Below are 57,671 nucleotides of genomic sequence, written 5' to 3'. Positions count from 1 at the left end.
GCGTCGATCGTCCAGTCTTCGGTAGGGCTGAAGCCGGCACCAAAGCTGACGGCCTTACGGTCGCCAGTCGGGATACGCACCGAACGGTCGGTGTTGTTGGTAGGCGATTGGTCAACCGAGAAACCGGTACGCAGAACCCACTGTTTGTTGACCTGGAACGAAGCACCGATGGCCGAGGCCCAGGTGTCATGCCAGTTCTGTGGCTCGTTGATGCGACCGATTGGGCCAGCCGCGCCACCCAGTGCAGGCGAAACGCCCGAGTTGTTGACGGTGATTTCTTTCAGGCGGCTCCAACGGGTCCATGTAGTACCCGCATACAACGTCCATTGGTCATCCAGCTTGTGGGTGATGGACATGTCGTAGGATTCTGGCGTGGTGATATTCAACTTGGCGTCAAAACGCCCGCCGTTGAACGGACCAAAACCCGGGCCGGAAATATCGGTGTGACCCGAGAGGTTGTAGGAAACCTTGGAGGTGTACGTCAGGCCGATGTTGGTGCTCGCCCATGGCGTTACCAGGATACCGACTTTGTAGCCCCACGCGGTGTCATCGCCCTTGATGTCCACCAGGCCATCATTACGGCCGAAGGTTTGCGCCAGCGGCGTCGACGAGGTCAGGTTACCGCTGATCTTGTTGAACGTCGGGCCGAAACCCACGGACACGTATTCGTTGAAGGCGTAGCTGACAGTCGGCTGGAGGGTGACGACTTTAACGTCACTCTTCTTGCCGTAGTAACGGCCGCCAAAGCTGTCTTCGTAGTTGGTGATCAGGCCGAACGGCGCATACACGCCCAGGCCGAACGCCAGGTCATCGGTGGCTTTTTTCACGGCAAACAACATCGGGACTTTGGTAAAAGGAACCATATCGCCGTCGTTGCTGCTGCCGGGTGGGCCACCGCTGGTGTTTTTGATATCGGTCTTGGCATCGATAGCTGCGACGCCGGCAGTGATTTGATCGCGCTTTAGGCGCGACATGCCAGCAGGGTTGCCAGCGACAGTACTTGCATCATCGGCAGATGAAGAGCGCCCCGCAAAACCCGTACCCATCCCACTGATGCTTTGCTCGTTGAGGGCAAAGCCGCTCGCAAACAGTTGGGTGGAGGCCATTGCAACGGCGAGGCTAAGTGTGGTCTTGAGCATTACTTTTTTCATTATTAGAACTCCGTGGTGATCACCGCTGCGGAAAGTAACAATAAATTTAGGTTAGCGCTATAGGCTGTAATGCAGGAGATAGAGCGGTTTTGTAGGACAATCCGACCAAAATCAGCGTTTTTTGCCGAATCTTGCAAAACGCCTGATCAACAAGTGACCTGATTCAACGGTGAAACACAGGTTTGCCAGGCTTGGGTGAAATCCCGCAGTCGGCCTTGAGGGTGAAAAATTTCTTTCCAGATACGCGCCATCGCCAGTACATCGCCCGGCGCCGGCAGGGCAGGGCGGTGTTGCTCCACCAGCAGCCAGGCAATGGCGGTGGCATATCGCAGGTTAACGGTCAGCTCAAGCTGCGGCGCACTGAGGAATGCATGCTGGCTGGCCAGGCCGCGTACCAGGCTGGCGCGCTCGGGGTCGCGCGCCAGGTAGTGGTCCCAAAGGGCGCGGTGGCGTGGTTCGGTGATGCTGTACAGGCCGTGGCCACGCCGGTCGTGCAGCGCCGAGCCGAGTTCCGACTGGCTGGCGGCAATGCCCAGCAGCAGGGCTTCGGCTGTCGCGTCATGGCGGCCGAGGTAGATCAACGTCGGCCGGATCACATAACGACACAATTCGCTGGCGGCGATACCCATACAAGCCTCGTTCCATGAAAGTGGTCGACGGTGCCTGAGAGGGGGCTTGGCAGCTGTGAATCGGATCTCAGGCCCGTCGCAAGCGGATCATGCCGCTTGAGTTGAAGTGTAGTGTCATATTCACGATGTAAAGGACTGTTTTTAAAACATCTTCTTCATTTAGTTATAACGTTTATATCTATTTGAACTTAGCCAAAATGTTTCAATGACGAATTTCAGGCAATAAAAAACCCTGCTTTTTAAACAGGGTTTTTGTGTTTCAGCGACTCGGGTCGATCAGGCAGTCAGTGCCTGACGGGTACGCTCGATCACGGCCTGCAGCGGTTCTGCGCTGGAGTATTGATCGGGGTACAGGCGTTCGCTGTGACGAGCGATGCCGTGTTCGTTGACCAGGGTGAAGCTGAAGCAGCCTTTGCGAGCGGCCATGATCAGGCAGTTCATTGGTGCAAAAGCGTTGGTGAGGGTGCGAATGGCATCCTGAGTGTGGATTTGAGCGTTCATATTATTGGTGTTCCTACAAATGACACGGATAAGAACCGTGCAGCGTTAAAACGTTCCAGTAACGTTGATCACCATTGATCAAACGAAGAACCCGACTGGAACAAAGCAGCCAGTTTGAAGCGCTATTAAGTTGGCGCGCTTGGGCTGGCAGGTAGGTACTTAGGAGGGCAGGCAACACAACAGGGGCAAAGGTTCTGGGCCCAGGGTGAAGATCCTGATCAATTTGCAGGTTGGTTCGGTCAGAGTATTGAGACTTCGCGACACCCTTTGCATGTTCAAAGGCATTGTCGTCGCAAGTGATACCTGGAAACCATCGAGGTGGTCGGTCCCGTGTTGTTCAGGGGAGTTGTTCGACCAGAATTGACTTTCAGCTTGGTACTAACGCCGCGGATAGTAACGGATCGAAACCGGGAAGGGAAGCGGCTGAGCAAAAAACTTTTATCAACCGCCCAGCAGGCCACGATAGACCAGCACCGTAATGGCCGCCGCCAGTGAGCAACCCAGCCCGTAGGCGGCGAGGGTCAGGCGCCAGGAACGGCCGGTCTCGATCACCTTCATCACGTCGCGCATGTCATTGATCCGGCCGTCTCCCAGCTCGATGCACAGGCTGACGGCAGTAAAGGCCGCCGATAGCAGGATGGCGATGGCGAACAACGCCCCGTCAGGCGAGGGCAGCGCTGCATTGATGCCCAGTGAGGTCGCGCAGATGGCGAGCAGCAACACGGCAAACAACAGGATTCCTTTCATCAGCGCCTACAGGAGGGTCAAGTCGATGGGGCATGAGTGTGGCGAGCCGAGGCGGATTTGAAAAGTACTCTGTTCCTGCAGGCCGGTAACATTTTCGAACAGGTTGAAGCAAAAAACCTCGGTGATATAACCAGCGGATGGGTACTTGTGCACATTAGTTGCGCGGTGTGTAACCCCTCTGTCAACTGCCCGCAAGCGTCGTCGTTAGCCTGTATCGAAAATTTAAGTCAATGAAAAACATCACTTTTTTTTATTGGTGAAAAAATCGTCAGTTTGACTGCGGCCCCCGTTTCATGGGCCTTTGCGCGAGTTCAAGGCAGGTTGTCCACTGAGTTATCCACAGCTTCTGTGGATTGTCCCGAGCGCTTGCTCTAGAACGGGCGTGTAGGATTTTTCCAGCTTTACCTGCGCGAAAAAAAGAGTAGAGTGGCGCGCCTTCCAATCTGTCCCACAGTGCTTTATGAAGTTTCGCTCAGTATCACCCTCTGTTACCGACACCCCTCAAACTGTTACCGCACCCAAGCGCTTTTCCTTGAAAGTTGCCTTGTGGTTGCTCGACAGCCCGCGACTGGGGCACAACGTCAACGTCAAGCACTTCGCCGGGCGCCTGCTCAAGCAGCCAGCCCGCGATGGCGTAGTCGCCGCCCAAAGCCGTCTGGGCCAGTTGATGTGCCGCGAGTGCGGCAATGCCCGCGACCGCCGCATCGGCCACGACCTGCTGCGCCTGGCGGCCCGCGCCGGCGACCGCCGCGCCCTGCGCGAGTTGGGGCAGGTCGAAGACTGAGCTGTCCTCAAGCCTCGTGCTTGGTTAACCTTGCTCTTTTTCGGTGATGGCAGAAATGGCTATGGTTTTTGACTGGACCAGTATTGCCTTGGGTCTGGCAGGTGCAGCAGTGCCTTTATTGGCCCTGTGCTGGCAGATCCAACGACGACTGACCGCGCGCATGACCGGCTGGGAACTGCTAGAAGAGCGCTTGGCTACCGCGCAACTGGCCCAAGAGGGGCTGGCCGCGCAACTCGACGCCAGTCGCGATGAAATCAGCGACCTAAGCCAGGCCAACGCCGCCAAACAGGCTGACCTGGCCGCCATGCGCCGCGAAGTCGAACTGCTGCAAATCGACCGCGATAATGCCCGCGACGCCGCCCACGCCTGGAACCTCGACCGCAGCGCCAAGGAAACCGAGCTGCGCCGCCTCGATGCGCTGTCAGCCGCCTTGCGCGCCGAACTGCGTGAGCAACAGGACAGCCATCAACAGCGCCTCACCGACCTGCAAGGTTCGCGCGATGAGCTGCGCGCGCAGTTTGCCGAGCTCGCCGGAAAGATCTTCGATGAGCGCGAGCAGCGTTTCGCCGAAACCAGCCAGGAACGCCTGGGCCAGTTGCTTGACCCGCTGAAGGAGCGCATCCAGTCCTTCGAAAAGCGTGTGGAAGAAAGCTATCAGAACGAAGCCCGCGAGCGTTTTTCCCTGGCCAAAGAGCTTGAGCGTCTACAGCAATTGAACCTGCGCCTGTCGGACGAAGCCACCAACCTGACCCGTGCTCTCAAGGGCCAGAAAACCCAGGGCAACTGGGGTGAACTGATTCTTGAGCGGGTGCTGGAACATGCCGGGCTGGAGAAGGGCCGCGAGTACCAGACCCAGGTGAGCCTCAAAGGGCCGGACGGCGAGCGCTTCCAGCCGGACGTGCTGATCATGTTGCCGGGCGACAAGCAGGTGGTAGTCGACTCCAAGGTCAGCCTCACGGCGTATCAGCAATATGTGGCGGCAGATGATGAGGTGATTGGCCAGGCGGCCCTCAAGCAGCATGTACTGTCCCTGCGTAACCACGTCAAAGGCTTGGCCGGCAAGGATTACAAGCGCCTGGAAGGCCTGCACAGCCTGGATTTCGTGTTGCTGTTCGTGCCCATAGAGGCGGCTTTTTCCGCGGCTTTGCAGGCTGAGCCGAACCTGTTCCAGGAGGCGTTCGATCGCCATATCGTGATTGTCAGCCCCACCACCTTGCTCGCCACCCTGCGGGTAATCGACAGCCTATGGAAGCAAGAGCGTCAGAGCCAGAACGCCCGGGAAATTGCCGAACGGGCCGGCTGGCTCTACGACAAATTCGTGCTGTTTATCCAGGACCTGGATGAAGTGGGCAACCGTCTGCAACAGTTGGATAAGGCTTACAGCGCGGCGCGTAACAAGCTCACAGATGGGCGTGGGAATCTGGTCAGCCGTACCGAGCAATTGCGTTTGCTGGGGGCGCGTGCGAGCAAAAGCCTGCCAGCGGATTTACTCGAACGCGCAATGACCGATTCAGACGGCGTGGCGCATCTGCCCGATTAAATGCGATCCGACCGAGCACACTTTGGTTAAAGCGGCAAATGCCGACTCAGCAACGCCCGCAACGCCGCCGGTTTCACCGGCTTGGCCAGGTAATCCAACCCCGCTGCATGCACCTCGGCGACCATCTCCGGTCGTCCATCGGCACTGATCACCACCCCGGGAATCGGCTCCGCCAATTGCGCCCGCAGCCAGCCCATCAGCTCCGTGCCAGTCTCGCCGTGGTCCAGGTGGTAATCCACCAACGCCAATTGCGGTCGCACACCTTCAGCCAGCAGTGCCGCGCATTGCGCCTGGTCGGTGGCGGTCCACACCTCGCAGCCCCAGCGCGTCAGCAGGCTGCGCATGCCGATCAGGATGCTTTCCTCGTTATCCACGCACAGCACCTGCGCGCCGCTTAATGGCTGCCCATTGTCTGGTGCGATCTTGACCTGCGGGCTGGCCTGGTTGCGCGCCAGCGGCACGCGCACGCTGAACACGCTGCCTTGGCCCGGCCACGAGCGCACGCTCAACGTATGCCCGAGCACGCGGCACAGGCCGTCAGCGATGGCCAGGCCCAGGCCCAGGCCTTTCTCGGCGCGAGTCTGGTGGCTGTCCAGGCGCTTGAACTCTTCGAAGATGACCTTCTGTTTATCCAGCGGAATGCCAGGGCCACGGTCCCACACTTCCAGGCACAGTTCGCCTTTGCGCCTGCGCACGCCCAGTAGAACGGGGCCGTCGGCATAGCGGAACGCATTGGTGAGAAAGTTCTGCAGAATCCGCCTGAGTAGTTTGATGTCGCTGTCCACCCGCAACCGGCTGCCGCGCAGGCGAAAACGCAGGCCCTGCTCCTGAGCCAGCGCCTTGAATTCGGCGCCGAGGGTGTCGAACAGCTCGTTAAGCACAAAGGGCTGGCGCTGCGGGTTGATCTTGCCGTTTTCCAGGCGTGAGATATCCAGCAAATCACTGATCAAGTCTTCGGCCGAACGCAGCGAGCTGTCCAAATGCTGCACCAATTGCCGGGCGTCGGCAGACAGGCCGTCGTGCTGGTGGGAGAGGGCGGCGGAGAACAGGCGAGCGGCATTCAAGGGTTGCATCAGGTCGTGGCTGACAGCCGCAAGGAAGCGGGTCTTCGACTGGCTGGCGGACTCGGCCACGCCCTTGGCGTCGGTCAATGCGACATTGAGCTGGGACAGCTCATGGGTGCGCTCGGTCACCCGTTGCTCAAGGCCTTCGTTGGCCTCGGTCAGCGCCTGCTCGGCCTCCCGGAACGCAGTGATGTCGGTAAAGCTCATGACAAAGCCACCGCCGGGCATCGGGTTGCCGATCAGCTCAATCACGCGGCCATTCGGGAATAACCGTTCAGAGGTGTGCGCGCGACCCTGGCGCATCCAGTGCAGGCGGCGCGCTACGTGCACTTGGGCCTCACCCGGCCCACACAGGCCGCGCTCGGCGTTGTAGCGAATGATGTCGGCAATCGGTCGGCCCACGCTGATCAGGCCTTCGGGGTAATTGAACAGTTCCAGATAGCGGCGGTTCCAGGCCACCAGCTTGAGGGACTGGTCGACCACACTGATGCCCTGGGTGATGTTTTCGATCGCGCCTTGCAGCAACGCGCGGTTGAACTGCAACACCTCGGAGGCTTCGTCGGCGATGCGCACTACGTCTTCCAACTGCATCTCCCGACCTTCAATCGCAGCTTTTACCACTGCGCGTGTCGAGGAGGCGCCGAGCACACCGGCCAGCAGGCGTTCGGTGTGGGCGATCCAGTCGTTATCGGCGTTCTGGTTCGGGTTGAAGCCTTTGCCTTGGCGATAGGCGAAACGGATAAAGCTCTGCTGGGCGCGTTCCTCGCCGACAAACCGTGCCGCGAGGCTGAGCAGGTCACTGATCTGCACCGACAGCATCGAGCGGGCATTGGCGCGCTGGCTGATTTCCTGGCCGATAAAGCGCCCAGCCTGCCAATGCTCGGACACCCGCGTGCGCGACAGCATAGACACCCACACGAACAACGTGAAGTTACCCGCCAGGGAAAACACAGTGCCCAAGGTCAACGAGGTGACGGTGAAACCAAAGGGGTGCGAATGCATCCACGTCAGGCCGGGGAAAAGGCTCAACGACCAGCCCAGGCTTTTCGCCGTTACTGGTAGGACCAAGGTGTAGAACCACAGGAAAGTGCCCGCCGCCAAGCCGGCAAACACGCCGCGTCGGTTGGCCTGCTTCCAATACAGCGCGCCAAGCATCGCGGGTGCCAGTTGGGTAACGGCGGCGAACGCGATCTGGCCTATGGTCGCCAGGCTGGCGCTGGAGCCGAGCAGGCGGTAACTCACATAGGCCAGCAACAGGATGATCACAATGCTGACGCGGCGCACCGACAGCATCCAGTGGCGGAATACTTCGAACGGCCGCTCGGCGCTGGAACGGCGCAGCAGCCACGGCAGCAGCATGTCGTTGGAGACCATGGTCGACAAGGCGATGCTCGCCACAATCACCATGCCGGTCGCCGCCGATGCGCCGCCGATAAACGCCAGCACGGCGAGCGCCGGGTGCGCTTCGGCCATGGGCAGGCTGATCACGTAGGAGTCCGGCAATACCGAGGCGGGCAAGAGCATTTTGCCGCCGAGGGCGATAGGGATGACGAACAGTGCGGCGAGGATCAGGTACGCCGGGAACACCCACTTGGCCAGGCGCAAGTCCTGCGGGTCGATATTCTCCACCACGGTGACGTGAAACTGCCGCGGCAGGCAGATGATAGCCATCATCGCTACGCCGGTCTGCACCACCATCGATGGCCAGTTGATGGTTTCTGTCCAGTATTCCTCCAGGCGCGGGGCGAGCATGGCCTGGCTGAACAGATCGCCAAAACCGTCGTACAGGCCGAAGGTCACGAATGCACCGACCGCCAGAAAGGCGAACAGCTTGACCAGCGATTCAAACGCAATCGCCAGCACCATGCCACGGTGGTGTTCGGTGGCGTCGAGGTTGCGGGTACCGAACACAATGGTGAACAGCGCCAATACCAGCGACACGATCAACGCGGTGTCCTGGGCGCGGGTGCCGGTAGTGTCGGGGCCGGAGCCGATCAACAGGTTCACGCCCAGCACGATGCCTTTGAGTTGCAGGGCGATATAGGGCAGCACGCCGACCAGGCAGATCAGCGCCACCACCACGGCCAGGGATTGGGATTTGCCGTAGCGTGCGGCGATAAAGTCGGCAATGGAGGTGATGTTTTCCTGCTTGCTGATCAGAATCATCTTCTGCAGCACCCAAGGTGCCAGCACCAGCAGCAGGACAGGTCCCAGGTAGATCGGTAAAAACGCCCACAGCTGCTCGGCGGCCTGGCCTACGGCGCCGAAGAAGGTCCAACTGGTGCAGTAAACGGCGAGCGACAGGCTGTATACCCAGGCACGCATTCGCGGCGGCAGCGGCGCGTGGCGGCGATCACCGTAAAAGGCGATGGCAAACATAATGGCCATATAGGCCAGGGCAACGGCGGCGATCAGCCCGCTGGACAGCGTCATGGTAACTCCGAGCATAAGAACGCCCGGGCATTCCGAGCCCGGTGGGACAGTCTCGCATGATGCTGGGGGTTAGTCAGTGTCGACCAAGGTCGTGTGAGGGGGGGCGGCGGTGGAGCGGGGTGTATATCCGTTGCTGCGGTAACGGCGGCTTAGGGTTCCGCCCTGACGGCGGGTCACTTTTGCAAGGACCGGAATGCCGGCCCAGTCAAAATTCGTCATCGAAAAGGATGCAAGGGCCAGAGCAACAGCAACAGCCGACCTCACCATCAAGGTTGGATGCGGTTACCTGTGGGAGCGGGCTTGCTCGCGAATGCGGTGGGTCAGTCAATTCATCTGTAACTGACCCACCGCATTCGCGAGCAAGCCCGCTCCCACAATTAGACCCCGTTGAGTCAGGTAGACAGGCTTTTGATTTGCACTTGATCTGGCTCTTGCTTCAACCACTCAGGTCGGCTTTCAGGCCGCCGTGCTGTAGATTATGATCTTGATCTGCTTTTGATCTGAGGCGCCCCGTTACCCAAATAACGGATACAAAAGCCACCCTCCACCACGAAAAAACACGCTCACCGCGACGGCAAGGTCTTCTGGCGCAAGATGTAAACGGTCACCAACACCGCACTGGTCAGCATAAACCCACGTGCCCAAGGCAGCGGCACCAGGTAGCAGGAAAACCCAATGCTCAGCCACATCAGGCCTATGGCATACACCTTGCCCTTGAGCGGAATACCATTGCCATCCAGATAGTCACGAATCCACGGCCCCAGGCGCGGATGTTCCACCAGCCATTGGTAGAAACGCGGGGAGCTTCGAGCGAAGCAGGCGGCGGCTAGCAGCAGGAAGGGGGTGGTTGGCAATACCGGCAGGAAAATACCAATCACGCCCAGCGCTACGCTCAGCCAGCCGATGGCCAGCAGCACGTAGCGCAGGAGCAGTGAGCGGTTGCCCATGGGCGTCATGGGCAAACGACTCAGTGGTGACGAGGCTTGAGGATCGCCGGTTTTTCGTCAGGCGCGTTGCACAGCAGGTACAAGGCGGTGAGGGCTTCCGGGATCTGTACGATCATGTCGTCCATCAGGTTGGCATCGGCGGCGATGTCGGAGAATTCCGGCTGGTCATCGAACAGGCCCGAACCGACCATGATCGGCAGCAGCATTTCGCTGACTTCTTCCTCGGCAGTTTCGAACCAGGCGGCTTCGCGCAGGAACACACCTTCCATGAAGCCGATGCACCAGCCGCGCAAGTCGGAGTCATCCGGCTCCTCGCCCAGGTCCAGCTCGCATGGCAGCTCGAATTCCTCATCGGAAGCCAGTTGGCGACCAATGTGGGCCTTGAGGGCCAGCAGGGTCGACTCGATTTCTTCGCGTTGGGCGGCGTCGGCGTAGTGCGGTTCTTCGGCGAACAGCGCGTCGATCCATTCACGGTCGGGCACGACGTCGGCGCAGATCGACAGGGCGGTCAGGTAGCCGTGAGCGGCCACGTAGTCCAGCGCCTCGTCATGCAGCTCATCGGCGTCGAGGAAGGCTTGCAGGCGGGTTAGTTGCTCAGCGAAGGACATTGAAGGGCTACCTTGGGAATAAACGATGCTGAATTCTAGGCTTTCTTGAGCGCCCAGGCCAGCTGCAAGGCATATTTGCCGGGTTTTAGAGCGTGATGACTATTCGTCAGTGACGCCCTTTGCCGGGTAACGCTCGGGTATACTGCCGCGTTTTGTGATGCCCCTGCAGGCCAAGCGCCAATCCGCGAAAACTTCGCTTACGGATTATTTCCCGTGAAGCGGTGTTTTTTCGGCCAGCCTGTACAGAGGGTTTTCGGCACCATTTTGGAGTTTTACATGCTCGAGCAGGCTCAACGCGTCCTCAAGGACATCTTCGGCTACGACAGTTTTCGTGGCCGCCAGGGTGCGATCATTGAGCGCGTGGCCAGTGGTGGTGATGCCCTGGTCCTGATGCCTACCGGCGGCGGCAAGTCGCTGTGCTTCCAGGTGCCGGCGCTGTTGCGCAACGGCTTGGCCGTGGTGGTGTCGCCGCTCATCGCGTTGATGGACGACCAGGTCGCCACCCTTGAAGAACTCGGTGTCGCCGCCGCTGCCTTGAACTCCACCTTGAGTGCCGAACAGCAGCGCGAGCTGGCTGCGCGCATCAAGCGCGGTGAAGTGAAGATGCTCTACCTGGCACCTGAACGGCTGGTGCAGCCGCGCATGCTGGCCTTTCTGCAAAGCCTGGAAATTGCGCTGTTCGCCATCGACGAAGCCCACTGCGTGTCGCAATGGGGCCACGATTTCCGTCGCGAATACCTGCAACTGGGCCAACTGGCGGAATTGTTCCCCGACGTGCCGCGCATCGCCCTGACCGCCACCGCCGACAAACGCACCCGCGAAGAAATCGTCGAGCGCCTGCATCTGCAGAACGCCGAACGCTTCCTGTCGAGCTTCGACCGGCCGAATATTTTTTACCGCATCGTGCCCAAGGAACAGCCGCGCAAGCAGTTGCTGGCGTTCCTGTCCGAGCGACGCAGCGACGCAGGCATCGTGTATTGCCTGTCGCGCAAGAAGGTCGACGAAGTGGCGGCATTTCTCTGCGAGCAAGGCTACCCGGCGCTGCCGTATCACGCGGGCCTGCCCAATGACACGCGCTCTGCCCACCAGAAGCGCTTCCTCAACGAGGAAGGCCTGATCATGGTGGCGACCATCGCGTTCGGCATGGGCATCGACAAATCCAACGTGCGCTTTGTTGCGCATATGGACCTGCCAAAATCCCTCGAGGCCTACTATCAGGAAACCGGTCGCGCCGGCCGTGATGGCCTGCCGGCGGATGCCTGGATGGTCTACGGCCTGCAAGACGTGGTGATGCTCAAGCAGATGTTGCAAAATTCCGAAGGCGACGAGCGCCACAAACGCCTGGAACAACACAAGCTCGATGCCATGCTCTCGCTGTGCGAAGAGACCCGCTGCCGCCGTCAGACGTTGCTCGCCTATTTCGACGAGGACATGCCCGAGCCATGCGGGCACTGTGACAATTGCACCGATGGCGTACAAACCTGGGACGCTACCGAGCCGGCGCGCCAGGCGCTGTCAACGATCTACCGCACCGGCCAGCGCTACGGCGTAGGGCATCTGGTAGATGTTTTGCTGGGCAAGGACAACGAGAAAGTGCGCAGCTTCGGCCACGAAAAGCTCTCGGTATACGGCGTCGGCAAGGCGCGCGCCGAAGGCGAATGGCGTTCGTTGTTCCGGCAGATGGTCGCGCGCAACCTGGTGGACATCGACATCGAAGGCTACGGCGGCTTGCGCCTGAACGACAGTTGCCGACCCTTGCTCAAGGGCGAAGTAAGCCTGGAGCTGCGCCGCGACCTCAAGCCGCAGACCACCGCCAAAAGCAGCAGCACCAGCCCGGCCAGCCAATTGGTGCGTGGTGAAGAACGCGAACAGTGGGAAGCCTTGCGCACCCTGCGGCGTAAACTGGCGCAGGAACACAGTGTGCCGCCTTACGTCATCTTCCCCGACTCCACGTTGCTGGAGATGCTGCGCGAGCAGCCGACCAGCATGGCCGAGATGGCCAAGGTCAGCGGCGTCGGTGCGCGCAAGCTGGAACGCTATGGCCAGGCCTTCCTCGAAGTGCTCGGCGGTCAGGCCGAGGCGCCGAAGGAAGTCGCCGACATCCGTCACGAACTGATCAGCCTGGCACGTGCCGGCATGACCCCGATCCAGATCGCGGGCCAGCTGCAATGCTCGGAAAAAAACGTCTACACATTGTTGGCTGAGTCCATCGGCAAACAGCAATTGTCGTTGGAGCAGGCCCTTGATTTACCGGAAGATCTGCTCGGTGAAATCCAGGATGCTTTCCTTGACGGAGAAGGCGAATTGCCACCTGTCACGGAGATCGCACCGCTGTTTACCGGGCGTGTTCCTGAGGGTGTTTTGTATTGCGTACGGGCCGCTTTGCAGTCTGAATTCGAAATTTAGTGTGCCAATTACGACAATGTAACGAATCAGTACATAGCACCACTTGCCTCCTGGCAGGGCTCATGCTTAGCTGACTAATAATTAGCCACATTTTATTTTCAGTCTAACCCATGAGTTTTTTATGCCGTTAACCGAACAACACCGCTTTGGCATGCAGTTGGCGCATATGTCCCGAGGCTGGCGCGCTGAACTGGACCGCCGTTTGGCGGGCCTGGGTTTGTCCCAGGCGCGTTGGCTGGTGCTGTTGCACCTGGCCCGTTTTGTCGATGCACCCACCCAGCGCGAACTGGCGCAAAGCGTCGGCGTAGAAGGGCCCACCCTGGCACGCCTGCTCGACAGCCTTGAAGGCCAGGGCCTGGTGCAGCGCCAGGCGGTACTGGAAGATCGTCGCGCCAAACGCATCCTGCTGTGTGACACCGCCCGCCCGTTGATCGACCAGATCGAAACCATCGCCACGGCCTTGCGTCATGAGTTGTTTGTGGGCGTGGATGAAGAGGATTTGCGTGTGTGCATGCGGGTGCATGAGCACATTCTGGCGAACCTGGAAAAGTCCTGAGGTGTGGCGAGGGAGCAAGCTCCCTCGCCACAGTAAGCCAGGCATCCAGCTAGAACGTCTGCCCCAGGTTCAGGTACACCGCCTGCTGCTTGTCATCATTGAACCCATAGCTGAAGTTCAGTGGCCCTAACGGCGTATCAAAGCCGAGGAAAACACTCGCGGCATTGATATACCCGCTGTCGAACTGATTGTCGTTGTTCCAGGCCCGGCCGCGCTCCAACGAGGCGCCGAGGTACAGCGGGAAATCCAGCGGCAGGTACGAGCGCGGCGTCAGGCGGCGGTAGTACACAGCGCGCATCAGCGCGATGTTCTGCCCCGAGATTGAGTCTTCGCGAAAGCCTGATAATTGCCGCGCACCGCCGAGCAGGAAGCTGGAAACCACCACGTCGGATTTATCCAGGGTGCGCCCATAACGACCGCCGAGTATCAAGGTGTCCGGGCCGTGGCTCATGGCCTTGTCCAGCTTGAACTCCCACTGTCGGTAGCGCTGGTCCGACCCCAGGCCGGGCTCGAACTCTCGGAAGGCCAGGCCGATGTCTTCGCCAGAGTGGGGGAAGTACACGTTATCCAGTGAGTCGAACGAGTACTTGAGCTCATAGAAGCCCTCACTGAAGCTGACACTCGGCAAGTCGCGCTCGCCAATGCGCACATCGGCTTTGCCCCACGCCTCACCGACGCCGAAGCGGATCTCGCCGCTGTTGCCGATCTGGCGCCCCACGTTCAAACCAAAACCGTAGCGTTCCAGGCGGTATTCGGCGATAGGGTCGCTGTCCAGCACCAGGTCAACGTTCTGTGCCTGGGCGCTGATATAGGGCGCGACGAAGTAGCGCGAGCCCACATCCAGTGGCTGGTAGAACTCGCTGTACAGCTCTTGGCGATCACCAATCTGCACACGCGTCAGCCATTCGGCGCCAAGGCGGTTGATGCCGTTCATGCGGTAACTGGCACCCAGGTTGTAGGCGCTTTCGCCGCGCATGTCATCCGACAGGCTCAGGCCCAGGCGCAAATAGTCGGTGCCGCTGCGTTTGCCACGCGCGCTGATGACCAGGGTATTGTCCTGGCCCTTTTTCACCACGCGGTATTGCACCTGCTCGAAGTAATCCAGGCCGTACAACGTGCCCATGTCGGTTTGCAGGCGGCCCAGGTTCAGCGGCTCGCCCAGGGTTTGGCGGATGTAGTAGCGAATCACGTCGTCGCTGACTTTCGAATCGTTTTCCACCTTGATGGCGGTGATCACCGGCGTGCGTTCACCTGGGGTGCGGGCCTCGACCAATTGCGGGTCGATCGGTTCGGCGGGGCGCAGGTGCGCCAGGCGCACGTCGAGGGCGCGGGTGGCTCGGTAGCCGGCGTCGATCATGTCTTTGGCGCGGCCGAAGTCCGTCACGCCGTAGGCGGCCAGGGGCGGCTGGATCAGCACATCCTTGGGGTGCAGGGCCTTGAGTTGTTCTTCGGAGTTGCGCCGGGTCATCAGGGTGATGGACTGGTTGAGCACGTCCACCACGGTTGCCAGTTGCTTACGTGAGCGCAGCGGCGTGCCGATATCCACGACAATGGCGATATCGACGCCCATTTCGCGCGCCACATCCAGGGGGATGTTGTCGGTCATGCCGCCGTCCACCAATAGCCGCCCGTCCAGCTCCACCGGAGCGAAGACTGCCGGGATCGACATGCTCGCGCGGATCACCTGGGGCAAGTGGCCCTTGCTGAACACGACTTTTTCTCCGGTGGTGATGTCGGTGGCCACGGCGCGGAACGGGATCGGCAGCTTGTCGAAGTTACGCGTATTGCTGGAGTGGGCGAACATGCTTTCCAGCAGCAGCGCGAGGTTCTGGCCCTGGATCACGCCGAGCGGCAGGCCGAGGCTGCCGTCATCGCGGAAGCTGAGTTTTTGTTTGACGAGGAAGTCGCGATCATCCTGTTTGCGCCGAAACGGCACGTCTTCGCGTGGCGGGGCATCGGACAATGCCTGTTGCCAGTCAATACTCAGCGCGAGCTTTTCCAGTTCATCGATCTTGTAGCCCGAGGCGTACAGGCCGCCGATAACCGCGCCCATGCTGGTGCCGGCAATGGCATCGATCTGGATACCTTGCTCCTCCAGGGCCTTGAGCACGCCAATATGCGCAAGGCCACGGGCGGCACCGCCGGACAGCACCAGGCCGATCTTGGGGCGTGGGCTTTCGACGGCATTGGCGATCAGGGGAAGCAAGCACAGAAACAGGCAGGACAACAGGCGACGCATCATGAATCTCGAGGCTGGGCGATAAAGGCCGGTATTATAGCCACTCGATCGTCCGTGCCCGTTATGTCAGGAACTTCTCTAATTATGTCTGCCAGCAAACCCGAGATCGTCATCACCTATTGCACCCAATGCCAATGGCTGTTGCGCGCCGCGTGGCTGGCCCAGGAATTGTTGAGTACATTTGCCGATGACCTGGGCCGCGTGGCGCTGGAACCGGCCACCGGCGGCGCGTTTCGCATCACCTGCGACGGTGTGCAGATCTGGGAGCGCAAGGCCGACGGCGGCTTTCCAGAAGCCAAGGTGCTCAAGCAACGCGTGCGCGACCAGATCGACCCGCAGCGCGACTTGGGGCACAACGACCGCAAGGCCTGAAGGCTACACGGTGGCTGCCGGCTGTTTGGCCTGGCTGGCGCTGCCCATCAAGCCTGAGAGCACGATGGCGACGATGATCAGCGCGCCGCCCAGCAGCATGCGCAAGGTCGGCGTTTCGGCAAACAACAGCCAGGCCACGGTGATGCCGTAGACCGGCTCCATGGCGAACACTACCGAGGCGGTGCGCGCCTTGATCACCGCGAGGCTGGCGACAAACAGACTGTGCGCCAGACCGGTGCAGAACACGCCAAGCAGTCCGATCCACAGCCAGTCAATCGCTCGCACATCCGCCAACCCTGGCGCCGCCACCGGCAGCAGGCAGGCCGCAACCACCACGTTCTGGCACAGCGCGGCCTGCACCGCCGGAATGCGCCCGGAGCTGGCGCGGTTGTTCAGCGACAGCAGCGAGAACAACAGGCCCGAGAGAATCCCCCACAACAGGCCACCCGTGGCTTGGCTGGCGAGGTCGAAGTCTGGCGTCACCAACACCAGCCCCACCGTGACCAGCGCCACCAGCAGCACTTCGTTGGCGCGAATGCGTTCCCGGAAAATCAGCCCTTCAAGTATTACGGTAAAGGCCGGGAACGCGGTAAAACCAAGGGTTGCGACGGCGACGCCGGCGACTTTGACGGCAATGAAGAAGGTCACCCAATGCGCCGCCAGCAGCACGCCGCTGACGACGAGGCGGCGCCAGTCGCGCATCTCCAGGGCTTTCCAGGTGGTGTTGCTGGCGAATCGCGCAAAAATCGCCAGAGCGATTACGGCGAAGGAGGCGCGGCCAAACACGATGATGGCCGGCGAGGCGGCCGCCAGTTTGCCGAAGACACCGGTGAGGCCAAACATCAGTGCGCCGATATGCAGGGCGCCAAGGGCTGAGCGGGGAGTCATTGCGATCCTTGAACCAACGGGGGTGACAGAATCGCAGTCTAGAGGGTCGAGGGCGCTGGTGTCTGTCGCGGGCCTCGCGAATCTTAGCGCCAGGCTCTCACCACGATCATCCCTGTGGGCGACGAATAACCTGTGGCGAGCAGGCTTGCCCTGCGTTGGGTTGCGAAGCGACCCCAAAAAATGGGACCACTGCGCAGTCCAACGCAGGGCAAGCCCGCTCGCCACAGTGACGGTGTTCGCTGTTGGGATCAGCCGCCCGGGCGGTCAGAGTTGACGCTTACGATGAGCGGCGTAAGGCGCCGGGGGATGCGCCAAATTCACGCAACATGGCGGCAGAGAAGGCGCTTTGTGAGGCGTAGCCGACGCGTTCGGCAATTTCGCCAACGGGCAGAGGCGTCTCGCGCAAAAGTTTCAACGCCATGTGCAGGCGACGGCTACGCAGGTAGTCCATCGGTGTTTGCCCGCACTCGGCCATAAAGCGTGCATGCAAGCGCGCCACCGAGAGGTCGGCGATACGTGCCAGGTCGGCCACTTGCAACGGGCGCGCAGCATGGCGTTCGATGTGCGCATTGAACGCCGCATACGGCAAACGCTTGCCCGGTATCGGTTGGGCCTGCGGATGATTGAGACTGGCCAACAGCAACACGGCGCCTTGCTGGGCGATCAGCGCGTCATCCACCGGGCTGTGTGCCAGCCATTGCACCAACTGGCTTTGCCGGGCGTCCAGTGTCAGTCGCGCCGGTTGCTCGAGCAGGCGGCGGCTGGTGTCGGCATGTTCGCCCAAAGACTGCGCCACCCAATGCTCGTCGGGAACGTCCAGCACCAGGCAGCGGCTGCCGTCACGGCTGCCGCAGGCGTGGTGGGCCGAGAAGGGCAGCACCATCACGCTGCTGGCGTGCACCTGGCTGCCGAGGCCATCGACTTCCAGGTCCAAGTGACCCGACAGCCCGAACACCAGCTGTGCGTGGTCATGGCTGTGGGCAAGCGGCTCTTCAATGTAGTGGCGCAGCGTGAGGGTCGGTCTCATCGCGGTCTCCTGGGCAGCAGGCCTGCAGTCTACAACGCTTGAAGGGCTGCGAGCGCTGTCATCAGACTGACGCACAGTTGTCATGGGCTATTAACCGCCTGGGCGCAAGCTCGCGAAAACACCGTCGAGGGATGCCCATGACCAGTGCCGAGTTCGCCAAACCCAGCCGCAAACAACGGGTTCGTACCCTGTGGATCTCCGACGTGCACTTGGGCACCCGGGATTGCCAGGCCGAGCACCTGTCGCAGTTCCTCAAGGGCTACCACGCCGACAAGGTCTACCTGGTGGGCGATATCATCGACGGCTGGAAAATGCGCGGCGGCATGTATTGGCCCCAGGCCCACACCAATGTGATCCGCCGCTTGCTGACCATGGCCAAGCGCGGCACCGAGGTGATCTACGTCACCGGCAACCACGACGAATTCCTGCGGCGCTACTCCAAGCTGATCCTGGGCAATATCCAACTGGTGGACGAGGCCGTGCACGTCACCGCCGACGGCCGTCACCTGCTGGTGATTCACGGCGATCAATTCGATGTGATCACCCGTTACCACCGCTGGCTGGCCTTCCTCGGTGATTCGGCCTACGAGTTCACCCTCACACTGAACCGCTGGCTCAACCACTGGCGTGCGCGGTACGGCTATGGCTACTGGTCGTTGTCGGCGTACCTGAAACACAAGGTCAAGACGGCGGTGAGTTTTATCAGTGATTTCGAAGAGGCGATCGCCCATGAGGTGACCAAGCGCGAGCTGCATGGCGTGGTGTGCGGGCATATTCACCATGCCGAGATTCGCAAGGTGGGCGAGGTGGACTACCTCAATTGCGGCGATTGGGTGGAGTCGTGCACCGCGTTGATCGAGCACTGGGATGGCAGTATCGAATTGTATCGGTTGGCGGATGCGCAGGCTAAAGAGGCGCTGCTCAAAGCCGAGATGGTGGCGGGCTAAAGATCAACACAATTCAAAAGTGGGAGCTGGCTTGCCTGCGATAGCGGTTGTTCAGTCAGCTTATTCAGTGACTGACACTCCGTAATCGCAGGCAAGCCAGCTCCCACAATTTGATTGGATTTCTTCAGTTATTTCGAGACGTCGGCGATAGCCTCGGCCAGTAATGCCAGACGCGTGGCATCAATGCCGGCAACATTCGCACGCCCTGAACTGACCATATACACACTGTGCTTTTCGCGCAGTTGCTTGACCTGTTCGGCACTCAAGCCGGTATAGGAAAACATCCCACGCTGCGCACCAATATGCGCAAACTTATCGGCCAGCCCGTGGGGCGCCAGCGCCTCCACCAGCCCGGAGCGCAGTTGTGCAATGCGCGAACGCATGGCCTCGACTTCATCGCTCCAGCGCTTTTTCAGCTCGGCGTCGCCCAGGATGGTCGCTACCACGGCGGCGCCATGATCCGGCGGTGTCGACCACAGGTTGCGCGCGATATTCGCCAGTTGGCTGCGCACGTCCGTGAGCTTCTCGGCGTCTGCCGCGCACACGATCAGCGCGCCGACACGGTCGCTGTACAGGCCGAAGTTTTTCGAGCAGGAACTGGTGACCAGCACTTCCGGCAGTTCGGCGGCAAACAACCGCACCGCCCAGGCGTCCTGCTCGAGGCCGTCGCCAAAGCCCTGGTAGGCGAAGTCGATCAATGGCAGCAATTGCCGTTCGCGCACGATGTGCAGCACCTGGCGCCAGTCATCCTGGGACAAGTCAAAACCGGTCGGGTTGTGGCAGCAGGCATGCAACAACACCACGTCGCCCTTGGGTACTGTGGCCAGTGTTGCGAGCAGCGCGCCCACGTCCAAGCGGTTATCCGCGCCCACGTACGGGTAATGGCTGACCTTGAGCCCCGCCTTGGCGAAGATGGTTTCGTGGATCGGCCAGGTCGGGTTGCTCAGCCATACGCCACGGCCGGGCAGGTTTTGTGCGATAAAGTCAGCGCTCAGGCGCAGCGCGCCAGTACCGCCTGGGGTTTGCGTGGCGCCCGCGCGCCGCTCGCGAACCAGCGCGGAATCGGCGCCCAGCACCAGCTCACTGATCAGCGAGCCGAAGGCCGCATTGCCGTGGCCGCCGATGTAAGTCTTGGTGGTTTGCGTGTCCACCAGGCGCTGTTCGGCCAGTTTTACCGAGTGCGGAATCGGCGTCAGGCCCTGGTCGTCCTTATAGACGCCCACGCCCAGGTCGAACTTGTTCGGGTTGGCGTCCTGGGCATACAGGTCCATGAGCCCGAGGATTGGATCGCCGGGCACACGGCCAATGGCATCAAAATGCATTACTTGCGGCCCTCGGCGTCTTTAGCCACTTCGTCGGTGCGCGCGGCCATGATGAAGTCGTTGCGGTGCAGGCCTTTGATCGAGTGGCTCCACCAGGTCACGGTGACTTTGCCCCACTCGGTGAGCAGGCCTGGGTGATGGCCCTCGGCTTCGGAGATTTCACCCATGGCGTTGGTAAAGGCCAGGGCGAATTTGAAGTTCTTGAACAGGAAAACCTTTTCCAGCTGCATCACGCCATCGCGGACTTCGATGTTCCAGTCGGGAATCTGCTTGATGAGTACCGGCAGCTCTTCGTCGCTGACTTGCGGGGCATCGGCGCGGCAGGCTTCGCAGTGGGCTTGGTTCAAGGTGGTCATGGGGGTGTCCTGAATTCGAAAGAGTGAGATCAGTGGGCGTTACCCTAAAGCAACGCGCGGCCAGGTAACAGATGCACCTGGCCTCAAAATGTAAGGTTCAAGCAACCTTGGGTTTCGGTGGGGCTGCCTTCGGGGTGAAGAGCGGGGCATGCAGACCCAACTGCATACCGCGCTCGACCATGCCCATGATGTCTTCCTGCGCCACTTCAAACAGGCGCTTAAGCTCGGGCAATACGAAGTACAGCGGTTGCAGAATGTCGATGCGATACGGCGTGCGCATCGCTTCCAGCGGGTCGAAGGCCTGGTGTTCGGGTTCATCCGACAGGCAATACACGCTTTCTTTAGGCGACGACAAGATGCCGCCGCCGTAGATGCGCCGGCCTTGCGGGGTGTCCACCAGGCCGAACTCGATGGTCATCCAGTACAGGCGCGCCAAGTACACGCGTTGCTCTTTGGTGGCCGCCAGGCCGAGCTTGCCGTACGTGTGGGTGAACTCGGCAAACCAAGGGTTGGTCAGCAGCGGGCAGTGGCCGAAGATCTCGTGGAAAATATCCGGCTCTTGCAGGTAGTCCAGTTCTTCGCGGGTGCGAATAAAGGTCGCCACCGGAAACTGTTTGCTGGCGAGCAATTCGAAGAAGGTCTGGAACGGGATCAGTGCGGGTACGCGAGCAACTTGCCAGCCGGTGGTTTCGGCCAACACCTTGTTGATCTCACCCAGTTGCGGGATGCGGTCCAGGGGCAGGCCGAGTTTGTCGATGCCGTCCAGGTATTCCTGGCAGGCGCGCCCCTCGATCACTTTCAATTGGCGCGTGATCAGGGTGTTCCACACCGCGTGTTCTTCCGGCGGGTAGTGGATAAAACCTTGCGCATCGGGCTCGCGGGCCACGTAGTGCGTCTGCTTCATACGGCTCTCCTGCTAGGCATTCGTTCTTGTTATGTCCTGCGATGAGCCTATTGATAACCCGCAAAGCGTTGGATTCCATCTGGCTGCAGCGCTTGCTTGTAGGAAAAGTTACCGCTTTTTGTAAACTTTTCGTTACGGTATGCCGACCTATCGGTGTATTGGGCTGTGAAAAGCTCACAAGCTGTCACATAATCTTGACGACTATCTGCGCCCAGCGGCAAAAAGACGCGGCGCTTTCCCACCTTTTGGGTTTTTTAATGCGTATTAAAGTGCACTGCCAGAACCGTATCGGCATCCTGCGGGACATCCTCAACCTGCTGGTGGAGTACGGCGTCAACGTCGCCAAAGGCGAGGTGGGTGGTGAACATGGCAACGCCATTTACCTGTTTTGCCCCAACCTGGTGAACATGCAGTTCCAGGCGCTGCGCCCGCAATTCGAAGCGATTGCCGGGGTATTTGGGGTTAAACGGGTAGGGCTGATGCCCAGCGAGCGTCGGCATATGGAGCTCAATGCGCTGCTCGGCGCCCTGGAGTTTCCAGTGTTGTCGATTGATATGGGCGGCTCCATCGTCGCCGCCAACCGCGCGGCGGCGCAGTTGCTCGGGGTGCGGGTGGACGAGGTGCCGGGCATTCCGCTGTCGCGTTATGCCGAGGATTTCGACCTGCCGGAGTTGGTGCGTGCGAGCAAATCGCGCATCAACGGCCTGCGGGTCAAGGTCAAGGGTGACGTGTTTCTGGCGGATATCGCGCCGCTGCAATCTTCCGAGCACGACGACAGCGAGGCCATGGCCGGCGCCGTGTTGACCCTGCACCGTGCGGACCGTGTGGGTGAGCGTATCTACAATGTGCGCAAGCAAGAACTGCGCGGCTTCGACAGTATTTTCCAAAGCTCCAAAGTCATGGCCGCCGTGGTGCGCGAGGCCCGGCGCATGGCGCCGCTGGATGCGCCGCTATTAATAGAAGGTGAAACCGGCACCGGCAAAGAGTTGCTGGCACGCGCTTGTCACTTGGCCAGCCCGCGCGGGCAATCACCCTTGATGGCGCTCAATTGCGCGGGCCTGCCGGAGTCGATGGCCGAGACCGAGTTGTTCGGCTATGGCCCCGGTGCGTTTGAAGGCGCTCGGGCCGAGGGCAAGTTGGGGCTGCTGGAGCTGACGGCGGGCGGTACGTTGTTTCTCGATGGCGTGGGGGAAATGAGCGCACGCTTGCAGGTGAAATTGCTGCGCTTTTTGCAGGACGGCTGCTTTCGCCGGGTGGGCAGTGATGAAGAGGTGTATCTGGATGTGCGGGTGATCTGCGCGACCCAGGTGGACTTGTCGGAACTCTGTGCGCGTGGCGAATTCCGCCAGGACCTGTATCACCGGCTCAACGTGCTGTCGCTGCATATCCCGCCGTTGCGTGAATGCCTGGACGGCCTGGCGCCGCTGGTTGAGCATTTTCTCGATCAGGCCAGCCGCCAGATTGGTTGCCCGTTGCCCAAGCTGGCGCCGGCGGCGATGGACCGGCTCAGTCACTACCACTGGCCGGGCAACGTGCGGCAGTTGGAAAACGTGTTGTTTCAGGCGGTGTCTTTGTGCGACGGCGGAATGGTCAAGGCCGAGCATATTCGCTTGCCGGATTATGGGGTGCGTCAGCCGCTTGGCGATTTTTCCCTGGAAGGCGGATTGGAAAATATCGTTGGGCGGTTTGAAAAGGCGGTGCTGGAGGCTTTGTATGCCGAGCATCCGAGTAGTCGGCAGTTGGGTAAGCGCCTTGGTGTGTCGCACACCACTATCGCGAATAAGTTGCGCGATTACGAAATCCTCAAGACCGATAAATAACCCGCTGACACACTGAGGTTAAAACTGTGGGAGCGGGCTTGCTCGCGAAGGCGGTGGGTCAGTTAATTCATCTGTAACTGATCCACCGCCTTCGCGAGCAAGCCCGCTCCCACATTTGATCCTTGTCATTTTCAAGACCGGTACTTGCCGCAGGCGGCAGTAGTCCGCCGTTTTTTCGACTCTATCCCTGCCACCTAATCCCCACGCCTCCCCGCAAACCCCCGCCGCATATGGACTTCAATCTATTTTCAAAAGTTGGTTCGCAAATTGCTTAAGCCTCATCAGAGCAACGGTGGGCGGCAAGCGTCCGTCAGAAAGAGGATAGAGCGTGGACAAGTACCTTTATGTGGCAATGACCGGCGCCAGCCAGAATGCACTGGCGCAAAAGGCCCATGCCAACAATCTGGCGAACATTTCCACCAACGGTTTTCAGCGTGACCTGGAGCAGGCGCGTTCGATGCCGGTGTTCGGTGACAGCTTTCCGGCGCGGGCGTTTGCCATGACCGAACGGCCGGGCACCGACTTCTCCCAGGGCGCCATGATTGAAACCGGCCGCGACCTCGATGTGGCGGTCAGCGGCGACGGCTGGATGGCCGTGCAAACCCCGGACGGCGGCGAAGCCTATGTGCGCAGCGCCAGCATGAATGTGGATGCACTGGGTGTGTTGCGTGCCGGCAACGGCATGCCGGTGATGGGCAATGGTGGCCCGATTGCCGTGCCGCCCGAGCAGAAGATTGAAGTGGGCGCTGACGGCACCATCAGCATCCGCGCCATGGGCGAAGGCCCGCGCGTGATGGCTGAAGTGGACCGCATCAAGCTGGTCCAGCCGGACCTCAAGAACATGACCAAGGGCCTGGATGGCGCCATCCATACCAAGGATGGCCAGCCGGCCCAAGCTGACGCAAACGTGCGGCTGACCTCGGGTTTCCTGCAGGCGAGCAATGTCAATGCGGTGGAAGAAATGACCGCCGTGCTGTCGCTCTCCAAGCAGTTCGAGCTGCACATCAAGATGATGAACAGCGCTAAAGAAGACGACCAGGCCATGACCCGCGTTTTGGCAATGAGCTGATTGCAGCGTCACTGAAGACTAATTTTGCAGCACAGCGCCAACAAACAGGCGCACGAAGGAGAACACTATGCTTCCGGCTCTATGGGTTGCCAAAACAGGCTTGGCCGCGCAGGACACCAACCTGACCACCATCTCCAACAACTTGGCGAACGTGTCGACCACGGGTTTCAAACGTGACCGCGCCGAGTTCCAGGACTTGCTCTATCAGATCAAGCGCCAGCCAGGCGCCCAGTCGACCCAGGACAGCGAACTGCCGTCGGGCCTGCAACTGGGTACCGGTGTGCAGATCGTCGGCACCCAGAAGAACTTCAGCGCCGGTAACCTGCAGCAAACCAACCAGCCGCTGGACATGGCCATCAACGGCCGGGGTTTCTTCCAGATCCTGCAGCCGGATGGCACCACCTCCTACACCCGTGACGGTACTTTCCACCTCGACTCCAATGGCCAGATCGTCACCGCCAACGGCTTCGCGCTGGAGCCGGCGGTGGTGGTTCCAGCCGATGCCAAGACCTTTACCGTCGGCACCGACGGCACCGTGTCCATCACTGTTGCCGGTAACCCGGCGTCGCAAGTGATCGGCAACCTGCAAACCGCCGACTTCATCAACCCGGCCGGCCTGCAGGCCATGGGTAACAACCTGTTCCTGGAAACCGCCTCCAGCGGTGCGCCGCAAATTGGCACCCCGGGCCTCAACGGTTTTGGTACCACCCTGCAACAAACCCTGGAAACCTCCAACGTCAGCACGGTTGAGGAGATGGTCAACATGATCACCACCCAGCGCGCCTACGAGATGAACTCCAAGGTGATTTCCACCGCCGACCAGATGCTTTCGTTCGTAACGCAGAATCTGTAATCAAGTCTATGGGGCGCCTTTTGCGGCGCCTGCAACACCGTGAGGTAAGGGTCATGAATCGCTATGTTTCTGTTCTGGCATTGAGTGGGATCGCCGTGCTCGCGGGCTGTGTCGCCCCGTCGCCAAAACCCAATGACCCGTACTACGCGCCGGTGTTGCCGCGCACGCCGTTGCCGGCGGCGGCCAACAATGGCTCGATCTACCAGGCCGGTTTTGAACAGAACCTGTACAGCGACCGCAAGGCCTTCCGTGTGGGTGACATCATCACCATCACCCTCAACGAGAAGACCCAGGCCAGCAAGAACGCCAACTCGCAGATCGGCAAGACCAGCAAGACCGGCATCGGCCTGACCTCACTGTTTGGTGGTGGCCTGACCACCAATAACCCCCTGGGCGATGGCGACCTGAGCCTCAATGCCGGCTACAGCGGCGACCGTGCCACCAACGGCAAGAGCGCGGCGGGGCAGGGCAACAGCCTGACCGGTTCGATCACCGTGACCGTGGCGGATGTGTTGCCCAACGGCATCATCGCCGTACGCGGTGAAAAGTGGATGACCCTCAACACCGGCGACGAGCTGGTGCGTATTGCCGGCATGGTGCGTGCCGATGACATTTCCACCGACAACACCGTGCCGTCGACGCGCATTGCCGATGCACGTATTACCTACTCGGGTACGGGTTCGTTTGCTGATGCGAGTCAGCCGGGCTGGTTCGACCGTTTCTTCCTTAGCCCGCTGTTCCCTTTCTAGGTGGCCATTTTGAACCTCAAACAGCTGATGGCTGCCGCGTTATTGCTGGCCTTGAGCGCAGGGGCACACGCCGAGCGGTTGAAAGACATCGCCAGTATTTCCGGCGTGCGCTCCAACCAATTGATCGGCTACGGCCTGGTCGTGGGGCTTAACGGGACGGGCGACCAGACCACCCAAACCCCGTTCACCCTGCAGACCTTCAACAACATGCTCTCGCAGTTCGGTATCAAGGTGCCGCCTGGGTCGGGCAACGTGCAACTCAAGAACGTCGCGGCCGTGTCGATCAGTGCCGACTTGCCGGCGTTCTCCAAGCCGGGCCAGGTGGTGGACATCACTGTGTCGTCCATCGGTAACTCGAAAAGCCTGCGTGGCGGCACCTTGCTGATGACGCCGCTTAAAGGTATCGACGGCAACGTCTACGCCATCGCCCAGGGCAACCTGGTGGTCGGCGGTTTTGACGCCGAGGGCCGTGACGGCTCGAAGATCACCGTTAACGTGCCATCGGCCGGTCGCATTCCTGGCGGCGCCACGGTGGAACGCACCGTGCCCAGCGGTTTCAACCAGGGCAACAGCCTTACCCTGAACCTCAACCGTTCGGACTTCACCACCGCCAAGCGTGTGGTCGACAAGATCAACGATATGCTCGGCCCTGGCGTGGCTCAGGCCATCGACGGCGGCTCGATCCGTGTGACGGCGCCGCTCGACCCAAGCCAGCGTGTCGACTACCTGTCGATCCTGGAAAACCTTGAAGTCGATCCGGGCCAGGCAGTGGCCAAAGTCATCATCAACTCGCGCACCGGCACCATCGTGATCGGCCAAAACGTCAAGGTCTCGCCGGCGGCAGTCACCCACGGCAGCCTCACCGTGACCATCACCGAAGACCCGATCGTCAGCCAGCCTGGGCCGCTGTCCAATGGCCAGACGGCAGTGGTACCGCGCTCGCGGGTCAATGCCCAGCAAGAAGCCAAGCCGATGTTCAAATTCGGCCCCGGCACCACCCTGGATGAGATTGTCCGCGCGGTGAACCAGGTGGGCGCAGCGCCCGGCGACTTGATGGCAATTCTCGAAGCTTTGAAACAGGCCGGCGCCTTGCAAGCCGACCTGATCGTGATCTAAGGCCATGGCCATGGATATGCATAAAAGCGGGTTCACCAGCACGGCGGATTCGGGGTCTTACTCCGACCTCAACCGGCTGAACCAGCTCAAGGTCGGCGCCGACAAGAACAGCGAAGGCAACATGCGCAAAGTGGCGCAGGAGTTCGAATCGCTGTTCCTGAGCGAGATGCTCAAGTCAATGCGCTCGGCCACCGAAGCGCTGGGCAAGGACAACCCGCTGAACACGCCGGCTGCCAAGCAGTACCAGGAAATGTACGACCAACAGCTGGCGGTCTCGATGTCCCGCGAAGGCGGTGGTATCGGCTTGGCTGACGTGCTGATGCGCCAGATGCAGAAGAACAAGCCGGTGGAGGCGCAGTCTTCCACCTTGCAAGGCCCGGCGGCGGCCGAGCCGGTCAAGGCCAAGAAGGTCGATGTGCCGACCGAAATCGCCGCCGGCACCCAGGCGAATGGCCCGTTGGGGCGCTCCAATGGCCAGCGGCCGTTGTGGGCTTACCGCGTTGCGGAGCCGCAAGGCGCCAGCGCGCACACCAACGACATGGAGCTGATGAACCAGCGCCGCATGGCGTTGCCGAGCAAGCTCACCGATCGCCTGCTGGCCGGTATCGTGCCGAACGCCCCGGCCGCTACTCAGGCCGCGAGTGCGCCACTGCGTAACAGCGCCGCCACCGATAATGTGGTCAACAGCACCGCGCGTAATTTTGCCGTGCCGAGCGGGCGCATGCAGGTCTACGGGCGCGCGATTGCACAGCCGCCGCTGGCACCGGCGAAAAAAGCCTTCAGCTCGCAGGATGAATTTGTCGCCACCATGCTGCCGATGGCCAAAGCGGCCGCTGCGCGCATCGGCGTCGATCCCAAGTACCTGGTGGCCCAGGCCGCGCTGGAAACCGGTTGGGGTAAATCGGTGATGCGCGCCGAGGACGGCAGCAGCAGCCACAACCTGTTCGGCATCAAGGCCGGGCAGAGCTGGCAGGGCGGCCAGGCGCGTGCAATCACCAGCGAGTTTCGTGATGGGTCGATGGTCAAGGAAACGGCGCAATTTCGCTCCTATAACTCCTACCAGGACAGCTTCCACGACCTCGTGACATTGCTGCAAAGCAATGATCGCTATAAAGAAGTTGTGAAATCAGCCGACAACCCGGAACAGTTTGTACGCGAGTTGCAAAAAGCCGGATATGCAACCGACCCGGACTACGCCAGCAAGATTTCGCAGATCGCCAAAACGATGAGCAGTTACCAGAATTTCGCTGCCGCTGGCGCAACCACACATTTATAAGGTCTGAACCATGAGTTTGCTCAGTATCGGGATGTCAGGACTCAATGCCGCTCAAGGCTCGTTGTCGGTCTTGAGTAACAACATTGCCAACGTCAATACCCCGGGATACTCGCGCCAGCAAAGCGCTCAGACCGCCAATGCGTCGAACCAGTTCGGTGGTGTGTTCATCGGCAGCGGCACCACCCTGGCTGACGTGCGCCGGGTGTACAACGAATACCTGGACACGGCTTACCAGAACAGTACTGCGCTGAACAACGATGCCAAGGCTTATCAGGACCAGGTCAGCGCGGTTGATAAGGTGCTGTCTGACAAGACCACCGGCCTGTCTTCGGTGCTCAGTTCGTTCTTCGCTACGTTGCAGACGTCGGCATCGAACCCCAGTGATCTGTCGGCCCGCCAGTTGCTGGTGACCAATGCCCAGACCCTGAGCAGCCGTTTCAACGCGATCTCGACGCAGTTGACGCAGCAGAAAGAAACCATCAATAGCCAGTTGAGCAGTATGAGTGACCAGGTCAATCAGCTGACCTCCTCGATCGCTTCGCTCAACAAACAAATCTCCCAGGCTCAGGGCGCGTCGGGTAACGCGCCGGCCAACTTGCTCGATTCGCGTAACGAAGCCGTACGCTCGCTCAATGAGTTGATCGGAGTGACGGCCACCGAGAAGAATGGCCAGTTCAGTGTCACCACCGGCAGTGGCCAGTCGCTAGTGGAGGGGGGCATTTCCAATACTATTTCGGCAGTGCCGAGCAAAACCGATAACAGCCAGTACACCATTCAGTTGAATGTGAGCGGCACCAGTCTGGACTTGGGCTCGGTGATCACCGGCGGCAGTATCGGTGGCCTGTTGCGTTATCGCAGTGATGCATTGATGCCGGCCATCAACGACCTTGGGCGTATCGCCATCGCGACGGCAGACACCATCAATAACCAGCTCGGCCAAGGCCTGGACTTGAACGGTGACTTCGGTATCTCCCTGTTTAAAGACATCAACAGCGCAGCCGCGATTGCTACGCGAAGCCAGGGTGCTTCGGGTAACAGTGCCGGTGCGGGCAACCTGAATGTATCGATCAGCGACAGCAGCAAGCTGACCACGTTCGACTACAAGGTGACCTTCAGCGACAACACCAACCCTAATAAGGTCACTGTGTTGCGCTCGGACGGCAAGGCGATGGGTACCTTTGATATCACTGCTACACCACTGCCGCAGATGGATGGCTTCACCCTGGCGCTGGACGGCAAGGGGGCGATGGCGTTTGGTGACAGCTTCAAGGTCAGCCCTACGGCGACCGGGGCGAGCAGTATTGGTGTGGCGCTCACTGATGCAAACAAACTGGCTTTTGCCGGTCCGTTGTCGGGTACCAGCAGCAAGACCAATTCGGGTACAGGTACCTTCACACAGCCGTCCCTGACCGTGCCACTGGATATCCATGGGGGTGCCGACACGGCCCAATTGCGCGCCGGTATCGAAAATTCGATGCCGGTCAAAATGGTCTTCGGCAAAGCGGCTGCCGACGGCACGCAGTCCTATAGTCTCAGTGACGCCCAGGGTAACCCGATTGGCTCCGGCACCATCATTCCGGGGCAGGGCAACAAGGTTACGGTCAATGTGCCGATGCGTGACGCCAGCGGTGCGGTTATCACCGGCAAGAGCTTCAGCTTTGACACGACCATCAACGGCTCCCCGGCTGACGGCGACAGCACCACCTTTGCCTTTAACAGCGGCGGTAAATCAGATGGCCGTAATGCCCAGGAACTGCTGAACCTGCAAACCAAAGCCAGTGTGGGCATGGGCGACGGTAACGCGGGCGTGAGCCTGGTGGGCGCCAATAGCAAACTGGTTTCGACGGTAGGTGCCAAGGCTAGCCAAGCCAACGTAGACACTGCGGCCACCGGTGCGTTGCTCAGCGCCAACAAGGAAGCACGCAACTCGGTGTCGGGGGTTAACCTGGATGACGAGGCCGGCGACATGATCAAGTTTCAGCAGTACTACACCGCGTCGTCGCAAATCATCAAGGCCGCGCAAGAAACCTTCAGCACGCTGATCAACGCACTTTAAAGGAGGCTGGGACGATGCGTATTTCTACACAGCAATATTTCGAGACCAGCTCCGCCAAGTACCAGGATAACTATTCCAGCGTGGTCAAGGCTCAGGATCAGGCAAGCTCCGGCGTTCGCGTGCAAACGGCAGCCGATGATCCTGTGGCGGCGGCGCGGCTGTTGATGCTGCAGCAGCAGAAAGACATGCTTGGGCAGTTCAACGGCAATATCGACACGCTGAAAAACGCGCTCGGCAGCGAAGACAATGTGCTGGACAGCATTAACACGGCGCTGCAAAAGGCCAGCGAGCTGGCGTTGAAGGCGGGTAACGTCGGCATCAGTGATGCGGACCGTAAGTCCATCGCCGCCGAGGTTGGCTCCATCGAGGACCAGGTGCTGGGCTTACTCAACTCCAAGGATGCCAATGGGAATTATCTGTTTTCCGGGAGCAAGACTGACACGCCACCGTATTCTCGCAACAACGATGGCACCTACAGTTACCAGGGCGACGACACGCCGTTGAGTCTGAAGGTGTCGCAGAACCTGTCGATCTCGATGGGCGATACCGCGAAAACCATGCTGGAAAATTCGGCGAACACCGGCCGCACCCAGACCACGCCTATTCTTGTGCCGCCAGCGGTCGATGACGGCAAAGTGGCCATCTCGGCAGGGCTCATTGCTTCGGGCACCAGTTACAGCAGCAGCTTTGCCGATGGCCAGCCTTATAAGCTGACATTCGTCAGCAGCACGCAATACACCGTAAGTGATAATACGGGTAAGGACATTACCTCCGAGATTCCGGGCAACGGCACGTTTGACTCCACCAAGGAAGGCGCCTCAAGCGTTAGCCTGCGCGGCGTCAAGTTCGACATCAGCCTGAGCCTGGGCAAAGACGTGGCGCCGGGTGCGCCGTCCGATGCGTTGGTCAAAGATCGAGCCTTCAGCCTGGCGGTCAAGCCGGACACGTTTAGTGTTTCCCGTACGCCGAGCAATCCGACTACGGCGCAGTTGAGCGGTGGGCAGGTCACTGATTCGGCGGCTTACGCCAGCACGTTCCCCAACTCTGGCGTGATCGTCAAGTTTGGCGCTGCCGGTGCCTACAACGTGTACGCGCAGCCTTATACGACGGACAGCAAATCCATCGCCAACGGCACGCTGGCGACCGGTGCGACGTCTATCACGGCTGCCGGGGTGACCTTCGATGTCACCACCGCACCGGCGCCGGCAGAGGGCGACCAGTTTTCTATTGGGGCTACCAGCAACAAGAACGAAAATGTGCTCGATACGCTGAGCAAGTTGCGTAAAACCCTCGAAACGCCGTCAGATGGCAATCCGCTTGCGCAGAAAGAGCTTAAAGACGTAGTGGCCAGGTCCATCGGCAACTTGTCTAACGCCAAGATCCAGATCGACCAGGTGCGGGGCTCCATTGGCGCGCGTTTGAACACTCTGGATATCCAGACGCAAGAGAACACCAGCTTGGGCATCGCCAATACCTCGACCATGAGTTCTCTGGGTAACGTGGACATGGCTGAAGCGGCGGTCAACCTGACGCTCCAACAGACCATGCTGCAAGCGTCGCAGTTGGCATTCGTGAAAATCTCGCAGCTGAGCCTGTTCAGCAAGATGTGATCCGCTGGCAGCAACCCAACGGCTCACCCTGGAAACAGGGTGGGCCGTTGTCTTTTTTGCGACTCAATTGTTTGAACGTTTTGCACAAAGCACACAAAATTGAGTGACCTGTGAGTCATAAAGCGCATCTTCACTGTATCGTGTGAAAAGGATAAGTCGTCTACGGGGTCATGTGCGGCGGCTTTCAACGAGATTTTTGCGGGGTTATCCCCTTTATTGTCAGCATCCCCGAAGCAGTTCGCGGGGTGTTCTCCAGCTATTTAGTATTGGGAAGCCACAATGATTGGCATAAAAAGCATCGCCAGTTACGTGCCGGCCGACGGGATTGATAACTACGCCCAGGGTGCCAAGTTCGCCAAAGATGAAGAGTTCATCATCGGCAAAATCGGTTCTGCGTTCCTGCCGCGCAAGGACGCCGCGCAGGAGACTTCCGATCTTTGTGTCGAGGCGGTCAACGCTTTATTTGCCAGCAACCCGGATTTGAAGCGCGAGTCGATTGACGCGCTGATCGTCGTGACCCAGAACGGCGACGAAGAGGGTTTGCCCCACACTGCCGCCATCGTGCAGGACAAGCTCGGCTTGCCGACCCATGTGGCCGCCTTCGATATTTCCCTGGGCTGTTCCGGCTACGTCTACGGCATTTACGCGATGAAGGGCTTCATGGAAGCCGCTGGCCTGAAAAACGGCCTGTTGATCACCGCCGACCCGTATTCAAAGATCGTCGACCCGGAAGACCGCAACACCACGATGTTGTTCGGCGACGCCGCCACCGCCACCTGGATGGGCGAAGACGCGCCCTGGTTGCTGGGCAAGTCCAAGTTCGGCACTGATGGTTCCGGCGCACCGCACCTGAAGGTCAGCGACGGCGTGTTCTTTATGAATGGCCGCCAGGTATTCAACTTTGCCTTGCTAAAGGTGCCTGCGCATTTGCACGAACTGCTCAATGAGTCAGAGCTCAAGGCGGATGACATTGATGCATTCTGCATTCACCAGGGCAGTGCGGCGATTGTCGATGCCGTGGCGCGGCGCTTTGAAGATGCGCCGGTAGACAAGTTCATCAAGGACATGGTCGAGACTGGCAATACCGTGTCGTCGAGCATTCCGCTGCTGCTGGAAAAGCACGTGATGGATGCTACCTGGAAGCGCGTGGCAATCAGCGGTTTTGGTGTAGGCCTGTCGTGGGGTTCGGCGATTCTCTATCGCCCGTGATGCCCTAATAGCGCAGCACATAAAAACGCCCAGGCTGAAAACAGCCTGGGCGTTTTTTATTTGGCGCCAGAAAACCCAGCAATTGCGGCGCTTTGGGCTATCGTAAATGCTTGAATTACAAAGGATGGCCCCGTGCTAGTAAAAAAAATCAAAAAAGTCCTCAAGCAACCTGCTTTCACGACGATAACTATTACGAAGGTTCTCTAGGCCACACCCGGCGGTTGCCAGGGCCGGAAGCCGCAGTAAACAACCCCACGAGGATTTCGTCATGGCTTTAACAGTAAACACCAACATCACTTCCCTGTCTGTTCAGAAAAACCTGAACAAAGCCGGTGATGCTCTGAGCACCTCGATGACCCGCCTGTCTTCCGGCCTGAAAATCAACAGCGCTAAAGACGACGCCGCTGGCATGCAAATCGCCAACCGTCTGACCTCCCAGGTCAAAGGCATGACCGTTGCCATCGCCAACGCCAACAACGGTACTTCCATCGCCCAGACCGCTGAAGGCGCGATGCAAGAGTCCACCAACATTCTGCAACGTCTGCGTGAACTGGCTCTGCAGTCCGCGAACGGTGATAAAAGCGACGCTGACCGTGCTTCCCTGCAACAAGAGTTCACCGCTAAATCCGGTGAACTGACCCGTATCGCCCAAACCACTACTTTCGGTGGTCGTAACCTGCTGGACGGTTCGTTCCAGAACGTAGCTTTCCAGATCGGTTCTGACGCTAACCAGACCATCTCGTTCGGCATGAGCGACCTGAGCGCTACTGGCCTGAAGGGTACTTACAGCGAAGCCAAAACGGATGGCCTGACCACTACTCTGTCGGCTTCCGTTACTGCCAACGCTGTTGATCTGCCAGGCGGTACTCCGGCTAAGAGCACTACTTCTCCGTTCGTGCAGACTGGCGCTGTATACGCGGCGCCTGCTACCGACACCACATTCAAAGTAAATGGTACGGATGTAACTATTCTCGCCAGCGACACTGCTGCGCAGGCGCAGACCAAATTTGGTGCTGTTAGCGGTGTGACAGCAACCCTGTCGGGTACGAACCAACTGGTTCTGACCTCTGCCTCCGCAATTACTATCGGTGCGGGTGCTGCCGGTGGTCTGCAGAGCGCTGTTGCCACTGGCGGCGCCACTACTATCACTCCAGCCGTAGGCGGCAAGCTTGACGCCAAAGCTGAAATCAACGTCAACGGCAAAAACATTGCCCTGGCTGTTGGTGATGACCTGGCTGCCATTGCTGGGAAGATCAACCTCGCTACCGCAGACGTAGCTGGCCCACCTGTTGTTCCAGGTACTGGCGTCAAGGCTTCTGTGTCCGCTGAAGGCCGTCTGGAACTGACTTCGGCTGACGGCAAAGCTATCAAACTGGGTAACGGTACTGGCGCGGCTGCCAACGGCGGTGCAGGTGCACTGGCTAAACTGGGTCTGGCTGCTGGTACCACAGAAGCCAAGCTGGGCGCTGATACTTCGGTTAGCCTGAACGGTACCGAAGTGAAGTTCACCTCTGGTTCGACCATGGCCGACATCGTTTCGTCGATCAACAGCGCCAGCACCGGTGTGACTGCCAGCAAAAACGCTGACAACACCCTGAGCCTGTTCTCCACCAAGGACATCACCGTTGCCGACGGCAAAGCGGGTACTGGCCTGACTACTCTGGGTCTTACCGCAGCCGCTGCAACTACAACTGCCGCCGTCAAAATGGACACCACCGTTGCTGACCTCAGCATCCTGAACGCTGCCAGCGCTCAGCAAACCATCCAGGCTCTGGAAGGTGCGATCCAGCAAGTAGACAGCCAGCGTTCCCAGCTGGGTGCGGTTCAGAACCGTTTCGACAGCACTGTGGCCAACCTGCAAAGCATTTCGGAAAACTCCACCGCAGCCCGTAGCCGCGTACAGGACGCCGACTTCGCTTCCGAAGCAGCCGAGCTGACCAAGCAGCAAACCCTGCAACAAGCTTCCACCGCCATCCTGTCCCAGGCTAACCAGCTGGGCTCCGCTGTACTGAAGCTGCTTCAGTAATATCGGTAGCGGTTAGATAACGGAAGGGTACGTCTACGTGCCCTTCCGTTTTTTCAGTTATGAGGTGATGACATGGACATGAGCATCAAGCTGAACGCGTCTTACCCGGCTGGCACGACCCAGGCCAATGCCGCCGTTGCGGCGCAGCGTCGTCCTGCAACCGAGACCGATTCGGCCGCCACTGTAGAGCCGCAGCGCCAGGCGCTGGAAAAAGCAGTCACCGACATTCGTGAATTTGTGCAGGCTTCCCAGCGAAACCTGGACTTTTCCATCGACGACTCCACCGGTCGTGTTGTGGTCAAAGTAATCGCGACCGACAGCGGTGAAGTGATTCGACAGATTCCATCCGAGACTGCGTTGAAATTGGCGCAGGACCTGAGCAAAGCCAGCAGCGTGCTGTTTGACAGCAAGGCCTGAGTTGGCACGAAACATGTTTCTGATTGCCGTATAGGCGACACTGCGCCAAGAAAGCGGCAGCCACAGGACAGGAGAAGAACAAATGGCGAGTTCAACGATTACCGGCCCGGGTTCGGGCTACGATACCCAAGGTATCGTGAAGGCGCTGGTTGGGGCTGAAAAAGCACCCAAGCAGTCCCAGATCACCAAGCAGCAAACGGTCACAACCACTCAGTTGTCGGCTGTTGGCTCGGTCAAAAGTGCGCTGGAAGCTTACCGGACGGCAATCACCAAGTTGAACAGCGCCGCTTCGTTCAATGGCCTGGCGGCGACGACCACCGACGACAAAAACGTCAAGGTCACCCTTGGCGATGGCGCCTCGAGCGGCAAGTACGCGCTGGTGGTGGACAACCTTGCGACGTCCTCGAAAGTCACCAGCAAGCTGTTTACGGGCGCGGCTGCCGTGGCAAACACCGGTGAAGAGAACCAAACCCTGACGATCAACCAGTCGGGCAAGAGCTACAACGTCATCATCAGTGGTGGTGCGACCCTGCAACAGGTCCGTGAATCGATCAACACCCAGCTCTCGGCCCAGGGCATCAGCGCCAACGTGCTGAGTGACTCGAATGGTTCGCGCCTGGTCATTGGCTCCACCAACAGCGGCGTCGGCACTGATATCACCCTGAGCGGTGATGCGGACCTCGCGGTCGGCTACGACAAGGGCCCGGCGGCAGTGAATGCCAAGTACTCCATCGATGGCATCAAGATGGAGTCCACCAGCAACACGGTGACGTCCGCGATCAGTGGCGTGACCCTGGATCTGGTCGCACCGACGGAAACGGGCAAGACCACCACCGTCAGCGTGGCCAGCAACACGGCGACTTTGAAGACGTCGGTGCAGTCGTTCGTGACTGCCTACAACACGCTGATGACCGCGATCAACGCGCAGACCAAGGTCACCGCCACCGGCGACCAGGCGACCACCACGGCCGGTGCGTTGACGGGTGATGCGTCGATGCGCGACCTGGTGTCGAGCATCCGCAGCGAGCTGGTCAACGGTTCGGGCGGCGGCTCGATCAGCAGCCTGTCGCAGATGGGTATTACCACTGACCAGAAAACCGGTTTGCTGTCGCTGGATGACAAGCAGTGGGATGCCGCCGTGGCGAAGAACCCGACCGATATCGCCAAGCTGTTCACCGGCACCAACGGTTTGATCTCGCGCATGAACAAAGCCACCGATAGCTATGTGGGTACCACGGGCACGCTGGCTTCGCGGGTCAAGGACTTGAACACCAAGTTCAGCGACTTGACGGTGCAGCAGGCTGACCTGGATCGCCGCATGGACGCTCTGCAATTGTCCCTGAGCGCCAAGTACACGGCGATGGACACATTGATCGCCAAGATCAATGCCAGCAGCTCCAGCATCATGACCACGCTCAACTCGCTGAACAATCCTAAGTCGACCTGACGGGTAGGGCGGTGATCCGCCCGTCGCGGCTGCGCTAAAGTTTTTGACGTTATGGTCGAAAAACTGGTTAGAGCACACCTAATCGCCTTTTGGCGTTTAACGAGGTAGCAACATGAATCCGATGAAAGCCCTTCGTCAGTACCAGAAGGTCAATTCCCACGCTCAGGTATCCGAGGCCAGCCCTCATCGCCTGATCCAGATGCTGCTGGAGGGTGGCCTTGATCGCCTGGCGCAGGCCAAGGGCGCGATGTCGCGTGGCGACGTCGCGCAAAAATGCGTGTTGATCACTAAAGCCATCGACATCATTACCGGCCTGCGTCAGGGCCTGGATGAAGAAAAAGCTGAAGACCCGGCTGCGATCCAGCAGTTGGACAGCCTTTACGAGTATATGAATACACGCCTGGTGCAAGCCAACGCGAGTAACGATCCGGAAGTTATCGATGAAGTCGCACGGTTGCTGATTACCGTGAAAAGTGGCTGGGATGCCATCGCTCCACAATAAGGCGGGTAGCCTTGAGGTAAACATCATGAGCCAAACACTGCAGCGCATTGACGAAACCCGCGAAGCCCTTATCGGCGCGCTGGCTGAGCGCAATTGGGAAGCTGTTGGCGAGTTGGACCTGGGTTGCCGCGCGGTGATTGATGAGGCGCTCAGCGAGGCGCCAGAAGACGAAGACGCGCTGCGCGAGAAGCTGGAGAGTTTGCTGGCGGTGTATCAGCAGTTGCTGGAAGTGACGACCGGCGAACGCCAGGCGATTTTCGAAGAGATGTCGCAGATCAACCGCGCGCAAAGTGCGTCAAAGGTTTACCATCTGTTCGGCTGAACTGGCTCAGTTAATCCGAACGGCGCGTCATATATTTGACTGTGCTCGCATTTTTGACTTAACTAGTGCTGTTTTCAGATTTCAGGCGTCAGTAAGGTAAGAAGTCTTACAGGCGTCTCGATTGCCCTCACTCTGGGGCAGGAAGTTTTACTAGGGAAGTTGCTATTGCATGTGGCGTGAAACCAAAATTCTGCTGATTGATGACGATAGCGTCCGCCGCCGCGATTTAGCGGTGATTTTAAATTTTCTCGGTGAAGAAAATTTGCCCTGCGGCAGCCACGACTGGCAGCAGGCGGTCAGCTCTTTGTCATCGAGCCGTGAAGTCATTTGTGTGCTGATCGGGACGGTAAACGCTCCTGGCGCCGTTTTGGGCCTGTTAAAGACACTGTCGACCTGGGATGAGTTCCTTCCGGTGTTGCTGATGGGCGATATTTCTTCCGTGGACCTGCCGGAAGACCAGCGCCGCCGTGTGCTTTCCACTCTGGAAATGCCGCCCAGCTACAGCAAATTGCTTGATTCGCTGCACCGTGCCCAGGTCTATCGCGAGATGTACGACCAGGCCCGCGAGCGCGGCCGTCACCGTGAACCCAACCTGTTCCGCAGCCTCGTCGGCACCAGCCGTGCGATCCAGCACGTGCGCCAGATGATGCAGCAAGTCGCCGACACCGACGCCAGCGTGCTGATCCTCGGCGAATCCGGTACCGGCAAGGAAGTGGTTGCGCGCAACCTGCACTATCACTCCAAGCGCCGCGACGGGCCTTTCGTGCCGGTCAACTGCGGGGCGATCCCGGCAGAGCTGCTCGAAAGCGAACTGTTCGGCCACGAGAAGGGCGCCTTTACCGGGGCCATCACCAGCCGTGCCGGGCGTTTTGAGCTGGCCAACGGCGGCACCTTGTTCCTCGACGAAATCGGCGACATGCCGCTGCCGATGCAGGTCAAGCTGCTGCGCGTGTTGCAGGAGCGCACCTTCGAGCGCGTGGGCAGCAACAAGACCCAGAGCGTCGACGTGCGCATCATCGCCGCCACCCACAAGAACCTCGAAAGCATGATCGAGGTCGGCAGCTTCCGCGAAGACCTGTACTACCGCCTCAACGTATTCCCTATCGAGATGGCCCCGCTGCGCGAGCGCGTTGAAGACATCCCGTTGCTGATGAACGAGTTGATCTCGCGCATGGAGCACGAAAAGCGTGGTTCGATTCGCTTCAACTCCGCCGCGATTATGTCCCTGTGCCGCCACGGCTGGCCGGGCAACGTGCGTGAGCTGGCCAACCTGGTGGAGCGCATGGCGATCATGCACCCCTACGGTGTGATCGGCGTGGTCGAGCTGCCGAAGAAATTCCGCTACGTCGATGACGAAGACGAGCAACTGGTCGACAGCCTGCGCACCGACCTCGAAGAGCGCGTGGCCATCAACGGCCATACGCCGGACTTCGGCTCCACCGCCATGCTGCCGCCCGAAGGCCTGGACTTGAAGGACTATCTTGGTAGCCTCGAGCAAGGCCTGATCCAGCAGGCGCTCGACGATGCCAACGGCATTGTCGCCCGCGCCGCCGAACGCCTGCGTATCCGTCGAACCACCCTGGTGGAGAAGATGCGCAAGTACGGTATGAGCCGCCGGGAAGGTGATGAACAGGCGGATGATTGACGCCTGTTTTTTAAGCTACTGAAATATCAGTAGTTTTTTTTCGGCACGGGTATTGCTACAGCCCTCGCAACGTTCCGTTTAACTGACGGTCAGCCAAGCGAGAGAGCATGATGCCCCACGCCGCCCAACACTCTTTGGTCCCTGATGCTCAGGGGCCTGTCCCGAACGCCGAGCAGCTCAGCCGACATGGCCTGGAACAGGCGTTTTCGCTGTTCAACCAGATGTCGAGCCAACTGACTGACTCTTACAGCTTGCTGGAGGCGCGGGTTTCCGAGCTTAAAGGCGAACTGGCGGTGGTCAGCGCCCAGCGTATGCAAGAGCTGGCCGAGAAAGAGCGCCTGGCCAACCGTCTGCAAAACCTGCTGTCGCTGCTGCCCGGTGGCGTGATCGTCATTGATGACCAGGGCCGCGTGCGTGAAGCCAACCCGGCTGCTGTCGACATGCTCGGCTTGCCGTTGGAAGGCGAGTTGTGGCGCGAAGTCATTGCCCGTTGCTTCGCCCCGCGTGAAGACGACGGCCACGAAATCTCCCTCAAGGACGGTCGCCGCCTGTCCATCGCCACCCGTTCGCTGGACGCCGAGCCCGGCCAGTTGGTGTTGCTCAACGACCTGACAGAAACTCGTCACCTGCAAGACCAACTGGCGCGGCATGAACGCTTGTCGTCATTGGGGCGGATGGTCGCTTCTTTGGCGCATCAGATCCGCACGCCGCTGTCGGCGGCGCTGATCTACGCCAGTCATTTGACTGACGAGCAATTGCCAGCGGCTACCCACCAACGTTTTGCTGGCCGCCTCAAAGAGCGCTTGCATGAGTTGGAGCACCAAGTGCGCGACATGCTGGTGTTTGCCCGCGGCGAGTTGCCGCTCACCGACCGTGTTACGCCCGCTGTGTTGATGCAGTCACTGCAAGCGGCGGCGGCCACGCATATCCAGGATGCCAATGTGCGCTGGCAGTGCGACAGCCACCAAGGCGAGTTGCTGTGCAACCGCGACACGCTGGTTGGCGCCTTGCTCAACCTGATCGAAAACGCCACCCAGGCCAGTGGCCCTGGAGCGCGGCTCAAGGTGCACCTGTACAGCCGCGAGCAAACCCTGCGCCTGTGTATCAGCGACAGCGGCAGCGGCATCGAACCCTTGGTACTGCAACGCCTGGGCGAACCGTTTTTTACCACCAAGACCAACGGCACCGGCCTCGGGCTGACCGTGGTCAAGGCAGTGGCACGTGCGCATCAGGGAGAATTGCAGCTGCACTCCCGGTTGGGGCGTGGCACCTGTGCATTGATGACCTTGCCGCTGTTTTCCAGCACGGCAAGCGCGGAGTAAAAGGACTATGGCTATCAAGGTTTTACTGGTCGAAGACGATCGCGCCCTGCGTGAAGCATTGGCTGACACGCTGCTGTTGGCGGGCCATGACTACCGGGCGGTCGGTTCTGCCGAGGAAGCCTTGGAGGCGGTCGAGCAGGAAGCTTTCAGCCTGGTGGTCAGTGACGTCAACATGCCCGGCATGGACGGCCACCAGTTGCTCGGCCTGCTGCGCGCGCGCCAGCCACAACTGCCGGTGCTGCTGATGACCGCCCACGGCGCCGTGGAGCGGGCGGTGGACGCCATGCGCCAGGGCGCGGCGGATTACCTGGTCAAACCCTTTGAGCCCAAGGCGCTGATCGAACTGGTTGCCCGGCATGCCCTCGGTGTTGTTTCGAATGCCGAAGGTGAAGGCCCGATTGCCTTTGAGCCGGCCAGCGCGCAACTGCTGGAACTGGCCGCGCGTGTGGCGCGCAGCGATTCCACCGTGCTGATCTCCGGCGAGTCCGGCACTGGTAAAGAAGTGCTGGCGCGGTATATCCACCAGCAATCGAGCCGCGCCAAACAACCTTTTATCGCGATCAACTGCGCGGCCATCCCCGACAACATGCTCGAAGCCACTTTGTTCGGCCATGAAAAAGGTTCGTTCACCGGCGCCATCGCGGCCCAGGCCGGCAAATTTGAACAGGCCGACGGCGGCACCATTCTGCTCGACGAAATCTCGGAAATGCCCCTGAGCCTGCAAGCCAAGCTGCTGCGGGTGTTGCAGGAGCGTGAGGTGGAACGCGTTGGCGCGCGCAAGCCGATCCAGCTGGATATCCGCGTGGTTGCCACCACCAACCGCGACCTCGCGGGCGAAGTGGCGGCGGGGCGCTTTCGTGAGGACTTGTTCTACCGGCTTTCGGTATTTCCGCTGGCCTGGCGCCCGTTGCGTGAACGCCCGGCGGACATTATCCCGCTGGCCGAGCGCCTGCTGAACAACCACGTCAAAAAAATGAAACACGCCCAGGCGCGGTTATCGGCCGAGGCCCAGGCTTGCCTGATCAGCTACCCATGGCCAGGCAACGTGCGCGAATTGGACAACGCCATCCAGCGCGCGCTGATTTTGCAGCAAGGCGGGTTGATCCAGCCGCAAGACTTCTGCCTGGCCATGGGCAGTGGCAGCGCGCCGTTGCCGAGCCTGGCGCCCGCACCGGTGGCGGCTGCCGACACCGAGTCCGGCGGTGCCCTGGGCGACGACCTGCGGCGCCGCGAATTCCAGATGATCATCGACACCTTGCGTGCCGAGCGCGGCCGTCGCAAAGAGGCCGCTGAGCGCCTGGGCATCAGCCCGCGCACCCTGCGCTACAAGCTGGCGCAGATGCGCGACGCCGGGATGGACGTGGAAGCCTACCTTTTCGCCACCTGACAGGTAACAAGGTCGACAAGGTTTGTCGCCTTTTCTTACGAGTTGCTACAGAGCTGGCACCCTTGTTGCTACCTCCCCTGGTAATTGCTGCGTAGTGTCAAAAAATTGCGGGTCGTCGGAGAGAGAAGGTCATGAGCCAGGGTATTGAGTTCAATCGGTTGATGTTGGATATGCGCTCCATGCAAATGGATGCCATGGCTCAACCGAAATCCGTCGCGCCAGCGCCGGAATTGGGCCAAAGCAGTTTTGCCGACATGCTCGGTCAGGCAATCAACAAAGTCAGCGATACCCAGCAGGCCTCCAGTCAGTTGGCCACCGCCTTTGAGATCGGCAAGAGCGGCGTGGACCTCACCGATGTGATGGTCGCTTCGCAAAAGGCCAGCGTTTCCTTTCAAGCCTTGACCCAAGTGCGTAACAAGCTGGTTCAGGCTTATCAAGACATCATGCAGATGCCGGTTTAAGGACGAGATTTAAGTCATGGCAGAAGCAGTCTCCGACAACGTACCCGCCAAGGCAGACGGCAAGCCGCCGCTGTTTGGCCTGTCGTTCCTGGAAAACCTCTCGGAAATGACCATGCTGCGGCAGGTGGGCCTGATGGTCGGCCTGGCTGCCAGCGTGGCGATTGGTTTTGCCGTGGTGTTGTGGTCGCAACAACCCGATTACCGCCCGCTGTACGGCAGCCTGGCCGGCATGGATTCCAAGCAGATCATGGAAACCCTGGCCGCCGCCGACATCGCCTACACCGTGGAGCCCAACTCCGGCGCCTTGCTGGTCAAGGCCGATGACGTGGCCCGTGCGCGCATGAAGCTGGCTGCGGCGGGTGTAACGCCGTCCGACAGCAATATCGGTTTTGAAATCCTCGACAAGGACCAAGGCCTGGGCACCAGCCAGTTCATGGAAGCCACCCGTTATCGGCGTGGCCTGGAAGGCGAACTGGCGCGCACCATCAGCAGCCTGAACAACGTCAAGGGCGCCCGCGTGCACCTGGCGATCCCGAAAAGCTCGGTGTTCGTGCGTGACGAACGCAAGCCCAGTGCTTCGGTGTTGGTCGAGTTGTTCTCTGGCCGCTCCCTGGAGCCTGGCCAGGTACTGGCGATCATCAACCTGGTGGCCACCAGCGTTCCCGAATTGAGCAAGTCGCAAATCACCGTGGTTGACCAGAAGGGCAACCTGCTGTCCGATCAGGCCGAGAACTCCGCGCTGACCCAGGCCGGCAAACAGTTCGACTACAGCCGCCGCATGGAAAGCATGCTCACCCAGCGCGTGCACAATATTTTGCAGCCGGTGCTGGGCAACGACCGCTACAAGGCTGAAGTGTCCGCCGACGTGGATTTCAGTGCGGTCGAGTCGACCTCCGAACAGTTCAACCCGGACCAGCCGGCGCTGCGCAGCGAGCAGTCCACCAGCGAACAGCGCACCGCCAGCAATGGCCCGCAAGGTGTGCCGGGTGCCCTGAGCAACCAGCCACCGGCCCCGGCGACTGCGCCGCAAACCACTGGTGGTGCGGCCGCTACAGCTGGCGCGATCCAGCCAGGCCAGCCACTGCTGGACGCCAACGGCCAGCAGATCATGGACCCGGCCACCGGCCAGCCAATGCTCGCGCCGTACCCGGCGGACAAGCGTAACCAGTCGACCAAGAACTTCGAACTCGACCGTTCCATCAGCCACACCAAGCAGCAGCAGGGCAAGATCAATCGCCTGTCGGTGTCGGTGGTGGTCGATGATCAGGTCAAGGTCAACCCGGCTGACGGCGCCGTCACCCGTGCGCCGTGGAGCACCGATGAATTGGCGCGCTTCACACGCCTGGTGCAGGACGCCGTCGGTTTCGACGCCAGCCGTGGTGACAGCGTCAGCGTGATCAACATGCCGTTCTCCGCCGAGCGCGCCGAAGTGATCGCCGACCCGGCGTTCTACACGCAGCCGTGGTTCTGGGACATCGTTAAACAAGTGCTGGGTGTGTTGTTCATTCTGGTGCTGGTGTTCGGTGTGCTGCGCCCGGTGCTCAACAACATCACCGGCAACGGCAAGAAACAGCTGGCCCTGGCCGGTGGCGACGTCGAGCTGGGTGGCATGGGCGGCCTGGACGGCGAACTGGCCAACGACCGCGTCAGCCTCGGCGGCCCGCAAAGCATCCTGTTGCCAAGCCCGAGCGAAGGCTATGACGCGCAGCTGAATGCAATCAAGAGTCTGGTAGCAGAAGACCCGGGTCGTGTGGCCCAGGTCGTGAAAGAGTGGATCAACGCAGATGAGTGATAATCGAGCCGCTGTTGCCAAGCTCACCAAGGTCGACAAAGCCGCAGTCCTGCTGCTGTCACTGGGTGAAACCGACGCCGCCCAAGTGCTGCGCCACATGGGGCCTAAAGAGGTCCAACGTGTGGGCGTGGCCATGGCGCAGATGCGCAATGTGCACCGCGAGCAAGTCGAGCAGGTGATGAGTGAGTTCGTCGAGATCGTCGGTGACCAAACCAGCCTGGGCGTCGGTTCCGACAGCTATATCCGCAAGATGCTCACCTCGGCACTCGGCGAAGACAAGGCCAACGGCCTGATCGACCGCATCCTGCTGGGCGGCAACACCAGTGGCCTGGACAGCCTCAAGTGGATGGAACCGCGTGCGGTGGCCGACGTGATCCGCTACGAGCACCCGCAGATCCAGGCGATCGTCGTCGCTTACCTCGACCCGGACCAGGCCGGTGAAGTGCTCGGCCACTTCGACCATAAAGTGCGCCTGGACATCATCCTGCGCGTGTCGTCGCTGAACACCGTGCAGCCGGCGGCCCTGAAAGAACTCAACACGATTCTGGAGAAGCAGTTCTCCGGCAACTCGAACGCCTCGCGCACCACCTTGGGTGGCATCAAGCGCGCGGCCGACATCATGAACTTCCTCGACAGCTCGGTCGAAGGCCAGTTGATGGACTCGATCCGCGAGATCGACGACACCCTGTCCGGCCAGATCGAAGACCTGATGTTCGTGTTCAACAACCTTTCCGATGTCGACGACCGTGGCATCCAGGCGTTGCTGCGCGAAGTCTCCTCCGACGTGTTGGTGCTGGCCCTCAAGGGCTCGGACGAAAACGTCAAAGAGAAGATCTTCAAGAACATGTCCAAGCGTGCTTCCGAACTGTTGCGCGACGACCTCGAAGCCAAAGGCCCGGTGCGCGTCAGCGACGTCGAAACCGCGCAGAAAGAAATCCTCACCATTGCCCGCCGTATGGCCGAAGCCGGAGAAATCGTTCTCGGCGGGAAGGGCGGCGAAGAAATGATCTAAGGCGCGACCCATGTCGAACAAAGATGAGACGCCCAGCGATCTGATTCGCGCACGGGATGTCGGCGGGTTCGACATCTGGTCGCTGCCCAGTTTCGATCCGCATGTGCCGGAGCCCGAGCCTGAACCGGTGGTTGAAACCCCGGTAGAGATGGAAGAAGTGCCGCTGGATGAAGTCCAGCCACTGACCCTGGAAGAACTCGAAGCCATCCGCCAGGAGGCCTATAACGAAGGCTTTGCGGCCGGCGAAAAAGACGGCTTTCGCAGCACCACCCTCAAGGTGCGCCAGGAGGCCGAAGAGGCGCTCAGCGTCAAACTCGCCAGCCTGGAACGGCTGATGGGCACGCTGTTCGACCCGATCGCCGAGCAGGATACGCAGATCGAAAAAGCCATGGTCGGCCTGGTTGAACACATTGCTCGCCAAGTCATTCAGCGCGAATTGGTGCTCGATTCCAGCCATATCGAAAGCGTCATGCGCGAAGCCCTCAAGCTGTTGCCGTTGGGCGTGGGCAATGTGCGCCTGTACATCAACCCGCAGGATTTCGAACAGGTCAAAGCCCTGCGCGAGCGCCATGAAGAAACCTGGCGCATCGTTGAAGACGCCAACCTGCAGCCTGGCGGTTGCCGCGTCGAGACCGAACACAGCCGCATCGATGCCACGGTGGAAACGCGCATCAGCCAGATCATGGCCAAGCTGTTTGATCAACTGCATGAACAAGCCCTGCACCCGGCCGAGCCGGACCTGAGTGTAGACCTGGACGCCGCCGATGCGCCTTGATCGCACCAGCTTCGCCAAGCGCCTGGGCAGCTACGCCGAGGCCACGGAGTTGCCCGGCCAGCCGATTCTCGAAGGACGCCTGTTGCGCATGGTCGGCCTGACCCTCGAAGCCGAAGGCCTGCGCGCCGCCATGGGCAGCCGCTGCCTGGTGATCAACGACGACAGCTACCATCCGGTGCAGGTCGAAGCCGAGGTGATGGGCTTTTCCGGCAGCAAGATTTTCCTGATGCCCGTGGGCAGCCTGGCGGGCATCGCGCCCGGCGCCCGCGTGGTGCCCTTGGCCGACACCGGCCGCCTGCCGATGGGCATGAGCATGCTCGGCCGCGTGCTCGATGGCGCCGGCCGCGCACTCGACGGCAAGGGCGGCATGAAGGCCGAAGACTGGGTGCCGATGGACGGCCCGACCATCAACCCGCTCAACCGCAACCCCATCAGCGTGCCGCTGGACGTGGGCATTCGCAGCATCAACGGTTTATTGACAGTCGGTCGCGGCCAGCGTCTGGGCCTGTTTGCCGGTACCGGCGTGGGTAAATCGGTGTTGCTGGGCATGATGACGCGCTTTACCGAGGCCGACATTATCGTGGTCGGGCTGATCGGCGAGCGCGGCCGTGAAGTGAAAGAGTTCATCGAGCACAGCCTCGGTGAAGAAGGTCTCAAACGCTCGGTGGTGGTCGCGTCGCCTGCGGACGATGCGCCGCTGATGCGCCTGCGCGCCGCGATGTACTGCACGCGCATTGCCGAATATTTTCGCGACAAGGGCAAGAATGTCCTGTTGCTGATGGACTCGCTCACGCGTTTTGCCCAGGCCCAGCGGGAAATCGCCCTGGCCATCGGCGAACCGCCGGCCACCAAAGGTTACCCGCCGTCAGTGTTCGCCAAGCTGCCCAAGCTGGTGGAGCGCGCGGGTAATGCCGAGGCCGGTGGTGGTTCGATCACCGCGTTCTATACGGTGTTGTCCGAAGGCGATGACCAACAAGACCCGATTGCCGACTCGGCGCGGGGCGTGCTCGACGGCCACATCGTGCTGTCGCGGCGCCTGGCCGAGGAAGGGCACTACCCGGCCATCGACATCGAAGCCTCGATCAGCCGGGTGATGCCGGCGGTGGTCACGCCCGAGCACATGGCGCGTGCGCAGCATTTCAAACAACTGTGGTCGCGTTATCAGCAAAGCCGCGATTTGATCAGCGTCGGCGCCTACGTGGCCGGTGGTGATCGCGAAACCGACCTGGCCATCGCGCTGCAACCGCAACTGGTGAGCTACCTGCGCCAAGGCCTTAACGACAAGATCAGCATGGGCGAAAGCGAAGCGCACCTGGGCTCGATCTTCGCCCCGGCGCCGGGCGGTTAAGCCATGGCCAGCACCCGCTCTTCACGCCTGGCCCCGGTGGTGGACATGGCCGAAAAGGCCGAAAAGACCGCCGTGCAGCGTTTGGGTTACTTTCAGGGCCAGGTGCGCCTGGCGGAAAGCAAGCTGGGTGACCTGGAGCGCTTTCGCGGCGAGTACCAGCAGCAGTGGATTGAGCGCGGCAGCAAGGGTGTCTCCGGCCAGTGGCTGATGGGTTATCAGGGCTTTCTCAACCAGCTGGAAACTGCCGTGGGCCAGCAGCGCCAGAGCCTGGCCTGGCACCAGAACAATCTCGATAAAGCCCGCGAAAGTTGGCAGGCGGCGTTTGCTCGCGTTGAAGGTTTGCGCAAGCTGGTGCAGCGCTATATCGACGAAGCGCGGGCGATTGAAGACAAGCGCGAGCAAAAGCTGCTCGATGAGCTATCACAGCGTCTTCCCCGCCAATCACAGTACTAAAAATGTGGGAGCGGGCTTGCTCGCGAAAGCGCTGGATCAGCCAATGAGTCTGTTGACTGACACACCGCTTTCGCGAGCAAGCCCGCTCCCACATTTGATTCGTTGTGTTGCTCACATCTCTATCAGCTGCTAAACCTTGTTGCACATTGCCAATGACAAGGAAGCAGTCGTATGTCAGTCGAGTCAGAAGTATCCCTGGATGGGACTAAGTTGACGATCAGGGTCAAGGGGCGATTCGATTTCGGTAGCCACCAAGCCTTTCGTGATGCCTACGAGCGGTTCTACAAAGTGCCCGAGATCTACGTGGTGGACCTGAAGGACGCCACCTACATGGACAGCTCGGCCCTGGGCATGCTCCTGCTATTGCGTGACCATGCCGGTGGCGATGACGCCGAAGTGCAGGTGATCAACAGCAACTCCGATGTGCGCAAGATCCTCGCCATTTCCAACTTCGACAAACTGTTTGATCTCAGTTGAGCACCCTGGCCCCGGTACTCGAGCCGCTGACGATCCTGATCGCCGAAGACAGCGCCGCCGATTTGCTGTTGCTGTCGACGATCATTCGGCGTCAGGGCCATCAGGTGCTTACCGCCACCAACGGCGCGCAAGCTGTCGAGGTGTTCAGCCGTGAACGCCCGCAGTTGGTGTTGATGGACGCCCTTATGCCGGTGATGGATGGCTTTGAGGCGGCGCGGCAGATCAAACAGCTGGCGGGCGAGGCGTTGGTGCCGATCATCTTTCTCACCTCGCTGCGCGAAAGTGAAGCCCTGGCCCAGTGCCTGGACGCCGGCGGCGATGACTTCCTGCCCAAGCCTTACAACCCGCTGATCCTGGCCGCCAAGATCAATGCCATGGACCGCTTGCGGCGGCTGCAGGCCACGGTGCTGCGCCAGCGTGACCAGATCGCCCGGCACCACGATTACCTGTTGCACGAGCAACGCGCGGCCAAGGCGGTGTTCGACAAGGTGGCGCATTCGGGTTGCATCAATGCGGCGCCGAACATTCGTTACCTGCAATCGCCTTATGCGCTGTTCAACGGCGACCTGTTGCTGGCGGCCTACACGCCCTCCGGCGACATGCATGTGCTGCTCGGTGACTTCACCGGCCATGGCCTGCCCGCCGCCGTGGGCGCCATGCCGCTGGCGGAGGTGTTCTATGGCATGACCGCCAAGGGCTACGGCCTGGCGCAGACCCTGCGTGAGATGAATGCCAAGCTCAAGCGCATCCTGCCGGTGGACATGTTCTGCTGCGCCACACTGGTGTGCCTGAGTACCCAGCGGCGCGTGGTGGAGGTGTGGAACGGCGGCATGCCCGACGGCTATGTGCATGAGATCGCCACGGGCAAGCGCACGCCGTTGGTATCGCGGCACCTGCCGCTGGGCGTGCTGTCGGCACAGGCGTTTGATGACAGCACCGAAGTCTGGCCCATGGCCCTGGGCGACCGGGTGTTCTTGTTGTCCGATGGGGTGCTGGATACCGCCAACGCCAATGAGCAGTTGTTTGGTGCGGCGCGTTTGCAGCAGGTGTTTGCCAGCAACCGCAAGCCCGACCGTTTGTTCGAAGACATTGAGCAGGCGCTGGCGGCGTTTCGGGGTGAGGCGCGCGATGATGTCAGCATGGTCGAGATCATCTTGCAGCCTGGCCAGCCGTCGCGGGCGGCTGAGCCCCTGTATGCCGACAGTGGCCAGTCGTGCCCGCTGGATTGGTCGGTGAGTTTCGAGTTTCGTGCGCGCACGCTGAAAAGCTACAACCCGTTGCCGTACCTGCTGCAACTGCTGCTGGAGATTCATGGCCTGCGTGGGCAGAGCGGGGCGCTGTACAGTGTGATGGCCGAGTTGTATTCCAACGCGCTGGAGCATGGCGTGCTGGGCCTGGATTCGCGGCTCAAGCGCGATGCCCAGGGGTTTGCCGAGTATTACCGTCAGCGCAACGAACGCCTGGCGCAGTTGAACAACGGTTATGTGCGTGTGCATGTGCAGGTGGTGCCGACTGCGCCGGGCGGCAAAATGACGCTGCGCATCGAGGACAGTGGGCCTGGGTTTGACGTCGAACAGGTGCTGGCGCGGCCGCTGGATATAGACCGTTTGTCTGGCCGTGGGCTGAGCCTGGTACGGCAACTGAGCAGCGATGTACGCTGGACCGATGGCGGGCGCAGTGTGTGCGTGGAGTTTTGCTGGGGGGCTCTGGCATAATCCGCCGATTCTTGATCAAGGAGCGAACAAGTGCTTGAGATTCATCTGGACCCTGATGTGTTGACGGGCCTGCAAGAAGTGATGGAAAGCGAGTATCCGAAATTGCTGGATACCTTCCTGGACGATTCGCAAAAGCGCATCGATGCGTTGCGCAAGTCGCGTGGTGATGCCAAGGCGCTGGGGCGGATTGCGCATAGCTTCAAGGGCAGCAGTGGCAACCTCGGCGCGGTGCGGCTGGCGCAGTTGTGTCAGCGGTTGGAGGCGGAGTCCGTCGAGTTGACTGCGGACTTGGGTGCGCTGGTTGATCAGATTGATCATGAGTTTGCGCTGGTGCGGCCGCTGTATGAGTCGGAAAGGCAGCGCTTCGGTCTCTGAATCACCGCAGTTGTATCAGACCTGCGTTTTACCTGTCATTCGTCTTTGCTCCGCAAACCTGGCCCGACTCTTGCTCTATCTCCCAATACTGCATCCCCGACCCCCAATGCAGTGGAGACCTTTACCTATGCCAGTCGCCCCCAATTCGCTCCTTCAGGCTGCCGCTGCGGCCAAGCCTCAAGCGCCTGCCGCCACACCGGCTGTAGCGGCTGCAGACCCACGGGACAAAGGCCCTGGCTTCGCTCAAGTGTTCGCCAACCAAAGCCCCAAGCCCACGCTGAAGACCGACGACAGCCCGGTAAAAGTCTCACGTGACAAGCCTGCGGACGCCAACGCCAAGCCGATCGCCAGCAACGACAAGCCTGCCGCCAGCACGCCAGCGGTTGCCGATAGCGGCAATCCCTTGCCTGCCAAGCCAGCCAAGTCCGACGACAGCGCCAGCAGTGATGACAACAAGCCCAGCGACCCGGCCCTGGCGCAGCAACCTGCGGCTGATCCGGTGGTTGACCCGGCCGTGGTTGCCGCCATTACGCCGGTGCCTGTCCCGGTGCCAACGCCTGCGCCGGTAGCGGCCAATGATGACAAGGCCCAGCCGGTGGTCGCGGCGCCGATTGCGGTGACGGAAGATGCCAAGCAACCGGCCTTCGACCCTGAAGCCGATCCGCTGGATTCGATGCCGGCCGTGCGCCTGGCCATGGAGCAGGGCGGCCACGTCTCGGCCAGCAGCCAGACGCCGCAGAAAACCGCGCCGACCACGACTCAGGATCAACCCACCGCCGCGCAGAATTTTGCCGCAGGTCTGGCCAATATGGTCGACCAGCAAGCCACCAAAGACAGCACTGACCAGGGCGGCGACAAGGCTTTCAGTGGGCTGATCGAAGGCGGACTCAAGGATTTGAAAGACGCCAGCAGCGATACCCGCGTCGACGACTTCGCCAACCGCCTGGCCGCGCTGACCCAGGCCGCCACGCCGAAAACCGCGAATGCCCTGCCGCCCGTGGCCAATGCGCCGCTGGCCATGCACCAGAGTGGCTGGACCGAAGAAGTGGTCAACCGCGTGATGTACCTGTCCAGCGCCAACCTCAAGTCGGCGGAGATCCAGTTGCAGCCGGCCGAGCTGGGGCGCCTGGATATCAAGGTCAACATGACCGCCGACCAGCAGGCCCAGGTCAGCTTCATGAGCGGCCACGCCGTGGTGCGTGAAGCGCTGGAAAGCCAGTCCGGCCGTTTGCGCGAGATGTTTGCCCAGCAAGGCATGGGGCAGGTCGACGTCAATGTGTCCGACCAGTCCCGTGGCTGGCAGGGGCAGGGCCAGGAGCAACAGCAGCAAAACCAGGCACGCGGCATAAGCGGCAGTGGCGGGCGTGGTGATGGCGGCGATGCGAGTGACGCTGCTGAAGTGGCGGCGGCGGTCGCGCCGGTGACTCAGACAATAGTTGGCTCCAGCGCCGTCGATTACTACGCCTGACTTGAGCCAAAAACGCGGTCAATGTGGGAGCTGGCTTGCCTGCGATGGCGGTGTATCAGTTACAGAAGTATTAACTGACTCACCGCCATCGCAGGCAAGCCAGCTCCCACATTTGATTTTGGGTGTTCGCCGTTCCCCGGTTAGTCAGACAACTCTGGCATAACACTTGCTCTTGCCTTCCCGTAGATCTATGAATCCCCGAATAGTGACGGATTATTGGCATGGCGAAGAGCGACGACGCAGCAGCAACCCCACCCGCAGGCAAAGGCAAGCTCAAGCTGATCCTGCTGATTGTGCTGGGCCTGCTCCTGGCCATTGGCGCCTCGATTGGCGGCACCTGGTACATCATGCACAGCAGCACGAGCAAACCGGCCCCCGCCGCCGAAACCGCCACTAACGTCAAGCAACCGGCAATCTTCGAGCCGATGCTGCCGGCCTTTGTCGCCAACTACAATCAGAACGGTCGTCAACGCTACCTGCAGGTGAGCATCACCTTGCTGGCGCGCAACCAGGCGGACCTGGATGCGCTTAAAGTGCATATGCCGGTGATCCGCAACAATCTGGTGATGCTGTTCTCCGGCCAAAGCTTCGACAGCCTCGCCACCCCGGTCGGCCAGGAAATGCTGCGCCAGAAGGTCACTGCCAGCGTGCAGGAAGTGGCCCAGAAAGAGCTCGGCAAAGTCGTGGTCGAGCAGGCGCTCTTCACTAACTTCGTATTGCAGTAGGATCACGACATGGCCGTGCAAGACCTGCTGTCCCAGGATGAAATCGACGCGCTATTGCATGGTGTCGACGATGGTCTGGTACAGACCGAAATGGCTGCCGAGCCCGGCAGCGTCAAAAGTTATGACCTCACCAGCCAGGATCGCATCGTCCGTGGGCGCATGCCGACCCTGGAGATGATCAACGAGCGTTTCGCCCGCTACACCCGTATCAGCATGTTCAACATGCTGCGCCGTTCGGCGGACGTGGCGGTGGGTGGCGTGCAGGTGATGAAATTCGGTGAATACGTGCACTCGCTGTACGTGCCCACCAGCCTCAACCTGGTCAAGATCAAACCGTTGCGCGGCACCGCACTGTTCATCCTCGACGCCAAACTGGTGTTCAAGCTGGTGGACAACTTCTTCGGCGGCGACGGCCGTCACGCCAAGATCGAAGGGCGTGAATTCACCCCGACTGAACTGCGTGTGGTGCGTATGGTGCTGGAGCAAGCCTTCATCGACTTGAAGGAAGCCTGGCAGGCGATCATGGAAGTCAATTTCGAGTACATCAACTCGGAAGTGAACCCGGCCATGGCCAACATCGTCGGCCCCAGCGAAGCCATTGTGGTGTCCACCTTCCACATCGAACTCGATGGCGGCGGCGGCGACCTGCACGTGACCATGCCGTACTCGATGATCGAGCCGGTGCGCGAAATGCTCGACGCCGGCTTCCAGTCCGACCTCGACGACCAGGACGAGCGCTGGGTCAAGGCCCTGCGCGAAGACCTGCTGGACGTCGACGTGCCTTTAAGCGCCACTGTGGCCCGTCGCCAGCTGCGATTGCGGGATATTTTGCACATGCAACCGGGGGACGTGATCCCTGTGGAGCTGCCGGAAGAGCTGATCATGCGCGCCAACGGCGTGCCGTCGTTCAAGGTCAAGCTCGGTTCCCACAAAGGCAACCTGGCGTTGCAAGTGATCGAACCGATCAACCGTCGCTGATCTGCCCCTTCTACCGATGAATTTTTGCTGCGCCGAGGACATGTAATGGCTACCGAACACGAAAACACTTCCGCCGAAGACCAGGCCCTGGCTGACGAATGGGCTGCGGCCCTGGAAGAAACCGGCGATGTGGGCCAGGACGACATCGATGCGCTGCTGGCCGCCGACGCCGCCAGTGCGCCGGCCGGCAAACGCCTGCCGATGGAAGAATTCGGCAGCGTGCCGAAAAACAACGACCCGGTGACCCTCGACGGCCCGAACCTGGATGTGATCCTCGACATTCCGGTGTCGATCTCCATGGAAGTCGGCAGCACCGAAATCAACATCCGCAACCTTTTGCAGCTCAACCAGGGTTCGGTAATCGAGCTCGACCGCCTGGCCGGTGAGCCGCTGGACGTGCTGGTCAACGGCACCCTGATCGCCCATGGCGAGGTGGTGGTGGTCAACGAGAAGTTCGGCATCCGCCTGACGGACGTGATCAGCCCAAGCGAACGCATCAAGAAGTTGCGCTGAGATGAAGTATTCGATGGCGGGACTGTTTCTGGCGCTGCCATTGAGCGCCATCGCGGCTGAGCCGGTCGCCCAAGCGGTCACTGCGGCGCCGGTGGTCAGCAGTGGCATCGGTGGGCAATTGACCCAGCTGGTGCTTGGGTTGTTGCTGGTGGTCGGCCTGATCTTCGTGCTCGCCTGGTTGATGCGCCGCGTGCAGCGCATCGGGCCGGGCAATGCCCAGGTGATTGAGATGATCGGCTCGCGTGCCCTCGGCCCGCGTGATCGCCTGGTGCTGGTGCAGGTGGGCGAGGAGCAGATTCTGCTCGGCATCACGCCCGGCCGCATCACCCCGTTGCACGTGCTCAAGACGCCGGTGGAAGCGGCCAAGACCGAGGCCGCCACGCCAGAATTCGCCCAGCGCCTGATGGAGCTGTTGGGCAAGGATCAGAAGGATAAGAAGTAATGCGCGTTTTATTGACGCTCATGCTGTTGCTGGCCGCGCCGCTGGCGTTTGCGGCCGACCCGTTGTCGATCCCGGCGATCACCCTGGGCACCAACGCCGCCGGCGCCCAGGAATACTCGGTCAGCCTGCAGATTTTGCTGATCATGACCGCGCTGAGTTTTATCCCGGCGTTTGTCATGCTCATGACCAGCTTCACGCGGATCATCATCGTGTTCTCGATTTTGCGTCAGGCCCTGGGCCTGCAGCAGACGCCGTCGAACCAGATCCTCACCGGCATGGCGCTGTTTTTGACGCTGTTTATCATGGCGCCGGTGTTCGACAAGGTGAACCAGCAAGCCTTGCAACCCTACCTGGCCGAGAAACTCACGGCCCAGGACGCGATCGACAAGGCCCAAGGCCCGATCAAGGACTTTATGCTGTCGCAAACCCGCTCCAGCGACCTTGAGCTGTTTATGCGCCTGTCCAAGCGCACCGACATTGCCACGCCGGATCAGGCGCCGCTGACCATTCTGGTGCCGGCATTCGTCACGTCCGAATTGAAAACCGCGTTCCAGATCGGCTTCATGATCTTTATCCCGTTCCTGATCATCGACCTGGTGGTGGCGAGCGTGCTGATGGCCATGGGCATGATGATGCTGTCGCCGCTGATTATTTCGTTGCCGTTCAAGATCATGTTGTTTGTGCTGGTGGACGGCTGGGCGCTGATTATCGGCACCCTGGCCAGCAGTTTCGGCGGGGTGTAGTGACATGACGCCAGAAGTAGCGGTCGACCTGTTCCGTGAAGCGCTATGGCTGACCACCATGATGGTCGCCGTGCTGGTGGTGCCGAGCCTGTTGGTGGGCCTGCTGGTGGCGATGTTCCAGGCCGCCACCCAGATCAACGAACAGACCTTGAGCTTCCTCCCGCGCCTGCTGGTAATGCTGATCACCCTGATCGTCGCCGGCCCGTGGCTGGTGCAAACCTTTATGGAATACATCCTGCAGTTGTACGGCAGTATTCCGCAGTTGATCGGCTGACCGATGCAATCGGTACTGGCCTTGACCGACACCCAGATCAGCACCTGGGTGGCGTCTTTTATCCTGCCGATGTTCCGCGTCACGGCGGTGCTGATGACCATGCCGGTGTTCGGGACCACCTTGGTGCCGAGGCGCATCCGCCTGTATTTTGCCTTCGCCATTACCATCGTCATCGTGCCCGGCTTGCCGCCGATGCCGCCGGTGAATGCTCTGGACCTCAGCGCGTTATTGCTGATTGCCGAACAGATCCTGATCGGTGCGCTGATGGGCTTTTCCCTGACCTTGTTCTTCCAGGCTTTTGTGATCGCCGGGCAGATCATCTCGATCCAGATGGGCATGGGCTTCGCGTCCATGGTCGACCCCACCAACGGCGTGTCGGTGGCGGTGATCGGGCAGTTCCTGACCATGCTGGTGACCTTGATTTTCCTGGCGATGAATGGCCACCTGGTGGTGTTCGAGGTGCTGACCGAAAGCTTCACCACCTTGCCGGTGGGCTCGGGGTTGGTGGTCAATCACTTCTGGGAATTGGTCGGACGCATGAGTTGGGTGCTGGGCGCCTCGTTGTTGCTGGTGCTGCCGGCGATTACTGCGCTGCTGGTGGTCAACATCGCGTTTGGCGTGATGACCCGCGCGGCGCCGCAACTGAACATTTTTTCGATTGGTTTCCCGTTGACCCTGGTGTTGGGCATGGGGATTTTCTGGATCGGCATGGCCGACATTCTCAATCAGTATCAACCGCTGGCCACCGACGCCTTGCAGTTCTTACGTGATCTGGCACGGGCGCGTTGAGCCATGGCCGAGAGCGAGAGTGGCCAGGACAAAACAGAAGACCCCACGGAGAAACGTAAAAAGGACTCCAGGGAAAAGGGCGAGATTGCCCGTTCCAAAGAACTCAATACCCTGGCGGTGATGCTCGCCGGTGCCGGTGGCCTGCTGATCTACGGCGGCGGCCTGGCGCTGGACCTGATGGAGCTGATGAAGCTCAACTTCTCACTGCCGCGCGAAGTGCTGTTGAGCCCCGGCGCCATGGGCCAGTACCTGCTGCACTCGGGCAAGATCGCGATTCTGGCGGTGCAGCCGGTGCTAATCACCCTGTTGCTGGCGGCGCTGATCGGGCCGGTTTCCTTGGGTGGCTGGCTGTTTGCCGCCGGCAGCATGGCGCCCAAGTTCAGCCGCATGAACCCTGGGCCTGGGCTTAAGCGCATGTTTTCCACCAAAGCGCTGGTGGAATTGCTCAAGGCGCTGGCGAAATTCATTTTGATTTTGTTTGTGGCGTTGACGGTGTTGTCGTCCGACATCGACGACTTGCTGCGCATTGCCCATGAACCGCTGGAATCGGCGATTATCCACAGTGTGCAGGTGGTGGGCTGGAGTTCGCTGTGGATGGCCTGCGGGCTGATCATCATCGCCGCGGTGGATGCGCCGATCCAGCTGTGGGAAAGCCACAAGAAACTGCTGATGACCAAGCAGGAAGTGCGCGACGAACACAAAGATCAGGAAGGCCGCCCCGAGGTCAAACAGCGGATTCGCCAACTGCAGCGCGAAATGTCCCAGCGCAAGATGATGGCGGCAGTGCCGGATGCCGACGTGGTCATCACCAACCCGACCCACTACGCCGTGGCGCTCAAGTACGACCCGGAGAAGGGCGGCGCGCCGATGTTGCTGGCCAAGGGCAGCGACTTTACCGCGCTGAAGATCCGCGAAATCGCCGTGGCCAACGACATTCTGCTGCTGGAATCGCCGGAGCTGGCGCGGTCGATCTTCTACTCCACCGACCTCGACCAGGAAATCCCCGCAGGTCTGTACCTGGCCGTGGCGCAGGTGTTGGCCTACGTGTACCAGATCCGCCAATACCGCGCGGGCAAGGGCAAGC

The 57,671-nt window shown here is 60.4% G+C and carries 54 protein-coding genes (1 of these 54 only partly in view); 41 read left to right on the top strand and 13 right to left on the bottom strand.

The features are described 5' to 3' along the window. The 4 genes from K0H48_RS01910 to K0H48_RS01895 all read right to left on the bottom strand — a co-directional run. Positions 1-1,151: the 5' portion of an OmpP1/FadL family transporter gene (locus K0H48_RS01910; protein ID WP_138814461.1), read on the bottom strand. 124 nt of this gene lie to the left of the window's left edge; the window shows 1,151 of its 1,275 coding nt (coding positions 1-1,151); it begins with the start codon at positions 1,149-1,151; its stop codon lies off the left edge, out of view. A 146-nt stretch (positions 1,152-1,297) separates the two neighbouring features. Then, complete coding sequence (locus K0H48_RS01905) at positions 1,298-1,780, bottom strand: hypothetical protein (protein ID WP_219266185.1); 483 nt, start codon at positions 1,778-1,780, stop codon at positions 1,298-1,300. Positions 1,781-2,056: 276 nt separating this feature from the next. Further along, positions 2,057-2,281: a hypothetical protein gene (locus tag K0H48_RS01900; RefSeq protein WP_005790139.1), complete on the bottom strand. Its 225-nt coding sequence runs from the start codon at positions 2,279-2,281 to the stop codon at positions 2,057-2,059. Between the two features lie 441 nt (positions 2,282-2,722). Further along, the gene (locus K0H48_RS01895; protein WP_219266184.1) at positions 2,723-3,028 is read right to left on the bottom strand and encodes a hypothetical protein; all 306 of its coding nucleotides are present in this window, start codon (positions 3,026-3,028) and stop codon (positions 2,723-2,725) included. A gap of 460 nt (positions 3,029-3,488) precedes the next feature. Here K0H48_RS01895 and K0H48_RS01890 point away from each other — a divergent pair, with 460 nt between their 5' ends. Both K0H48_RS01890 and rmuC read left to right on the top strand, forming a co-directional pair. Then, the gene (locus tag K0H48_RS01890) at positions 3,489-3,812 is read left to right on the top strand and encodes a sel1 repeat family protein (RefSeq protein ID WP_200431869.1); all 324 of its coding nucleotides are present in this window, start codon (positions 3,489-3,491) and stop codon (positions 3,810-3,812) included. A 175-nt stretch (positions 3,813-3,987) separates the two neighbouring features. Next, positions 3,988-5,352, top strand: coding sequence for a DNA recombination protein RmuC (gene rmuC, locus K0H48_RS01885; protein ID WP_219266192.1), 1,365 nt, complete (start codon positions 3,988-3,990; stop codon positions 5,350-5,352). A 26-nt stretch (positions 5,353-5,378) separates the two neighbouring features. Here rmuC and K0H48_RS01880 read toward each other — a convergent pair whose 3' ends face one another. The 3 genes from K0H48_RS01880 to K0H48_RS01870 all read right to left on the bottom strand — a co-directional run bounded on the left by K0H48_RS01880 (position 5,379) and on the right by K0H48_RS01870 (position 10,404). Then, entirely contained in the window at positions 5,379-8,849 is a 3,471-nt protein-coding gene (locus K0H48_RS01880) for a PAS domain-containing hybrid sensor histidine kinase/response regulator (protein WP_219266183.1), read from the bottom strand. A gap of 563 nt (positions 8,850-9,412) precedes the next feature. Beyond that, positions 9,413-9,805, bottom strand: a complete 393-nt coding sequence (locus K0H48_RS01875) for a YbaN family protein (protein ID WP_219266182.1) — start codon at positions 9,803-9,805, stop codon at positions 9,413-9,415. A gap of 11 nt (positions 9,806-9,816) precedes the next feature. Then, positions 9,817-10,404, bottom strand: coding sequence for a YecA family protein (locus K0H48_RS01870; RefSeq protein ID WP_017134909.1), 588 nt, complete (start codon positions 10,402-10,404; stop codon positions 9,817-9,819). Positions 10,405-10,680: 276 nt separating this feature from the next. Between K0H48_RS01870 and recQ the strand changes: the two genes are divergently transcribed. Next, positions 10,681-12,810 (top strand): DNA helicase RecQ, encoded by a 2,130-nt coding sequence (gene recQ / locus K0H48_RS01865; RefSeq protein WP_058422156.1) that lies wholly within the window; start codon positions 10,681-10,683, stop codon positions 12,808-12,810. A gap of 121 nt (positions 12,811-12,931) precedes the next feature. Further along, positions 12,932-13,366 carry a MarR family transcriptional regulator gene (locus K0H48_RS01860; RefSeq protein WP_219266181.1) on the top strand — a complete coding sequence of 145 codons (435 nt, stop codon included), beginning with the start codon at positions 12,932-12,934 and terminating at the stop codon, positions 13,364-13,366. Between the two features lie 49 nt (positions 13,367-13,415). Here K0H48_RS01860 and K0H48_RS01855 read toward each other — a convergent pair whose 3' ends face one another. Further along, the gene (locus K0H48_RS01855; protein ID WP_219266191.1) at positions 13,416-15,605 is read right to left on the bottom strand and encodes a patatin-like phospholipase family protein; all 2,190 of its coding nucleotides are present in this window, start codon (positions 15,603-15,605) and stop codon (positions 13,416-13,418) included. An 84-nt stretch (positions 15,606-15,689) separates the two neighbouring features. Between K0H48_RS01855 and K0H48_RS01850 the strand changes: the two genes are divergently transcribed. After that, positions 15,690-15,977 (top strand): SelT/SelW/SelH family protein, encoded by a 288-nt coding sequence (locus K0H48_RS01850; protein WP_017134913.1) that lies wholly within the window; start codon positions 15,690-15,692, stop codon positions 15,975-15,977. A gap of 3 nt (positions 15,978-15,980) precedes the next feature. On the opposite strand, the gene K0H48_RS01845 is transcribed toward K0H48_RS01850, so the two are convergent. Continuing rightward, on the bottom strand, positions 15,981-16,865 hold the full coding sequence (locus K0H48_RS01845) for a DMT family transporter (RefSeq protein ID WP_219266180.1): 885 nt from the start codon (positions 16,863-16,865) through the stop codon (positions 15,981-15,983). 277 nt (positions 16,866-17,142) lie between these two features. Then, entirely contained in the window at positions 17,143-17,892 is a 750-nt protein-coding gene (locus tag K0H48_RS01840; RefSeq protein WP_219266179.1) for an AraC family transcriptional regulator, read from the bottom strand. Between the two features lie 137 nt (positions 17,893-18,029). Between K0H48_RS01840 and K0H48_RS01835 the strand changes: the two genes are divergently transcribed. Beyond that, positions 18,030-18,839: a UDP-2,3-diacylglucosamine diphosphatase gene (locus K0H48_RS01835; protein WP_017134916.1), complete on the top strand. Its 810-nt coding sequence runs from the start codon at positions 18,030-18,032 to the stop codon at positions 18,837-18,839. Between the two features lie 128 nt (positions 18,840-18,967). Here the strand turns inward: K0H48_RS01835 and K0H48_RS01830 are convergent, their stop codons facing one another. The 3 genes from K0H48_RS01830 to phhA form a co-directional block, all read right to left on the bottom strand. Beyond that, positions 18,968-20,161, bottom strand: coding sequence for an amino acid aminotransferase (locus K0H48_RS01830; RefSeq protein WP_219266178.1), 1,194 nt, complete (start codon positions 20,159-20,161; stop codon positions 18,968-18,970). Continuing rightward, positions 20,161-20,517 carry a 4a-hydroxytetrahydrobiopterin dehydratase gene (locus K0H48_RS01825; protein ID WP_017134918.1) on the bottom strand — a complete coding sequence of 119 codons (357 nt, stop codon included), beginning with the start codon at positions 20,515-20,517 and terminating at the stop codon, positions 20,161-20,163. Before K0H48_RS01825 ends, K0H48_RS01830 begins: the two co-directional genes overlap by 1 nt. Before the next feature lie 97 nt (positions 20,518-20,614). After that, the gene (phhA, locus tag K0H48_RS01820) at positions 20,615-21,421 is read right to left on the bottom strand and encodes a phenylalanine 4-monooxygenase (protein ID WP_219266177.1); all 807 of its coding nucleotides are present in this window, start codon (positions 21,419-21,421) and stop codon (positions 20,615-20,617) included. 257 nt (positions 21,422-21,678) lie between these two features. Here phhA and K0H48_RS01815 point away from each other — a divergent pair, with 257 nt between their 5' ends. From K0H48_RS01815 to flhB, 35 genes are all read left to right on the top strand, one after another. After that, a complete protein-coding gene (locus tag K0H48_RS01815) occupies positions 21,679-23,241 on the top strand; it encodes a sigma-54-dependent transcriptional regulator (RefSeq protein ID WP_138814472.1) in 1,563 nt (520 codons plus the stop codon). A gap of 328 nt (positions 23,242-23,569) precedes the next feature. Then, the gene (locus tag K0H48_RS01810) at positions 23,570-24,310 is read left to right on the top strand and encodes a flagellar basal body rod protein FlgF (protein WP_138814473.1); all 741 of its coding nucleotides are present in this window, start codon (positions 23,570-23,572) and stop codon (positions 24,308-24,310) included. Positions 24,311-24,377: 67 nt separating this feature from the next. After that, complete coding sequence (gene flgG / locus K0H48_RS01805; protein WP_056859743.1) at positions 24,378-25,163, top strand: flagellar basal-body rod protein FlgG; 786 nt, start codon at positions 24,378-24,380, stop codon at positions 25,161-25,163. A 53-nt stretch (positions 25,164-25,216) separates the two neighbouring features. Further along, a complete protein-coding gene (gene flgH / locus K0H48_RS01800) occupies positions 25,217-25,912 on the top strand; it encodes a flagellar basal body L-ring protein FlgH (RefSeq protein ID WP_056859744.1) in 696 nt (231 codons plus the stop codon). A gap of 27 nt (positions 25,913-25,939) precedes the next feature. Further along, positions 25,940-27,028, top strand: coding sequence for a flagellar basal body P-ring protein FlgI (locus K0H48_RS01795; protein WP_225933067.1), 1,089 nt, complete (start codon positions 25,940-25,942; stop codon positions 27,026-27,028). Between the two features lie 4 nt (positions 27,029-27,032). Continuing rightward, complete coding sequence (gene flgJ, locus K0H48_RS01790; RefSeq protein WP_219266176.1) at positions 27,033-28,304, top strand: flagellar assembly peptidoglycan hydrolase FlgJ; 1,272 nt, start codon at positions 27,033-27,035, stop codon at positions 28,302-28,304. A 10-nt stretch (positions 28,305-28,314) separates the two neighbouring features. After that, positions 28,315-30,360, top strand: a complete 2,046-nt coding sequence (gene flgK, locus K0H48_RS01785) for a flagellar hook-associated protein FlgK (protein WP_219266175.1) — start codon at positions 28,315-28,317, stop codon at positions 30,358-30,360. Between the two features lie 14 nt (positions 30,361-30,374). After that, positions 30,375-31,970, top strand: coding sequence for a flagellar hook-associated protein 3 (locus K0H48_RS01780; RefSeq protein WP_219266174.1), 1,596 nt, complete (start codon positions 30,375-30,377; stop codon positions 31,968-31,970). A gap of 279 nt (positions 31,971-32,249) precedes the next feature. Continuing rightward, a complete protein-coding gene (locus K0H48_RS01775; protein WP_219266173.1) occupies positions 32,250-33,179 on the top strand; it encodes a ketoacyl-ACP synthase III in 930 nt (309 codons plus the stop codon). Positions 33,180-33,447: 268 nt separating this feature from the next. Further along, positions 33,448-35,205 carry a flagellin gene (locus K0H48_RS01770; RefSeq protein WP_219266172.1) on the top strand — a complete coding sequence of 586 codons (1,758 nt, stop codon included), beginning with the start codon at positions 33,448-33,450 and terminating at the stop codon, positions 35,203-35,205. 72 nt (positions 35,206-35,277) lie between these two features. Beyond that, positions 35,278-35,622 carry a flagellar protein FlaG gene (locus K0H48_RS01765; RefSeq protein WP_219266171.1) on the top strand — a complete coding sequence of 115 codons (345 nt, stop codon included), beginning with the start codon at positions 35,278-35,280 and terminating at the stop codon, positions 35,620-35,622. 82 nt (positions 35,623-35,704) lie between these two features. Then, positions 35,705-37,069, top strand: coding sequence for a flagellar filament capping protein FliD (gene fliD / locus K0H48_RS01760; protein WP_219266170.1), 1,365 nt, complete (start codon positions 35,705-35,707; stop codon positions 37,067-37,069). Positions 37,070-37,181: 112 nt separating this feature from the next. Further along, positions 37,182-37,571: a flagellar export chaperone FliS gene (gene fliS, locus K0H48_RS01755; protein ID WP_219266169.1), complete on the top strand. Its 390-nt coding sequence runs from the start codon at positions 37,182-37,184 to the stop codon at positions 37,569-37,571. A gap of 25 nt (positions 37,572-37,596) precedes the next feature. After that, positions 37,597-37,893, top strand: a complete 297-nt coding sequence (locus K0H48_RS01750) for a flagellar protein FliT (protein WP_219266168.1) — start codon at positions 37,597-37,599, stop codon at positions 37,891-37,893. 169 nt (positions 37,894-38,062) lie between these two features. Beyond that, on the top strand, positions 38,063-39,538 hold the full coding sequence (locus tag K0H48_RS01745) for a sigma-54 dependent transcriptional regulator (RefSeq protein WP_064453465.1): 1,476 nt from the start codon (positions 38,063-38,065) through the stop codon (positions 39,536-39,538). A gap of 110 nt (positions 39,539-39,648) precedes the next feature. Then, positions 39,649-40,860, top strand: a complete 1,212-nt coding sequence (locus K0H48_RS01740; protein ID WP_257626811.1) for a PAS domain-containing sensor histidine kinase — start codon at positions 39,649-39,651, stop codon at positions 40,858-40,860. A gap of 7 nt (positions 40,861-40,867) precedes the next feature. Next, positions 40,868-42,247 (top strand): sigma-54 dependent transcriptional regulator, encoded by a 1,380-nt coding sequence (locus K0H48_RS01735; protein ID WP_219266167.1) that lies wholly within the window; start codon positions 40,868-40,870, stop codon positions 42,245-42,247. 131 nt (positions 42,248-42,378) lie between these two features. Beyond that, positions 42,379-42,708, top strand: a complete 330-nt coding sequence (fliE, locus tag K0H48_RS01730) for a flagellar hook-basal body complex protein FliE (RefSeq protein WP_017134937.1) — start codon at positions 42,379-42,381, stop codon at positions 42,706-42,708. Between the two features lie 16 nt (positions 42,709-42,724). Further along, complete coding sequence (gene fliF / locus K0H48_RS01725) at positions 42,725-44,500, top strand: flagellar basal-body MS-ring/collar protein FliF (RefSeq protein ID WP_017134938.1); 1,776 nt, start codon at positions 42,725-42,727, stop codon at positions 44,498-44,500. Then, positions 44,493-45,512, top strand: coding sequence for a flagellar motor switch protein FliG (gene fliG / locus K0H48_RS01720; RefSeq protein ID WP_010208743.1), 1,020 nt, complete (start codon positions 44,493-44,495; stop codon positions 45,510-45,512). The genes fliF and fliG overlap by 8 nt, the downstream gene beginning before the upstream one ends. Positions 45,513-45,522: 10 nt before the next feature. Further along, entirely contained in the window at positions 45,523-46,287 is a 765-nt protein-coding gene (gene fliH, locus K0H48_RS01715; RefSeq protein ID WP_219266166.1) for a flagellar assembly protein FliH, read from the top strand. Further along, a complete protein-coding gene (gene fliI / locus K0H48_RS01710; protein ID WP_138814483.1) occupies positions 46,277-47,635 on the top strand; it encodes a flagellar protein export ATPase FliI in 1,359 nt (452 codons plus the stop codon). The genes fliH and fliI overlap by 11 nt, the downstream gene beginning before the upstream one ends. A gap of 3 nt (positions 47,636-47,638) precedes the next feature. After that, complete coding sequence (gene fliJ, locus K0H48_RS01705; protein WP_016972024.1) at positions 47,639-48,088, top strand: flagellar export protein FliJ; 450 nt, start codon at positions 47,639-47,641, stop codon at positions 48,086-48,088. Between the two features lie 171 nt (positions 48,089-48,259). Next, entirely contained in the window at positions 48,260-48,565 is a 306-nt protein-coding gene (locus K0H48_RS01700; RefSeq protein ID WP_219266165.1) for an STAS domain-containing protein, read from the top strand. Then, on the top strand, positions 48,562-50,280 hold the full coding sequence (locus K0H48_RS01695) for a fused response regulator/phosphatase (protein WP_138814485.1): 1,719 nt from the start codon (positions 48,562-48,564) through the stop codon (positions 50,278-50,280). Before K0H48_RS01700 ends, K0H48_RS01695 begins: the two co-directional genes overlap by 4 nt. Before the next feature lie 30 nt (positions 50,281-50,310). Beyond that, positions 50,311-50,655 carry an Hpt domain-containing protein gene (locus K0H48_RS01690; protein WP_219266164.1) on the top strand — a complete coding sequence of 115 codons (345 nt, stop codon included), beginning with the start codon at positions 50,311-50,313 and terminating at the stop codon, positions 50,653-50,655. Between the two features lie 127 nt (positions 50,656-50,782). Beyond that, a complete protein-coding gene (locus K0H48_RS01685; RefSeq protein WP_219266163.1) occupies positions 50,783-52,123 on the top strand; it encodes a flagellar hook-length control protein FliK in 1,341 nt (446 codons plus the stop codon). A gap of 221 nt (positions 52,124-52,344) precedes the next feature. Then, entirely contained in the window at positions 52,345-52,848 is a 504-nt protein-coding gene (fliL, locus tag K0H48_RS01680) for a flagellar basal body-associated protein FliL (protein ID WP_219266162.1), read from the top strand. Positions 52,849-52,857: 9 nt separating this feature from the next. Continuing rightward, positions 52,858-53,826 carry a flagellar motor switch protein FliM gene (gene fliM, locus K0H48_RS01675; protein ID WP_010166091.1) on the top strand — a complete coding sequence of 323 codons (969 nt, stop codon included), beginning with the start codon at positions 52,858-52,860 and terminating at the stop codon, positions 53,824-53,826. Positions 53,827-53,871: 45 nt separating this feature from the next. Then, positions 53,872-54,339, top strand: a complete 468-nt coding sequence (gene fliN, locus K0H48_RS01670; RefSeq protein ID WP_053257298.1) for a flagellar motor switch protein FliN — start codon at positions 53,872-53,874, stop codon at positions 54,337-54,339. Between the two features lies 1 nt (position 54,340). Next, entirely contained in the window at positions 54,341-54,781 is a 441-nt protein-coding gene (fliO, locus tag K0H48_RS01665; RefSeq protein WP_219266161.1) for a flagellar biosynthetic protein FliO, read from the top strand. Further along, complete coding sequence (gene fliP, locus K0H48_RS01660) at positions 54,781-55,524, top strand: flagellar type III secretion system pore protein FliP (RefSeq protein WP_053257296.1); 744 nt, start codon at positions 54,781-54,783, stop codon at positions 55,522-55,524. The genes fliO and fliP overlap by 1 nt, the downstream gene beginning before the upstream one ends. A 4-nt stretch (positions 55,525-55,528) precedes the next feature. Next, positions 55,529-55,798 carry a flagellar biosynthesis protein FliQ gene (gene fliQ, locus K0H48_RS01655; protein ID WP_003214552.1) on the top strand — a complete coding sequence of 90 codons (270 nt, stop codon included), beginning with the start codon at positions 55,529-55,531 and terminating at the stop codon, positions 55,796-55,798. A gap of 3 nt (positions 55,799-55,801) precedes the next feature. After that, positions 55,802-56,587 carry a flagellar biosynthetic protein FliR gene (fliR, locus tag K0H48_RS01650; protein ID WP_138814490.1) on the top strand — a complete coding sequence of 262 codons (786 nt, stop codon included), beginning with the start codon at positions 55,802-55,804 and terminating at the stop codon, positions 56,585-56,587. Between the two features lie 3 nt (positions 56,588-56,590). Next, a partial coding sequence (gene flhB, locus K0H48_RS01645) for a flagellar biosynthesis protein FlhB (protein WP_219266160.1) occupies positions 56,591-57,671 on the top strand: 1,081 nt, incomplete at its 3' end.

This window comes from Pseudomonas sp. Xaverov 259 (assembly GCF_019352915.1).
GTDB lineage: Bacteria > Pseudomonadota > Gammaproteobacteria > Pseudomonadales > Pseudomonadaceae > Aquipseudomonas.
The sequence above is the reverse complement of the archived record's forward strand: the minus strand, read 5'-3'. Positions and strand labels throughout refer to the sequence as shown.

Bases quoted from the DNA above. Each gene is read 5' to 3' on its own strand.
- K0H48_RS01905 (WP_219266185.1), bottom strand. From the start codon at position 1,780: ATGGGTATCGCCGCCAGCGAATTGTGTCGTTATGTGATCCGGCCGACG.
- K0H48_RS01900 (WP_005790139.1), bottom strand. From the start codon at position 2,281: ATGAACGCTCAAATCCACACTCAGGATGCCATTCGCACCCTCACCAAC.
- K0H48_RS01895 (WP_219266184.1), bottom strand. From the start codon at position 3,028: ATGAAAGGAATCCTGTTGTTTGCCGTGTTGCTGCTCGCCATCTGCGCG.
- K0H48_RS01890 (WP_200431869.1), top strand. From the start codon at position 3,489: ATGAAGTTTCGCTCAGTATCACCCTCTGTTACCGACACCCCTCAAACT.
- K0H48_RS01880 (WP_219266183.1), bottom strand. From the start codon at position 8,849: ATGACGCTGTCCAGCGGGCTGATCGCCGCCGTTGCCCTGGCCTATATG.
- K0H48_RS01875 (WP_219266182.1), bottom strand. From the start codon at position 9,805: ATGACGCCCATGGGCAACCGCTCACTGCTCCTGCGCTACGTGCTGCTG.
- K0H48_RS01870 (WP_017134909.1), bottom strand. From the start codon at position 10,404: ATGTCCTTCGCTGAGCAACTAACCCGCCTGCAAGCCTTCCTCGACGCC.
- recQ (WP_058422156.1), top strand. From the start codon at position 10,681: ATGCTCGAGCAGGCTCAACGCGTCCTCAAGGACATCTTCGGCTACGAC.
- K0H48_RS01860 (WP_219266181.1), top strand. From the start codon at position 12,932: ATGCCGTTAACCGAACAACACCGCTTTGGCATGCAGTTGGCGCATATG.
- K0H48_RS01855 (WP_219266191.1), bottom strand. From the start codon at position 15,605: ATGCGTCGCCTGTTGTCCTGCCTGTTTCTGTGCTTGCTTCCCCTGATC.
- K0H48_RS01850 (WP_017134913.1), top strand. From the start codon at position 15,690: ATGTCTGCCAGCAAACCCGAGATCGTCATCACCTATTGCACCCAATGC.
- K0H48_RS01845 (WP_219266180.1), bottom strand. From the start codon at position 16,865: ATGACTCCCCGCTCAGCCCTTGGCGCCCTGCATATCGGCGCACTGATG.
- K0H48_RS01840 (WP_219266179.1), bottom strand. From the start codon at position 17,892: ATGAGACCGACCCTCACGCTGCGCCACTACATTGAAGAGCCGCTTGCC.
- K0H48_RS01835 (WP_017134916.1), top strand. From the start codon at position 18,030: ATGACCAGTGCCGAGTTCGCCAAACCCAGCCGCAAACAACGGGTTCGT.
- K0H48_RS01830 (WP_219266178.1), bottom strand. From the start codon at position 20,161: ATGCATTTTGATGCCATTGGCCGTGTGCCCGGCGATCCAATCCTCGGG.
- K0H48_RS01825 (WP_017134918.1), bottom strand. From the start codon at position 20,517: ATGACCACCTTGAACCAAGCCCACTGCGAAGCCTGCCGCGCCGATGCC.
- phhA (WP_219266177.1), bottom strand. From the start codon at position 21,421: ATGAAGCAGACGCACTACGTGGCCCGCGAGCCCGATGCGCAAGGTTTT.
- K0H48_RS01815 (WP_138814472.1), top strand. From the start codon at position 21,679: ATGCGTATTAAAGTGCACTGCCAGAACCGTATCGGCATCCTGCGGGAC.
- flgG (WP_056859743.1), top strand. From the start codon at position 24,378: ATGCTTCCGGCTCTATGGGTTGCCAAAACAGGCTTGGCCGCGCAGGAC.
- flgH (WP_056859744.1), top strand. From the start codon at position 25,217: ATGAATCGCTATGTTTCTGTTCTGGCATTGAGTGGGATCGCCGTGCTC.
- K0H48_RS01795 (WP_225933067.1), top strand. From the start codon at position 25,940: ATGGCTGCCGCGTTATTGCTGGCCTTGAGCGCAGGGGCACACGCCGAG.
- flgJ (WP_219266176.1), top strand. From the start codon at position 27,033: ATGGCCATGGATATGCATAAAAGCGGGTTCACCAGCACGGCGGATTCG.
- flgK (WP_219266175.1), top strand. From the start codon at position 28,315: ATGAGTTTGCTCAGTATCGGGATGTCAGGACTCAATGCCGCTCAAGGC.
- K0H48_RS01780 (WP_219266174.1), top strand. From the start codon at position 30,375: ATGCGTATTTCTACACAGCAATATTTCGAGACCAGCTCCGCCAAGTAC.
- K0H48_RS01775 (WP_219266173.1), top strand. From the start codon at position 32,250: ATGATTGGCATAAAAAGCATCGCCAGTTACGTGCCGGCCGACGGGATT.
- K0H48_RS01770 (WP_219266172.1), top strand. From the start codon at position 33,448: ATGGCTTTAACAGTAAACACCAACATCACTTCCCTGTCTGTTCAGAAA.
- K0H48_RS01765 (WP_219266171.1), top strand. From the start codon at position 35,278: ATGGACATGAGCATCAAGCTGAACGCGTCTTACCCGGCTGGCACGACC.
- fliD (WP_219266170.1), top strand. From the start codon at position 35,705: ATGGCGAGTTCAACGATTACCGGCCCGGGTTCGGGCTACGATACCCAA.
- fliS (WP_219266169.1), top strand. From the start codon at position 37,182: ATGAATCCGATGAAAGCCCTTCGTCAGTACCAGAAGGTCAATTCCCAC.
- K0H48_RS01750 (WP_219266168.1), top strand. From the start codon at position 37,597: ATGAGCCAAACACTGCAGCGCATTGACGAAACCCGCGAAGCCCTTATC.
- K0H48_RS01745 (WP_064453465.1), top strand. From the start codon at position 38,063: ATGTGGCGTGAAACCAAAATTCTGCTGATTGATGACGATAGCGTCCGC.
- K0H48_RS01740 (WP_257626811.1), top strand. From the start codon at position 39,649: ATGCCCCACGCCGCCCAACACTCTTTGGTCCCTGATGCTCAGGGGCCT.
- K0H48_RS01735 (WP_219266167.1), top strand. From the start codon at position 40,868: ATGGCTATCAAGGTTTTACTGGTCGAAGACGATCGCGCCCTGCGTGAA.
- fliE (WP_017134937.1), top strand. From the start codon at position 42,379: ATGAGCCAGGGTATTGAGTTCAATCGGTTGATGTTGGATATGCGCTCC.
- fliF (WP_017134938.1), top strand. From the start codon at position 42,725: ATGGCAGAAGCAGTCTCCGACAACGTACCCGCCAAGGCAGACGGCAAG.
- fliG (WP_010208743.1), top strand. From the start codon at position 44,493: ATGAGTGATAATCGAGCCGCTGTTGCCAAGCTCACCAAGGTCGACAAA.
- fliH (WP_219266166.1), top strand. From the start codon at position 45,523: ATGTCGAACAAAGATGAGACGCCCAGCGATCTGATTCGCGCACGGGAT.
- fliI (WP_138814483.1), top strand. From the start codon at position 46,277: ATGCGCCTTGATCGCACCAGCTTCGCCAAGCGCCTGGGCAGCTACGCC.
- fliJ (WP_016972024.1), top strand. From the start codon at position 47,639: ATGGCCAGCACCCGCTCTTCACGCCTGGCCCCGGTGGTGGACATGGCC.
- K0H48_RS01700 (WP_219266165.1), top strand. From the start codon at position 48,260: ATGTCAGTCGAGTCAGAAGTATCCCTGGATGGGACTAAGTTGACGATC.
- K0H48_RS01685 (WP_219266163.1), top strand. From the start codon at position 50,783: ATGCCAGTCGCCCCCAATTCGCTCCTTCAGGCTGCCGCTGCGGCCAAG.
- fliL (WP_219266162.1), top strand. From the start codon at position 52,345: ATGGCGAAGAGCGACGACGCAGCAGCAACCCCACCCGCAGGCAAAGGC.
- fliM (WP_010166091.1), top strand. From the start codon at position 52,858: ATGGCCGTGCAAGACCTGCTGTCCCAGGATGAAATCGACGCGCTATTG.
- fliN (WP_053257298.1), top strand. From the start codon at position 53,872: ATGGCTACCGAACACGAAAACACTTCCGCCGAAGACCAGGCCCTGGCT.
- fliO (WP_219266161.1), top strand. From the start codon at position 54,341: ATGAAGTATTCGATGGCGGGACTGTTTCTGGCGCTGCCATTGAGCGCC.
- fliP (WP_053257296.1), top strand. From the start codon at position 54,781: ATGCGCGTTTTATTGACGCTCATGCTGTTGCTGGCCGCGCCGCTGGCG.
- fliQ (WP_003214552.1), top strand. From the start codon at position 55,529: ATGACGCCAGAAGTAGCGGTCGACCTGTTCCGTGAAGCGCTATGGCTG.
- fliR (WP_138814490.1), top strand. From the start codon at position 55,802: ATGCAATCGGTACTGGCCTTGACCGACACCCAGATCAGCACCTGGGTG.